This window comes from Rugosimonospora africana, from assembly GCF_016862975.1.
Lineage (GTDB): Bacteria > Actinomycetota > Actinomycetes > Mycobacteriales > Micromonosporaceae > Rugosimonospora > Rugosimonospora africana.
In genome coordinates this window covers 114,143-167,650 of record NZ_BONZ01000049.1, presented here as the reverse complement: position 1 = coordinate 167,650, position 53,508 = coordinate 114,143, and the positions used below count along the sequence as shown (strand labels likewise).

The following is a 53,508-nucleotide window of genomic DNA, read 5'->3' as shown; positions in this document are numbered from 1 at the left end:
AGTCAACCAAGCGTGAAACAGACACCGGACGCCAGTGTCCATTTTCCGGTCGGGAGTCGTCCAGCGGCGCCGCTATTGAGCGGCCAACTTCTGGACGCCACCGCATTCCGACTCGGCGACTGGGCCGGCTCCGTGGTTGTGGTCAACTTCTGGGCGTCGTGGTGTGCTCCGTGCAACGACGAGGCGCCCGAGCTGCAAGCCTTCGTCAAGGCCACCTCGGGCCTCAATGTCCACATGCTCGGCGTGAACATCCACGATGAGCGTTCGCCGGCCAAGGCATTCGTCGCTCACTACAATTTGACGTACCCGAATCTATTCGATCCCGACGGGAAAACGTTGCCGAGCTTCCCCGCAATATCCATGGCCCTCCCCAATACCGTGGTCCTGGATCGCGATGGCCGAGTTGCCGCGGCCTTTCGTCGCAAAGTCACCGCCCTGGACCTGGAATCCGCCGTACAGACGCTGCTGAGCGAGCCCTCGCCATAGCGAAGCAATTCGATTGCTGATCGGTCACGTTCGGCAGACGATGCGGGTATGACCATCACGCAGCTCGATCCGGTTGACTCCGTGGCGACGATACCTGCTGCCCCAGGCTGCCAACCTGGGCATGGTCTACCTGGAGTTGGTCGTGCACCCGCAGCACCGGCGCCGCGGTATCGGCACCAGGCTGCTGGAGGAGGTCTACGCAGCCGCTCGGCGACATAGCCGAAGCCTGATCGAGACCGAGACCGTTCGGGCACTGCCCGGCGGCGTTGCCCGCGACGAGGCCGGCTACCGCTACCTCACCAACCGCGCCCAGCAGCCCGGCGTGACCAGCATCAGGTCCCGGTGCCAGCTCGGCGACCATTCGGGGGACGACGAGGCGACGCTTGCCGAGGCGTGGACCCACGCGGACGGGTATTCGCTGGTGCAGTGGCGCGACGCGGCACCCGAAGAAATAGTCAAGGACGTCGCCGCGCTGCAGAGCCGGCTCATGCTCGACGCCCCCACCGGTGACCTGGCAGTCGAGCAGGAGTTGTACGACACCGACCGGGTACGCCGACAAGAGGCGACCGAACTGGGTCTTGGCCACCGCTCCTGCTCGACAGCGGCCCGGCACGACGCCACCGGTCAGATCGTCGCCCGCACCAAGCTGTCGTTCGAGACAAACGACGACACTCACGCGCGACAGCGGACCACAATCGTCGAACCAGCCCACCGAGGCCGGCGTCTCGGTCTGATCGTCAAGTCGGCCAACCACGCGCACGCACGGGTTCACGAGCCGGCGCTGCGCGTCATCGACGCGTGGAACGCCGAGGAGAACACGCACATGCGGGCGGTCAACGCGATACTCGGCTTCAAGCCGGTGGACCGCTGGTCGGTCTTCCAACTGTCGGTGCATGACAGCAACGGCTGACAGCAGCGGCGCTGGACGGGTCGCGGGATCCCGGTCAAGCACGAGGATCGGACGCGCCCCCACGCCCGATCCTCGTCAGTGCCTCACGTCCCCCGTTCGGGTCGATGTGCAGACCCAGGTCGTAAACCGCGGCCAAGGCAAGTCTTGCTCTAGCGTGGCCGGTTGCCCTCGATCAGACCACGTGGGAACGTCAGTGTCGCTCATCAGCCTGGCGGAGGATCGCGTCTTGTTCGGGGTCGGGCAGGAGCTCCCGGACCTCTTGTGCACAGCGGCAGGCGACGGCCGTCTTGGCAGCCCACTTCAGCGCCTCCTCGCGTGAGGACACGTCGACGACAGTGAACCCCCCGATGACCTCCTTGGTCTCGGGGTACGGGCCGTCGGTGACGCTTCCGTCGGTGGCCACAACGCTCGCCATCTGGCTTACCAGACCACCACCGAAAACCCACACGCCGGCGTTCACGGCCTCCTGGACCACCTCGTGCGCGGCCCTGGCCACGTCGGGAAAGTCCTCGTTGGGGATATGGGCCATCGCGCCGTCATCGAACGAGATCAGGTATCGCGCCATCTCATGACTCCCCTTGTACCGGCGGCCTCCTCCGGCCACCTCTCACCTCTGCTACGAACGCGTCGCTCCGGACCCGACACTCTGCCAGCAGAAAATCTTGGGGACCACCGCCGTTCGCCCCGCGGGCGTCATGTGGCCCCTGTCCGCGGAGGCATCGGCGCTGCCACCAGCCATGAACAGCCCAACCGCGCTCATCTGCCGGAATCGGCGGGAACGGCGACGAGGACCGGGCCGTGGCCGGCAAGCGCCGCCGCGCCGCCAGGATCGGCGCGCTCAGATCACCTGCGGTGCCGATGCCTCACTCGACGAGACTACGAAGGCGCCTAATCTCGGCGACGAGGTGCGGGACATCGGTCCTGGCGTGCGCAACAAAGTCAAGGTCGGCGTCCAGGTCTGCGTTCGGACTCACGCGGGGTATCGGGTCATAGATGAAGTACAGTTCCGCGTCTTCATCACCACCGGGGTTGAGGTCGATGCAGCTTGCCCCGCCGGTTCCCCACCGCGTCTCCAGGCGCGCCTCCCAAGGGCCAGGGGTCGCGAGCATCGCTCGCCGCTCGATCTCGTCCAGCTCATCGTCGGTCATCGACACCAGCTCACCTCAGGCACCCCTCGCCGCCAAGATGCGGCCCAATATACGGCCGCCAGGACGGGAAGTTCGCGCGCTACGTGAGGCGAGGCGCATGAGTATCCGCGAGTTTGCTGCCCACCTCGGCATCAGCGAGCGCATGGTGTCGAAGTGGGAAGCGGGCAGCGAGAGCATCGTCCCCCGGCCGGTCAACCAGTCCGCATTAGACACTTCGCTTGCCGCGTCCGGCCCCGAGGTCCAGGAGCGATTCGCCCGCAAGCTGGACTTGACACCTTCCGGCTTCTCGCCTCCTCAGCGCACCGTCGTCCACCCCGGTACCGAGAACGGAGGGCCAGACGCCGTGTTAGCAGGCGACGAAACCCAGATCCGTCACCCCATCGACGGCAAGCTCATGACCCTGGCCGACGCAGGAGTGTTCTTCGCCGGAGAGCAGAACGAGCCCGTGTACCTCGCAGGGTTCTACATCGACGTCTATCCCACCACAAACACGGACTACGGCCGGTACGTCGCGGCGACCGACGCCGAGCCGCCCGAGCACTGGATCGACGGCAGGCCGCCCGCCAACCAGTTGGACCACCCGGTCGTGTTCGTCGCCTGGCATGACGCGAACGCCTACAGCCAGTGGGCCGGCAAAGCGCTCCCCACGGCCCACGGGTGGGAGAAGGCCGCCCGAGGCACCAGGGGTGACATCTACCCGTGGGGAGACCAGCGCACTCCAGCCAAGTGCAACTGCCGCGAGAGTTGACCCGGTCCCCCGGCCTGGACCGCGAGCACGGCCCGGTACCGCTGTTCCACCTTCGACATGACGATCAGCGCCAATCCCGGCCCCCTGATCACGAGAGCGACAACTCGTCGTGATCAACGGCCGAACACGGCCACTGTCAAGCATCAGGTGGGACGCCGGTGTCAAGCATCAGGCGTGACACGACATCGTTGTTTGGTTGTTGTACTGCCGAATAGTTCTCATCAGGATCAAGGCGCCGCGCGAGCGCGGCGCAGCGGCGCACTCGTCGGCGCGCTGCAGGCGGCGCTGGGGCGCCGGCATCGCGCGCCACGGCGCGCCGCACCCTCGCAACGACTTGACCTCAGAGCGTGCCTCCGGCGGGAGCGCTCGGGCCCCGGGGTGGGTGCCATCCCGCCCACCGTCGACCCAGGCGCAGCCAAGCCGGAACCTGGCCCCGGGTCCAGGTCGTACGTCCAGTAGGGCGCTCCACCTGGACCCGGGGCCAGAACCCGGCTTCACGATGTGTGGGTCGACGGCGAACGGGACAGCAGGCGTCTTGACGGGTACGCGACGATCCTCGTATGGGGCAGTGGAGGCGACCGTGGCTCGACCTGCGACGCATCCTCGTCTATCCGCTGATCGCTGTCATTGTCCTGATGATGATTGTCGGCATCGTCGCGCAAGGATGGTCCGGGGCACTCAGCATCGCGATCATGGCTCCCGGGTTGGTCTTTCTCACGGCGCACCTCCGTGCAGGCATCGACGTCAGCATCACCGGGATCCGGATTACTCGCCTCCTCAGACGAGAGGTCGTTCGCTGGGAACAGATCGAGGCAATAGCAGTGAGTGATACGCCGCACCCGCAGATTGTGGTGTACCGCGCGGCCAGCAGTCCGATCATGACTGGGGTCTACCGCGATTTCCCGGGATCGCGATTCGAGGTGTGGCTTCGCCCGAAACCCTTCGACCGTCTCGTCACGCGCTTGCAACAGATGCACGGTCAAACTCGCGGCGATTTCGGCGTCGCCGACAATCACAGCTCATCGTCGCAGGGCTGACCAGCGTGGACCCAGTACCGTACGCACTGCGCCTGGAAGCTCCGCCGGCCGTGGTCCTATCCTGCTCGTGCGACGATGACGCTGGACTCGCACGAACGGCGAAGCTGACTGGCGGTGGGCGTGGACCCGATTGAAGCTCTTCGGCGTACGACGAGGTGGCGTCTGTGGGTCCGAGGAACGCAAATCGAAGTTCCCGCGTTCGCCGCGACGTTCGCCTTCGGCCTGCTGGCCTCAGGTCACGTGCCGAGCGCGGTAGGCGTCGCGGTCATCCTCGCCGGCATGGCTACCGTCCTGGTCGGCCTCGTCATGACAGCCATAAGCGTGCGTGTATTGATGTACCAGTACTACGCGCTCTTCAACGGGCTGCAGTCTGCGGTGCTCCGGGCCTTCGCCAAGGATCTCTTCAGCCTGCATAAGCCCCCTCCTCTCGCCCAACCAACATGGCCGCCACCGATGTGGCACGGAGTCGGGGCGTCGCCAAACCCAGTCACGAGTGAAGGTCGGCTGACCCCAGCGTCTGACCCCAACGCTGACCCCAGTCGACCGCGCCCCACCCCACGCGCCCAACCTCCCTACCCAAGTCGACAACCCTGAGCGCGCCGTGCCCGTCCCTTGTAATCGGAGGGGTCGCCAGCTCAAGATCAGGGCGTCTCCAGGGCGTCAGGGCGTTCCCAGGGCGTCAAACGGCGACCAATGTCGACCATCAACGACCATGAGCGACCGCACATACAGGCACGCCACAGCCTTGATCCGTACCGCGACCAGGAGCGCGATGGACGAGTCGACCTGTACGCCGGGTACTTCCGGGCGCGGTTTCCTGGCCTGCCGCGCTCCCCCGCGCAGCCGTCCTGACCTGCGCGAACACTTCTCGGAAGATCTCGCTACTTCTCGCAACTTCCGGGCGTGATGTGCCCCGGATGTGCCCCGTCAATCAGGCGGGCCCGGACGCGGTGATCGAAGCACCGGCCGGGCCCTTGATCGCCCCGTGGAGGCGACCCATGAGCAGTATCCCCTGTCCCGTGCTCGGCGCGGGTACGGCAACCATCGACCCTCCAGCCGCCGTCGACGTCCCGCTCGACCGGGTCCGGCGCGTCTGGCAACTCGAGGACGCGATCGCGGACATGGTCGACCGGCTGTCGAAGGCCGAGCGTCAGTTCGCGTACACCTCCGGCGGCGACGACGCGGTCCACGAGCGGTGGTACCGGGCGTGCTGCCGCCGGCGCCGCGCCGTCCGCCGCCTGGTCGCCACGCTGGCCCGGGAGGCGACCCGATGACCGCCACGAGCGACGCAAACGTGAAGCGTCCTCGGACGGCAGCTGCCACCGCGGCGAACCGGCAGCGGAAGGCCGAGAACCTGTGCGCCGAGCTGGTCGACCGGCTCGACGCGTTGCCCGAACCGATCCTGGCCGCGGTCACGGTCAAGCTGCTGGCCGAGTGCCAGCGCCGCGGCGGTGCCCGGTGAAGCCCGTACGGCGGCCGGCCGGCCGCACCGCGTCCGGGTACCAGAAGCCGATCGGCGGCCGGGTACCGCAGGCCGATCTGCTGCGCGCCACGCGGAAGGCGTTCGACCTCGGGCAGCGGTACGCGGAGAAGCGTCTCGCCGGCGACGGCCTGCCGCCATCGGTGTATTACCAGGTCTACGCCGATGTGCTGCGCGACCTCGGGTCGGTGGCCGACCCGGTCGACGATGAGGACCTGGTCGACGAGGACGATGGCGGCGTGGTGATCGACGACCTGACGGCGCTCGCAGACTCCGTGGCCGAAGCGCCGCGTACACAGTGCGGCCGGTCGGCCGCTTGGTGGATCAGGCACCGGCCGAGCCGGCACGGCACTCGGAGGCCGCGATGAGCCGCGCGGTGATCTACCTGCCGTACAACCCGTCGATGGCCGAGACGTGGGCCCTGGCGTGCATCCGGTACGTCGAGAACCACGACCTGGAGCTGGCCGCGCTCATTAAGGCCACGCAGACTGACGACCGGTGGGCGACCGTGCAGGCCATGATGGCCGCCAATTGGGACCTGGTGGTGGTCGTCGCCCGCCCGGAGCACATCCGCCGCGATCACCGCTACCTCGTCGTCAACGACCAGCGCGCATCCCGGCGCCGGCCGGGCTCACGTCGGCCGCAGATCCTGCCGAGGTAGCCTGCACAGACCGCGAAGGCCCGCCCCCTGAAGCCGTGGGGACGGGCCTTCGCCACATCGCTCGACTTTCCCCAGGGAGAGAGAGCGGACATGTCGGGGGTGTCCGGGTACCCCCCATAGGGGAAAAATCCGCCAGCGCCTGGCGGGTCTTCGCGTTAGTCGGCTTCGATGCCGGCGGCGCGCAGGATCCGACGGATCGTCTCTCGGCTGTACTCGGAGCGCCGGGCCAGGTCGCCGACCCGGGCGCCGCGTTGGTACTCGGCCGCGATCGTCTTGGCGAGCTTGTCCCGGGCGACGTCGATGCGGTGGCGGGCGTCCGCAACGACCTGCCGGGCGCGCTCTTCGGCGGCGGGCACGTCAGCCTGCGCGGCCTTGAGCACTTGAAGCGCCTCGACGACGTGATCCACATTGGCCATGCTCGCAGGCAAAGCCGCTGGCCACGGCCTTTGGGTGACACAGTGGCCACAACGAGTGTTCCCAACAGTGGCCACACGGTGGCATGGTGTCTGTGGCATCCCCCTCGTTCGGGGCGCCCCCCGGGCCAGCGCAGCCACGCCAACCCGGGGGAACTTGACCGACCCTCAGGAGGTCGACCCGGTGATAAGTATCCCGTACTGGGCCCGGCGGTTGATCAACCGCACCACGCGGGCCGAAGCTGAGCCACCCCGCCAGCTGGTCGACCCGCGACCCGTCGACGCCTTCCACGACAAGCTGTACGACGGCGACGCCGAGGCATGCGACTACTTCAAGCGCAACCCGGGCCGGTGGTCATGAGCGGCGCCGGGCCGAACGCAGAGACCGGTTCCATGCAGATCCCGATGTCCATGCCGCTGTGGCGGTGGCCGATGCTGCTCACGGTCACCGAGACGCTGGAGCCGGCACTGCTGATCACCTGCGGACGCGGCCAGTGCCGGGAGGCGATCCTCGACCTGTCCGCCGCGCAGGCCCGCGGGTACCCGATCGAGCTGGGCCAGATCAACGCCCTGGTGCTCGATCACGTCAACGGCAAGTGCCGCTCCGGCACGATCCGCGCGGTCACCGAGGGCTGAGCGGTGGTGGAGATGTTCTTCCCGTACCGGCGTCTCCTGCCGGACGCCACCCGGTGGGTCCTGGACCGGGAACAGCTCGTCGACGCCGGCGACCACTACCGGATCCCACGCGGCGAGGACGACGCCGAGCGCCTGGCCCCGATCTGCGCCCGGCTGGAACAGTTCGTGGACGGCTCAGGGGTGGAGCTGCTGCGCGTGACGGTGTGGGCTGGCGATGAGCCGATCGGGTCGAAGCTCACCGGCCTGTACTGGGCGATGCGGACCATCGCGAGTCACCCGCGCGGCGCCACGCACGTGACGCTCCAGGGCCTGGGCAACTGGCTGACCTGACCCGGGCCTCTAACATCTGTAGAGCGGCCCGCCCTCCGGCTGTCCCCGGCGGGGCGGGCCGCACGTGTGTACCTCGGGGGCAGGGTCAGCAGTAGCCCTCATTCTTCAGCGTCAGCACCGCCTTGTCCCCGCCCAGGGACATCCAGCTCAGCGCACTGTCCGACGGCTGATGCTTCCACCGGCCGGCTTCGTAGATCATCGAGTACGTCGCCGTGCCACCGCCGTAGTCCTCCGACACGGTGACCGTGACGGTGGCGATGTTCCCGGCGTCGTTGAGCGCAATGGCGGTGTACTTCTCGCTCTTCGCCAGTCCGGGGCAGGCGTTCGTGACCTTGATGTAGTCGGCCCGGGTGATCGCCGCCTGCCCGGTCGCGGTGAGCAGATCCCACAGAGCACCGCCGTCGGCTCGTGCGGCTGCCGCCTCCAGCTGGACCACAGCGGCCTTCGCGGCCTCGTAGGTGCGCGGCTCCCCGGTCGGGCTCGGCGACGGCGTAGGCGACGCCACAGCGGGCGAGGGTGACACCGCAGCGACAGCGGCGGGCGGCGGCGTGGCAGCCGGCTTATCGCTGGAGCAGCCAGCGACGGCCAGAGCAGCAACCAGCATGGTGGGTACGGCAACGCGAAGCGATCCGGGTAGGCGAGTCATGCCCGTGAGTGTGACCCGCCGTCGCCAGCAGATCACACCGTTGATCGGCTAGTCGTCAGTCGACTGCCGTCCGCCGGCGATGGGCCAGACGTCCCCCTCCAGCCAACGGCCTCAGATCCGCTTCATCCTCTGCCGCCACCGCTCACGGTTGATGGCCCGATCGGTGTAGCTGTAGACCAGGCGGCCATCGAGGTACAGGTTGCTGGTGACGTTGCTCTCGACGTGCGTCGGGGCCGGGCCACCGGTCCGGCTCGTGCCCACCTGGTCGCTGCCGTCGGGCCCGTTCTGAGCCCTGAACTGTGCGGCGGTGACGGCCGGCTGCCACGACGCATCCGCGGCGAACGCCCGCCGGTTGCTGTTGCCGACAGCCAGAACCGATCCGTTGTTCTCGATGAACCTCGCGCCGTTGCCGGTCACGATGGCGTGGATCGTGACGGTCTTGTCCTTGATCCCGGCCAGCGCGCCGTTCACGCTGTCCCGGAAGGCGTTGAAGTCAGCCTGTGCTTTCTTCAGCTTCGGCCCGATTCCGGGGATCCAGCCGAACGACGTCGCGGCCGCGTTGACGATGAGCCCGAACCCGGCGAGCGTCACCGAGACGATGCCGTCGACGGCCCGTGTCACCTGCCCGACTGCGATGAGGAATCCGGATCCGACGTTGAGGATGTACGGGGTCAGGGTGATCGCGGCACCGGTCAGCGCGCCGACGTCGCCGATGACCTGCTTGATCTGCGGTTCGTTGTGGTGGAACGCCTGTACCAGGTCGGCCCAGGCCGTCTTCCAGTTGTTGACGACGCCGGGCTTGAAGTACTGATACAGCGACTGGAATTTCGCGGTCAGGCCCGAGCTGTCGAACCACTTCCCGACGCTTACGAGGACACCCTTGGCCTTGTCCCAGTTGTTGGCCACCAGTGTGAAACCGGCGGCGGCCGCGGCAGGCCACTCGCCAGCGGCCACGGAGACCGTCAGGCCCACCACGGCGAGGGTGTTGCTGAACGCCTTCACTTTCGGCTCAAGCCCAGCCAGCCAACTGCCGAACTCCTTCACCTTGTCCCAGCCGGTCTTCAACCGGTCCAACCCCGTGTCGATCCGGTCGAGCGACCCCGAGATGTCCTGTGACGACACCGAATTCGCCCAGGCGGTGAACTTGTCTGCCAGCCCACCGACCACTTTGGACAGCGACGTGAACTTCCCGCTGCTGGCCCGGGCAGCGAGGTTCCCGAACGCGATCGCCGCCGCGGTGACGTGCGGGGCGAGGACTCCCGCGGCGGTCGCCGTGTCCTGCGTGATACCACGGATCAGCTTCTGCCCGGGCGTGGAGTTGATCCACTTCGCGACCCCGACGACCACGGAGTTCTCCGCGACGGCAATGTCCCCCATGCCCTTGGAGATGCTGGGCAGGTTGACCTTCACGAACTCCTTCGCCAGCGGAGTGACACCCTTGGATGCCAGCTGCTGCAGGTGCGCGGTCAGCTTCGTCGTACCGCCGTCCGCGGCGACGAACTGACTCGTAACCGGCTGAAGAGCCCGGGCGAGTCCGGGCCCAATCAGCCTGGTCGTGCCGACGAGCAGACCGAGCGAGCCGACCAGCGACGGGATGAACGCGACCAGCGGAGCCATCTCGCCGGCGGCCGCGGCCGCGGCCTTCCCGAACGCCACGACACCTTTCGCCGCGGCGATGGTGCCGGTGGTCGCCGGGCCGATCAGGGACCCGAACGCGGCGACCTTACCGGCCAGCGTCACCGTCGACTTCGCCGCCGACAGGGCCGACTTACCCCACGCCTCGACCCGCTTCTGCAGCTTCGACGTCTGTGTGTCGGTGTCCTTCGTCGCCCGTTGCAACTGCTGGTAATTGCGGGTCGCCGACCTCGTTGACGCGCCGGTCCGGTCCCGGCCGAGGATGTCTATCGTGACGTCGCGATCAGCCACAGTCAGCTCCCTTGTCCGTCGTGAACTCCTTGCGGACCAACGGTTTCGTACGCCCCCGGGGCGGTGCCGCTGGAAGGGTCACCGCGGCCGTGAGAGTCGGCCACTCGCCAACCATCGATCCCGCAGCCCGCTGCAATGCCGACGGGCAGGGGTGACGTTGACGGCACATCCCCGGGGCGCACGACTCAGGACGCCGAGTAGTCCAGGCGGTACACGTCGGCCGGCTGCGAACACCACGCCGTCGAATACCCCCAGATACACACATCCACATAGGACACAGCAGCGGAGAGGAACGTGAAACGGTTCGTCATCTCCGCTGCGTGCACCACAGCCGGGTTGAACAGGTACGAGTCCCCGCCGCCACCATTCGCCGCGGTCAACGCTGCCGCCGGCGCGGCCAGATGCGACCCGAGGTCGAGCACACCACCGGGCCCGACCCGGTAGTACCGCCGCCCGCTGTCGTCGGCCGCCCGACGAGTCGGCCCGTACGCCTCGCCCGCCAGCACCAGCGACGTCAGCAGGCCGCCGTCCGGCGCTGTCGCCAACGGGATCAGAATGTCGTCCCAGTCCCCCCGCAGGTCGTCGTCCATGCCTGCCAGGTTCACGATGTTCCCGGCCGCCAGGCTCAGCCCGTCGAGCATCGCCGCGATACGCGCCTCCACCACCTGCGCCCACGCCTGGAGCATGAGCCCGAACACGATCTGGTCGACCAGCGCCGGCGGCCCGTAGTCGATCAGCGTCCGGCTGAGACTCGCCTTCCCGGAGATCGGCGCCGGGGCCGCGATGTCCGATGCGGTGATCGTCAGCGTCGCCGTGGTTGGCTCGTCGCCCTCGGTGTGGGCGTTGGCCATGCCGCTGGCATCGGTGACACGCGGCGTCGTGATCGACAGGTTCGACGTCAGCGGACTGTTGCTGCACGCATCCCACAGCGGCCGGTTGCGGGCCGGCAACAGCGTCGCGGGGACGTCGCTACGCTGCGTCGGGTTCAGCGTGGCCACGTTCGCCTTCGTGATGTTCGCGAACGAGGCGGCCATCCCGTCCGGGTGCGCCATGAACGCCAGCGCGTAGTTCCGCGCGTTCGGGTCCGGATCGCGGCCACCGGGAAGAGTCACGCCAGCCGTGTCGAGCAGATCCGTCAGGAACGACCGCTGCGCCGGCTGACCATCGAACCGGTACAGCGGCTGCTCAGTCACGACCGGACCGGGAATGTTCAGTTGCCGCGGCCCAATGTCGTTGATGGTGAGGCCACCGGCCGCCGGCGCAGCCTCCGCCGCGTTGAGCGCACGCCAGTTGGCCGCGATCTGCTCCGGGTTGAAGTCGCCCGTGCTGGGCATCGCACCGACCGTCGACATAGCCCCGCCCCCTTCCGTCGAGAAGTTGATCTTCAATGATCAACTAGCATTCGGCGTCATAGTGGCACGCCATGCCATCTGGCAGCAAGTGCCAGAAACAGCGCCGAATGACCCCCGAATCGCTGCACTTTCCGGCCTCAGTAAGCACCACCACGAGGGGGGGCCAAGACCGCTCCATCAGCGCATACGCGACTCGGAGTCGACCCCTGAGCGCTCGAATCGCACGGGGAGGGGGGGACAGAGGGACGTGGGTGTCCGGGATACCCCCCATAGGGAAAAATTCGGACATTGCGATCGTCGCGGTGATCATCGTCAGCACCATGTCACGGGCGTCTCGGCGAGGATCGCCGTGCCTCGCGTCGCTGCCATACCGGCCGCTTGCCCTGTTGCTTGCCGGCACGCAGGTCGCGGCACCAGGCGTCGAACTCGTGCCACGCGGCGAGGCAGGCCGGGCAGGTCGGTGTGCCCTGCCAACGGTGGCGCAGGTACCCGGCCGCGGTGCCACATGCCGTGTCGCTCATACGCCGCCGTGGGCCTGCGCCCAGCGCAGCCGCGGGCAGTTCGGCGGGCAGTGGCGCACGTCGTCGTCTGGGTAGCGGCTGTCGTGCGGCATGAGGTAGTCGTGGCGTGGTGGGTCGCCGAGGTTCTGGCCTGGTTGCCAGTCGGCGAGCATGGCCGACCATTCGTGTGGGCCGAAGGTCTGCGGTCCGAGGTTGGCGACCCAGCCGGCGAGGAGTCCGACCAGCGCGGTGAGCTGTTCGGGGGCTTCGGGTGTGGCGACGTACGCGCCGGCCATGTCGCCGATTTCGATGGCCCGGAGGATGGTGACGGCGGTACCCGTCATGTCCTGCCGCTTCATGCCACTACTCCTTCTGCTGTGCTGGGTCGGTCGCCAGGCGCGCGGCCGCGGCCGGGTCGTAGTGCGGGTTGGGTTCTCCGGTCGGTGCGGTACCGGCCGTCCAGTGCGAGGTGCGAGCGCGGCGGTTGCCCGCGAGCAGCTGGTGCAGCTGGGCCTTGGCTATGTCCGTCGGTAGCGGATCTGACGGCCGGTCCTCACCGGGCAGTGCTTCGCGCGCCGGCACCTGTGCGACGGCCGCGCCCGAGTCACGTTCTTCGGCGACCGGTGCCGCGCGAAGCGTGGCGGCGGCGGACGCCGGAGAGTGCTCTCTTACGGAGTCCTTAGGAGAGTCCTCCGTAAGAGAGTCGGGTCCACGGGATGGACCGGTCCGGTCCATCCGGTGGACCGGTTCGGTCCATGGCGTGGACCGGTTGCGGTCCATCGGATGGACCGGTTGCCCACCACGCGTGGACCGGTCCACGGGATGGACCGGTCCATCTGCTGGACCGGTTGCGAATCGGCCATCGGCGCCGCGCGCCCGGGCCGGCGTCGACCGCTCTTCCGGCTCAGTCGCCGAGCTCTCGTCCGGTACGCGCAGCCGGTACATCACGCGCTGCCGGTGCTCCGGTGGCGCACCGAGTCGCACGAGCCAGCCTTCGTCGACGAGCGACGTCACCACCTTCACCGCGGTGACCTTCGAGCGGATCCCGCACTGCTGCAAGAGGCGGGCGAGCGCGACCCAAGCCACATCGGTGCCCCGGGCGTGGTTGGCGTAGCAGAGGGCAACGAGCCGTTGCTCGGGCGTCAACCGCGTCGACGACCAGACCGCGTCTCGGTACCTCTTAGCCGGCGTCAGCTCGGTCACGGATGCCCTCGCAGCTTCCGCGCGTGGCGCGCCTTCAGGCCGGCGTCACGGCGCGCGGCGAACTCGGCCCGCACCGCACGTGCGTCGCGCCGGCGCCGGCCGGCGGCCTCGAGCTGGGCGGCCAGGCGGTCACGAAACTCGGCATCGTCGTAAGCGTGCGGCGGTACGCTGTCGCCAGTCTTGCCGACTGCGATGCTGGCCCCGGTTGATCCGGGGCCTCGCTGCGTCTGGGCCATATCAGACCGTCGCCGCCTGGTCGTCGAGCCACTTCTCGACGTCCGACCACCGGTAACGCCTGTAGCGGCCCACCTTCGCGTACTTCGGCCCTAAGCCCTGATACGCCCACTGATCGAGCGTGCGCGGTGGCACTTGCAGGAACTGTGCGACTTCATTGGTTGTCCCGAGGGGACGTCTATCGCCCACCATGCCACCCCCTATTAGGTGTGGATCACTGCCTGACAGGGAGATCTTGGACGCAAGGGTTGTGCAGTGTCAAGTAGGAGTGACATGCTGCCTAAATGGCAGCGACAGAGCCGGCGGGTAGTCGGCATCGGAACGAGGCAGGCCCGGTCGGCGACCAGGTACGCGCCAACCTGAAGTTCTTCCGGGCCCGCCAGGGGATCTCCACAACGCAGCTCGCCAGGCTGCTGGAGGCACTTGGGCGCCCAATCCTCGCCACAGCTATCACGAAGATTGAGAGCGGTGATCGCAAGGTTGACGTCGGGGATCTCGTCGCGCTCGCACTGGCGCTACGCACAACCCCGAACCGGATGCTGCTACCCGACTACGGGCCAAGCAGAGGTCAGGCAGACGTGGCGTTGACGCCGACCGTGACGGTCTTTCCAGACCTGGCATGGGCATGGGCGAGCGGAAAACAGCAACTGCTCGCCGCCGAGATCGCCTTGGGTCACGGCGAAGAAAGCCCGTTCGAGGTCCTGGAGGAGTTTCGCCGGAACGCACTGACCACCGCCGAGAGGCAGCATGCCGATCACACGGCCGTACGCGCGGCCGAAGCCGTGCTGTCCAGCATCCGCGGAATCCTCGACCGCATCGACAACCCGGTGCGGTACGACGTGGAAGACGAATCGCGCGCCCGCCACCCGGACAGCGCCGCGAGACTGGGACCGGCTCCGGCCACACCCGAGGGGTTGCGCGCCCGGCTCCGGAGTCTCATCGCCGAGATTGACGCGCTGATCGGGGACGATTCCGATGGCTGAGGTGTACGACCGGTGGCACAAGTCCCGGCCGAAGCCAGACGAGCCACACTGCCGCGAGCACGACAAGGTACCGACCCGCGACCACGGCATCGGGAAGCGATGGCAGGTTCGGTACCGCGACGCCGCCGGTGTCCAGAAGAAGGAGAACTTCGCCAAGAAGCCGACGGCGTCCGACCGGTCGAAGGTGGTCGGCGCTGACCTGGTCCGCGGCGTGCACCTGGACGTGAAGGCCGGCCGGATCTCCGTCCGCCAGTACGCCATGGAGCGGTGGCTACCGACGCAGGTTCACCTTCGGCCGAACAGCGCCGAGCTGTACCGCTCGCACCTGGTCACGCACATCCTCCCGCTGGTCGGCGGCCGCCAGGTCGGCGCGCTGCGCAAGCCGGACATGAAGAACGTCGTCGCGGCGCTGTCGGCGAAGCTGGCCCCGACCACGGTCGCCACGGTCTTCGCGGTGCTGCGCGCGATGATGCAGGCGGCCGTCGACGACGGGTTGACGCCGGGTAACCCGTGCTCCCGTGTGCCGCTGCCGGCCGTCGAGCCGCGCGTCCTGGTGCCGCTGACCGCTGGCCAGGTGTCGGCGCTGGCCGCGAGCATCACGCCCCGCTATGAGGTGATGGTGTGGCTGGCCGCCGGCGCCGGGCTGCGTGAGGGTGAGGTGGCCGGGCTGCTGGTCGACCGGATCCAGTTCCTCCAGCGCCGCGTCATGGTCGAGGAACAGGCCCAGGGCGGCAAGCTGGTGCCGTTGAAGACGAAGGCCAGCAAGGCGCCGGTTCCGGTCGACGACTTCATCCTGAGCAAGGTGACCGCGCACCTGAAGCAGTGGCCGAAGAACTCGACCGGCCTGGTCGTCACGAATCGGTCCGGCAAGATGGTCCGGCGGGGCACGTTCACCTGGTGCTGGCATGAGGCGGTCAAGGGCGCCGGTCTGCCGAAGGGAACACGGTTCCACGACCTCAGGCACTTCTACGCCTCGACACTGATCGCCGCCGGCCTGTACCCGAAGGTCGTTCAGGCCCGACTCCGGCACGCCACGCTGGCCGAGACGATGGACACGTACGGGCACCTGTTCCCGGAGCACGAGGAGTTGGGCCGGGGCACGATCGGGGCGGCTTTCGCCGCCGATGTGCCCCAGGAGTGCCCGGAGACCGGATCATGAGTGCGGCGCCGCTGGTCACAGGCGTGGCGATGGACGAGTCGACCTGTACGCCGGGTTCTGTCCCCCGCGCCGGAGCACGGGAGGGCGGCCATCCATCTAGACCTGCCGTCGCCGGCAGGTTCAAGCGGCCCACCCGCAGGCTCGGGCGGGCCGCCCTCAAACGCCTGCGCAGGTCACCGTCTCGCGGCGGAGACCCTTTTGGCCTTGCTCCGGGTGGGGTTTACCGAGCCACCCCGGTCACCCGGGGTGCTGGTGGGCTCTTACCCCACCGTTTCACCCTTACCGCGCCCGCCGGCCGAAGCCGTCGGGCGAGGCGGTTTGCTTTCTGTGGCACTTTCCCGCGGGTCGCCCCGGGTTGCCGTTAGCAACCACCCTGCCCTGTGGAGCCCGGACGTTCCTCGGCGACCTCACAGAGGCCGACGCGACCGCCCAGTCGACTCGTCCATCGCGCCAACAATCTTACGTGGCGCGAATTCCCCACCCTCGCAGCCTGCCGCACCTCGAATCTTGGTACGAAACTGCCCCTCTGGGGGCGGATCAGTACCAAGATCTAGCGACCGCAGCCCGAAATGTCCAGAAAACGACCGGCGGGGCAAACCGGTTGCCCCCAAACCAGGAACCAAGCCAGGATGACGGGCCGCCATCAACACCAGCAAAGCCACCAACACCGGCAAAGCCGCCAAGACCGGCAAAGCCGCCGACACCCTCAGAGCCGCCAAGGCCAGGAAAGACACCAGGAGAGCCACGATGACCCGTACCTTCCTGCGCCCAGACGACCTCCACGACCTCGTCGCCGACCAATTCGGTACCGGCCGGCGGCTGGCCGCCCTCGACCGGCTCACCGGCGGCACGAAGAAGGGCGTGTACCGGCTCACTCTCGACGACGCCACGACCAGCGTCCTGTACGTCTGGGCGCCCGACGAGGACTACTGGCCGCCCGCCCCGCCGGCCGTCCCCGACAGCCCGTTCCGCGACGCCTTCGGTGTCGAACTCTTCGCCACCAACCATGCGGCGCTGGACGCTGCCGGCGTGCGTACCCCTCGGCTGTTCCTGCTCGACCTCGACCGCCGCTACCTCGGCGCGGACCTCGCCCTGGTGGAGGACGCCGGTTCGGTGACGCTCGAAGCGCTGATGGAGCGCGATCCCGCCGCGGCGGCCGAGCCGCTGGCCGCGCTCGGCGACGCGCTGCGCCGGATGCACACCACGACCAGCCGGCAGTACGGCAAGCTCACCCTGATAGCAAAAGAAGAAGCAGAACAGGAGCGGCCCACCGAGAGCATCATCCTGGACCTGGCGCTACACGACCTCGACGCGGTGAAGGCGCGCGATACCCGGATCGCGGACGCCCACGACCGGATCGCCGCGCACCTGCGCGAGCTGGCCGCCGCGGTCGCGCCGCGGCGGAGCTACGGACTGGTACACGGCGAACTCGGGCCGGATCACGTGCTGGTCACCCCGGCCGGTGAGCCGGTGCTCATCGACTTCGAGGGGCTGGTCTCGTTCGACATCGAGTGGGATCACGCGTGGACGCAGATGCGGTTCGGCGATGCGTACCCCGCGCTGAAGCCGGTCGAGGTGGACGCGGCCCGGCTGGAGTTCTACCGGTACGCGCAGGTGTTGTCGCTCATCGAAGGTCCGCTGCGCATCGCGGACAGCGACTTCCCCAACGGCGACTGGATGCGCGACCTGGCCGAGTGGAACATCGGCAAGGCGCTCGCCGCGTTGTCCTGAGGGGCCGAGACGCTAGGTCCTGGCTCTCAGCCGCACAAGCACAGCGCCGACGCACACGGAGACCGCGGCGGCGGCCAGGTAGGCCGACAGCAGGACCGGGTTTTCACCGGACATTGCGTCTACCCATCCGGGGAGCACGTAGGAGAGCGTCGACATGCTCGCGCCGATCAGCAGTACGGCACCGACGATGGCGGCACGAGCGTCGAGCGCCGACCACGCCAGGCAGCCGGCCGCGACGGCCAGCGGGAGGTACAGCCCCCACCCCACCTCGTCGAACGCGGTGGGCAGCACGGCCGCCGTGAGCGGAATCGCGAGCAGCCAGGCCATGGCCCGGCGGCCTGAGGCGGGGCGGCACACCACCAGCGGTACCGACACCGCCGCGGCGAGCGGAAGCTGCCAGAACTCGCCGAGCGCCGGCCTGGCCTCGATCGGCAGCCAGCTCATCGCCCATTGCGCGGCCGCGAACGCCAGCCCGACCAGGGCGACGCCGAGCCGGTACCGTCCCCGGCCGATCGCCATGAGCGCCGCCACGCCGGCCAGTGCCGCGGCGGGATGCCCCAACGCGGTGAGCGGGTACGTCCGAACCATCAGGATTTCGGCGCCGACAGCGCGGATCGCGTGTACCGCCGACTGAGCGGTGGCGTGCGCGATCAGTACCAGGACTGCCACCCGCAGCGCGGACAACCAGACCTGCCCGGGCGAGCCGGCGACCGCCCCGAACCGCACCCGCATGGCGCTGACGACCAGTGCCGCGACTTCCCGCCGTAGCGGACGGGGGTGCCCGGATTCGGCGGCGTCCAGGAGCGTCGCGAGGATTTCCGCGCCGCGCTCCCGGCGGTACGCCTTCGGGTACAGGCGCAGCAGCCGCCGGTAGCGACGTTCGAGTCGTTCGCTCATGCCGGCATCACCCCGGGCTGCCCGGGCCGGCGTGCGGAGCGCCGCGGGTTCGGGTGCTCGGTGACGAGCTTCGCCGCTTCCGCCATGCGTTCCGCCTCGGCGCGCAGGGCTTCCAGACCGGTGGCGGTCAGCTCGTAGTAGCGCCGGGCCCGGCCGTTGACCACCTGTTCGTCGACGACCCGGACGAGCCGCTCACCGGTCAGCCTGTCGAGCGCGGCGTACAGCGTCCCCGTCGCGAGTTTGACCCGCCCCCGGGACAGCTCCTCGGCGCGGCTCATGATGCCGTAGCCGTGCAACGGCTGATCCTGTAGCGCTGCCAGGATGAAGTAGGTCGGCTCCCGCATTCGCGAGGAAGAGACAGTCATGACGGTACGATATGACGATGATCTACCTATACGCAAGCGGTCGGCCGGATACGGAAACCGGCCGGCCCCTCGACGGGACCGGCCGGCATCGGTGTGCCGTTCAGGACGTGGGTACCGGCTCCGGCAACTGGTCCTCGGCGAGCGGCGGCGGGGTCTTGCTGTCCGCGTCGCTGAGGTAGTCGTCCGGCGAGGTGGTGTCCACGCCGTCGGAGGCCCGCAGAGCCCGGCAGATCAGCGTGACGATCACCGCGACGACCGCGTTGGCCACGACCGCGACGAAGCCCACGTACACCTGGGTCTTCGCGTCCAGGCCGATCGAGGTCGGGTCGAACCACTTGGACAGCGGGAAGGCCGAGCCGCCGAAGTGCACGTGGTTCGTGGCGGGGTTGGGGATCTGGTAGAGCATCCACACGCCCAGGCCCATGCCGACCAGCCAGCCGGCCACCAGCCCCCAGCGGTGCAGCCAGCGGGTGTAGAGCCCGATGCCCACGGCCGGCAGCGTCTGCAGGATGATGACGCCGCCGATCAGCTGGAGGTCGATGGAGAACTGCGGGCTGATCAACAGGATCACCAGCACCGCACCGGCCTTGACGACCAGCGAGGCGACCTTGCTGACCGCCGCCTCCTGGCGGGGTGTCGCGTCCCGCTTGATGTACTCCTTGAAGATGTTGCGGGTGAACAGGTTCGCCGCCGCGATGGACATGATGGCCGCCGGTACCAATGCCCCGATCGCCACCGCCGCGAACGCCACACCGGCGAACCAGTGCGGGAACATCTGGTCGAACAACTGCGGCACGACCGTGTTGTTGTCCGCCTTGCCGTTGGTCTTGATCGGTGTGGTCTGGGCCGCGATGGCCATATAGCCGAGTAGCGCGATCAGGCCCAGCAGCAGGCTGTAGGCCGGCAGCGCGGACATGTTGCGCTTGATGACGTTGCGGCTGCGGCTGGCCAGCACGCCGGTGATGCTGTGCGGGTACAGGAACAGCGCCAGCGCCGAGCCGAGCGCCCAGGTGACGTACTGCCACTGGTTCCCGGGGTTGAGCACGGTGCCGTGCGTCTTGGCGAACTTCGCGTCGGCGGCGTCGAAGATCTTGTGCCAACCGCCCAGCTTGTACGGGATGTAGATGACCGCCACGATGATGACGATGTAGATCAGCGCATCCTTGACGAAGGCGATCAGTGCCGGGGCCCGGAGGCCGGACTGGTACGTGTACGCGGCGAGGATCGCGAACGCGATGATCAGTGCCCAGGTCGGGTCGACGTGCATCGACTTGAGTACCGCCTCGATGCCCACCAGCTGCAGCGCGATGTACGGCATGGTGGCCACGATGCCGGTGATGGCCACCAGCAGCGCCATGGTCGACGAACCGGACCGGGCCCGGACGAAGTCGGCCGGGGTCACGAACCCGTGCTTGTGCGACACCGACCACAGCCGTACCAGCACCACGAACACCATCGGGTAGACGATCACGGTGTACGGCACGGCGTAGAAGCCCAGGGCGCCGGACGCGAACAGCAGGGCCGGTACGGCGACGAACGTGTACGCGGTGTAGAGGTCGCCACCGACCAGGAACCAGGTGATCCAGCTGCCGAAGCTCCGGCCGCCCAGGCCCCACTCGTTGAGGTGGCCCATGTCGTCGGGCCGCCGCCACCGGGCCGCGATGAACCCGATCGCGCTGACGGCCAGGAAGATGACCGCCGCGATGATGATCTCGGCGAGATGATCCTTCATCGATCAGCCCTCCCGGGTTCGGGTCAGCCGGTACACGATCAGGGTCGTCGCGACGCTGAGCAGGATGAAGGCCAACTGGAGCCAGTAGAAGCGGGGGAAGCCCAGGAAATACGGGTTCTTCGAATTGAAGAGGAAGAACAGAAGGGGTACGACCACGGGGATGATCAGCAGCCAGTGCCAGGGGCTGCCGGTTCTGCGGCGGGGTACCGGTTCGGTCTGTGGTTCGACCATCAGTCCTCCTTGAACACACCGGGTAGTCGCCCGGTTCTTGATCTACCGGGCGTGGCGCAGGTTACGCCGAGGCTCGGACTTTTCCACGCGGATCGGATAGACGGCTGCGCCGGGCGGTAGGTGATCGTCCGCGAACGGTCGCTTCGGTGCGCCCGGCGGCAGCCCTCCGGGCCGGTCGCCCGAACGCTCACTCGGGCCGGTTCGGGGGGCTTAGCCCGGCCCGAACCGGGCACAGGGCATCCCGGAGGCCCGATGGGAGCAGACGCCCGAGCACGTACCCAGCCCGGCGAGGCGGTCTACCGGTACCGCCCCGCGCTCGACGGAGTACGGGCGTTCGCGGTCGCCGGGGTGGTGCTGTTCCACGCCGGGGTACCCGGGATTCCCGGTGGGTTCCTCGGCGTCGACGCGTTCTTCGTCCTGTCCGGATTCCTGATTACCTCACTGCTGCTGGCCGAACGGGAACGCACCGGCCGGGTCGACCTGGCCGCGTTCTGGGGCCGGCGCGCCCGCCGGCTGCTGCCGGCGCTGCTGGTGCTGCTGATCGCGGTGGTGGTCACGAGCCAGTTCCTGCTGCCCACGGTCGAGCTGAGGCTGCTGCGCGGCGACGGGCTGGCCGCCCTGGTGTACGTGGCCAACTGGCGCATGATCTACCGGGGCGGCGGCAACTACTTCGCGCAGACCTCCGCGCCGTCGCCGTTGCAGCACACCTGGTCGCTCGGCATCGAGGAGCAGTTCTACCTGTTCTGGCCGCTGATCGTGATCGGCACGGCGGCGTGCCTGGCGACCCGGCGGGTCGCCCGTCGACCGCGGACGGAGCCGGCCTCTGGCGGAGGCGAGCAGCCACCACGTGGGGCCAGCCGGCAGGCCCGGGTGGTGCTGCTCCTACTGGCCGTCGCCGGTACCGGCGCCTCCGCGTACGCGGCCGCCTCGGCGTTCACGCCGGCCGGCATCAACCGGGTCTACTTCGGTACCGACACCCGAGTACAGGCGATCCTCATCGGCTGTGCGCTGGCCCTGCTGCTCAGCCTGCTGGACGACCGGGCACAGGGTGCCGATCCGCATCGGGCGCACCCGATCCTCGGCACGTTCGCGATCTGCGCGGCGGCCGGCCTCGGCTGGCTGTTGACGAATGCCGACGGTACCGCCGCCTGGCTGTACCGCGACGCCGGCCTGACCGCCGCGGCGTTCGCGGTGGCCGTGCTGATCGCGCACGCGGTGGTCAGCCCGAACTCCCCCACCGCCCGAATGCTCGCGCTGACCCCGCTGGTCTGGCTGGGCCGGATCTCCTACGGGGTGTACCTGTGGCACTGGCCGCTGTTCCAGTTCGTCAACGCCGAGCACACCGGCCTGTCCGGGCTCTCCCTGCTGTTCCTGCGTCTGGGGCTGGTGCTGGTCATCCCGATCGCCTCGTTCTTCGTCATCGAGGAACCGATCCGGCACGGGCGCCTGCTGCGCCGGATACCGAAGCTGACGCCGGTGACGACCACGCTGGTGGCGGTGGCGGCCACCGCGGTCGTCGTGGTGGTGGGGACGATCCCCACGCCGGCCCAGCGCACCTCCTTCACCGCGCCGCGCAACCCGGTGTACTCGCCGGGCAGCACCGCCCGCTCGCACCTGCCGCCGCCGATGCGGCGGTCCGGTCGGCGGCCGGGCGCGCAGCCGCGCATCGACTTCTTCGGCGACTCGGTGGCCTGGACGATCGGCACGTACCTGCCGAACCAGTCCAACGCGGCGGTGACCACCCGGGCGATCCAGGGCTGCGGGATCACTCTGCAGTCCGACATCGTGGAGTTGGGCAGCCCGCACACGCTGTACCCGTACTGTCCCAGTTGGCCGTCGCGCTGGCAGTCCGGAGTGGACGCCGACGATCCCGACGTGTCGGTGATCCTGCTCAACCGCTGGGAGCTGATGGACGCGCGGCTGAACGGCAAGTACACGCACGTGGGCAACCCAGACTTCAACGCGTACCTGAGCGGTCAGCTCAACCGGGCGGTGAGCATCGCCGGCTCACACGGTGCCCGGGTGGTGCTGCTGACGGCGGCGTACACGCACCGTGCCGAGCGCACGGACGGTGGCCTGTACGACGAGGACCAACCGTCGCGAGTGGACGCCTGGAACGCTGTCATCCGTGCGGAGGCGGCCAAGCACCCGGACACGACGGTGGTGCTGGACCTCAACAAGCTGGTCTGCCCGGACGGCAGGTACACGGAGAGCGTCAACGGCCTGCGGGTACGCAGCGACGGGCTGCACTTCACCCCGGAGGGAGTGCAGCAACTCATCGCGCCGTGGTTGATGCCTCAGCTGACCGGGATCGCCACGAACGGTGAGCCGTAAACCGGGCCAGCGCGGCGGGCTCGGCGCGGGCCAGCCGACTCACTCCAGGCCGGCGAGGTGCGCCGTGTCGTTCACCGTCCGTACCGCGACCCCGCCGTCCGGCCATGAGTCCACAATGGACACCCCGGCCGGGTCGAGGTGAAGCCGGTACAGGAAGGCGTCACCGGCGGCCAGCGCGTCACGCAACAGCAGCTTGATCGGCGACACGTGGGAGACGACCACGACGGTACGGCCCGGGTACGCCTCCCTCAGCCGGCCAACCGATCGCCGTACCCGCCGGTCGACCGCCTGGAACGACTCCCCGTTCGGCGGTGCCACGGCCGGCGAGTCCAGCCACTTGGTCAGGTGTGCCGGCCAACCCTCCCGTACCTCGGTGAAGGTCAGCCCCTCCCAGTCGCCGAAGTCCGACTCGATCAGGTCCGGGTCGGTGTTCACCGGTGGGCCGCCGAGCGCCTCGGCCAGCAGGGTGGCGGTCCCCGTGGCCCGGGACAGCGGCGAGCTGACCACCGCCGGAACGGTACCGGCCAGCGGAGCCAGCCGTGCCGCGGTCGCCCGCGCCTGAGCCAACCCGCGCTCGGACAGCGGCACGTCGCCCCGGCCCGAGTACCGTCGCTGGCTGTTCATCTCGGTCTCGCCGTGCCGGACCAGGATCAGCCGGGTCGGTACGCCGACCGGCCGCTCCCAGGACGGTTTGCCGGTACCGGACGCGGTCTCCCGCTCGGCCACCTCACCGGGGGCGCCGGGGCCGGCGACGGTGCCGGGAGCGCCGGGGCCGGGGGCACCGGCGACGGGGGCGGTACCGGTCGACGCCGCCGCGGCGGCCACCGACCGGGCGGCGGCCCGGCCCGGCGAGTCCGGCCCGGCGATGGTTCGCGGCTCGCCGGCCGCCTCGTCGACCGATGCCCGCGCGGTCGCCGACTTCGCGGTCGGCGGGGGTGGTTTGCCGGTCGCCTCGTCCATGGCCCGGTTCGCCAGCGCGTCGGCGTGCTTGTTGCGCTCACGGGGAATCCAGCCGAAGCGGACCGTGCCGAACCGACGCACCAGGGTCGCGGCTTCCGCCGCGAGCGGCCGGAGTCCGGCGTGCTTGATCTGCCAGCGGCCGGACATCTGCTCGATGACCAGCTTGGAGTCCATCCGGACGTCCACCTCGCTGGCACCCAGTTCGGCCGCCGCGCTCAGCCCTGCGATGAGGCCGGAATACTCGGCGACGTTGTTCGTGGTCACGCCGAGCGACTGGTAGCGCTCCACGAGTACCTCGCCGGACTCGGCGTCCCGCACCACGGCGCCGTACCCGGCCGGACCCGGGTTGCCGCGCGACCCACCGTCCGCCTCGACGACGACCCGTTCGACGCTCATGCCGGATCCTCTCCGACCGGTCTGGCGGCTTCGCCGCGCTCAAGCAGGTGACGCTCGCTCACGCGCCCGCTCCGCTCCCGCGGCCGATCCGGTTCCGCTGGCTCACAGGCCGCTCTCCGCGGTACGGACGAGGATCCGGCCACACTCCTCGCACCGGACCACCTCGTCCTTGGGGGCCGAGCGCACCGCGGCCAGCTCGCTGCCGAACAGCTCCAACCGGCAACCCTCGCACCGGCCGGCGCGCAGCAGGGCCGCGCCGATGCCGCCGGACGACTCCCGGATCCGGTCGTACAGCGCGAGCAGGTCGGCCGGCAGGTCGGCGACGATGGGTGCCCGGCCGCTGGCCCGAAACTCCTGGTCCTTGTTGATCTCGGCGAGCGCCTGGTCGCGGGCTGCCTCGACCTCCTCGCGCTCCTTGCGCGCGGCGGTCAGCCGGTCCACCGTCTCGTTGAGGGTCGCCTCGGCCTGCTCGCGCTGCTCCATCAGCTCCAGCTCGGCGTCCTCCAGTTCGGACTGGCGCCGGGCGAGCGAGGTGAGTTCGTGCTGCAACGCCTCCAGTTCCCGGGCCGGGCCCGTGCCGGCGTCCAACCGCGACTGGTCCTTGCTCTTACGCGTGCGTACCTGCTCCACGTCCTTCTCCAGCCGGGCGATGTCCCGGTCGAGGTCATCGACGCCGACCTGAGCCTTGACCCGCTCGTCGTCGGCGGCGGTGATCTGCCGGGCCAGCCGGTCCAGCTCCGCGATCTGCGGGAGGTTGCGGCGGCGGTGCGCGAGCTGGGTCAGCGCGATGTCGATGGCTTGGAGGTCGAGAAGGCGGCGCTGCGCCTCGGAATCGGCTTTCACGGACGCGGCTCCTTCATCGGTGGGTGTTTACGACCAGTCTGGCTCGGCCCGTCTGCCGCCGCGCCACGACCCGGACCAGTCGCACGACCAGTCTGGCTCGGCGCGTCTGCCGCGCGACGACCCGGACCAGTCGCGGTGGCCGGCGGTTCGCCGGATGCTACCTGCACGGTCCACGGATCGGTAACAAGGTCACTGACCTGGGTCGGTATTCCCACCGCTCCGGTCAGCTCGGCGGCGGCCCGGTCGAGCCAGGGACGTTCGGTGGCCCAGTGCGCGGCGTCCAGCAGGGCCGGGCCGCCGGCCGCGATGTGCTCGCTGGCCGGATGGTGGCGGAGGTCAGCGGTCAGGTACGCGTCGGCGCCGGACGCGGTCGCGTCGGCCAGGAACGCGTCGCCGGATCCCCCGCACACCGCGACCGTGTCGACCACCCGCTCCGGGTCGCCAGCCGCACGCACTCCCCAGACCGTCGGAGGGAGTACCCGCGCGGCGAGCGCGGCCACGTCCGCCAGCGGCATCGGCGACGGCAGCCGGCCGATCCGCCCGGTACCGCGACCACCGCCGGACGCGGCCCCCTCGGCCGGGCGCAGCGGGCGCAGTCCGGTCAGGCCGAGCCGTTCCGCCAACGCGTCGGAGACTCCGGGCGCGGCGACGTCCGCGTTGGTGTGGGCCACGAGCAGCGCGATGCCGGACCTGATCAGCCGGTGAATGATCTTTCCCTTGTACGTGGTGGCGGCGACGCTGGACACCCCGCGCAACAACAGCGGATGGTGCGCGATGATCATGTCCGCCCCGGCGGTGACCGCCTCTTCGACCGTCTCCGGTACGCAATCGACCACGAACAGCGCCCGGCTGGCGGGCGCGTCCGGATCGCCGGCCACGAGCCCGACCCGGTCCCAGTCCTCGGCCCAGCCAGGCGGATAACGCTCGTTGAAGTACTCCACAACTTCGCCCACACTGGTCACGGCCGCGAGGTTACCAGCGGCTCCCGGTCATCTCGTCAGGATCGACCCGGCATCGCGCGGCACTTCCAGGCACGGCCGCGTCATCTTCTCGGGATCGGCGCGACATCGCGCAGCGCCTCGAGCGCGAGGTGCCAGGGGAACCCGTCGACCGCCGCCTCGCCGAAACCCGGCGGCAGGAGCGGCACCTGGTCCTCGCCGAACAGCACCGCGATGCCCCAGCCCCGCAGCCGCGTGACGTTTTCCAGGAAGGCCGGGTGGTTGGCCATGGCCGCGTTGGTGTACGGCATGGCGACGATCGGCAGGCCCTTGCCCTGGCCTTCGATCAACAGCCCCAGCGCCAGAGTGTCGGCGATGCCCGCCGACCACTTGTTGATCGTGTTCACGGTCGCCGGGGCGACAATCATGGCATCCGCATCGGGCAATACGTCCGGATCGCCCGGATTCTTGTACGCCGACCGTACCGGGTGTCCACTCTGCTCCGCCAGAGCAGCCACATCGATGAACTTCCGGCCATCCGGGGTGGCCACGACGCACACGTCCCAGCCGTCCAATTGAGCCAGCTCAACGAGCCGACCGGCTCCCCGGGCCACCGGGGAGCCGCAAACGATCAGATAAAGAATCCGGGAGCCGCGGTCACCCGCGTCATACCCCGACCCCCATGGTCTCGGCGAGTTCGGCGACCGGCGCACTCGGCGCCCCCTTCGTCCGGCGCAATACGTCAGACAGTACTTCGTGGGCAATCGGACGGCAGCGGATCTCCGAAGGTGCCAGCCTGTCACCCTCCAGAAGCATCTCACTCGCCCGTTCGATGTCACCCACTTGAGCGAGCCCCCGGGCGAGATCCACATAGTGGTGCGCCCGGCGCTCCGGCAGCATGGCGGCGAAGCTGGCCCTGTCCAGGTGTTCGTGCGTCTCCACGGCCAGACCACCTTCGCCCAGCTCGACCATTGCCGCCGCCCGGTGGATGTCGACGTTGGTCGGACTGAAGCTGGTCCAGTAGTAGTTGTGGTTGCCGCCCAGTCCCCGCGCCGCGACGTCGGCACCGGTCAACAGGTCGCGGACCGTTGCGCTGTCGCCGATCCGGGCCGCCGCCATGGCGCCCTGGAGAAGCAGCATGCCGTAGACCGAGACAAGTTCGGGCGTCGCCCGGCGGGTGTCGCCGGGAGCCAGCCGGTTGGCGATATTGACGTTGACCTCCAGTGCCGGGCGGGCCCGACCGAGCGCCAGCAGCGCGCTGCCCACCCGGTAGCTGGCCGTACCGGCGAGCAACTGGTCGCCGGCGCGCAGAGACACCGCGATCGACCGGTCCGCCGCCAACCACGCCAGTTCGAGCTCGCCCAGCTTGCGCAGGCTCGAGGAGGCGATCTGGTAAACCTGGCCGAGCAGGTGCGCGGCCAGCATCCCGCTGTCGCCGCCGTACACGGTGTCGGCCGCCTGCGCGTCACGCAACAGCTTCGGCAGCACCCGGGCGAGCGGTCCGTACCGGGCGTGCTGGTAGCTCAGCCAGGCATGCTGAACGGCCTTGCGCAACTCATCGATCGACGGTGGCTGCGGCGGTGCGTGGAAGAAGGTGCTTATCTGGTCGTACCGCTCCAGCGCCGACCGGATGTCGGCCACCTCGACCTGATCGAGGCAGGTCATCCCGCCCGGCCGCCGCTCCGGCTCGCGACCGAGCAGCAGTTGCACGTCGACCTGCAGGACGTCGGCGATGTCATAGAGAACGGAGAACTTGTCGAGCCGGCGGACACCTCGCTCGATCTTGTCGACCCAGCTCTTCGACTTGGCGAGCCGATCGGCGAAGACCTGCTGAGACAGCCGGCGCCGGGTCCGCCAATAAGCGACCCGGCGACCTATCGGGAGTTCATCCACGCTCGCTGCCCTCCCCTCGCCCGGCCGGCTCGCAAACCGGTTGCCCCCGGGTCGCACTGCGAGTGCGCCTAATCACGGGCCGCTGCCCATACCTTTCAGTGCAACATTCAAAGTGCTCTTTGCCTGCCGCAACGACCGATCGACCGTTCAGGTGACGGCGATCAATTGCGAGGAGGGGTAACGATGCGGATACGATTCCGCGGCGAGTTCGAACGGGTGCGCCTGAAGAGTGCGGCGCTGGCCTACGCGGCGCACGGCTGGGACGTGCTGCCCGGGGCCTACCTGGCCCGGGGCCGGTACTGCTGTGGATCCGGATGCCGCACCGTCGCCTGCCACCCGGCCCGGCCGGAACGTCCCGACCTCGTCTCCCACCAGCCGGACGTGGTGGGCACGTGGTGGTCACGGCGCCCGTTCTCCGTACTTCTCCCCACCGGCCTGACCTTCGACGTACTGGAGGTGTCGGCCTGCCCGGCAGCGACCATCGCGCAGGCCGCGTGCGGTGGGCCGGTCGCGGTGACCTCGGCGGGACGCTGGATGATCCCGGTCCGGCCCGGCTCCGACCTGTGCCCCGACCTCGCCGGGCGCACCGACGTCGTGCTGCACGGACCGGGATCGTGGGTCCCCGCGCCGCCGACCCGGGAACCGGGCGGACGGATCCGCTGGGTGGTATCGCCGACCGACGCGCAGTGGCGGCTGCCGGACGCCGTCCGCGTGCAGGCCGCGCTCGTCGACGTGCTGCCGGCGCTGGGACACCCCCCGCCCTACACCCGGATCCGCGTAGCGGCGTGAACGACGCGCCGTCCACCTCGCACGGCAGCGACCGGCCGGTCTCGCGGTCGTTAGTCGGGGTGGCGAGGGAGTCCGACATGTCTGAGCACAACCTAGACCGCGGTACGACACAGGTCGAGACCCGGCGCGGAGTGTGCCTGGCGTGCCGGTGGGCGGGTACCCACCCGTCCGGTACCCGACCGGTCGGCTCGCGCCCCACCGGTGCCCGGCCCGGCCCCCACCGACCGGTACGGGTGGCCGAGGAGTAGCCGTACCGGTGGCGGCGCTCACCATGCCGGGGCCATCACCGCGACGGCCGCGGGCCGGGCGCGACAATCATGCCGTGATCGATGAGTACCTGGAGCGCCTGTTCGGCCTGACCGGCCGGCTCGCGATGGTGACCGGAGGCAACGCCGGCATCGGCCGGGCCATCGCCGCGGCGCTCGGCCGGGCGGGTGCCGAGCTGATCCTGGTGGCACGCGACGAAGAGGCACTCGCGCGTACGGCGGCGGAGCTGACCGCCGAGGGCGTGAGCGCCCACCAGTTCTCCGTGGACCTGGCCGACCGGGCCGCGATCGACGAGTTGACCGCCCGGGTTCCGCGGGTGGACATCCTGGTCAACGCGGCCGGCGTGAACATCCGACCGCCGCTCGCCGAGCTGTCCACGGCGGACTGGGACCGCACGATGGCGGTCAACCTCACCGCGCCGTACCTGCTGGGTCAGCACTTCGGTCCGGGCATGGCGGCCCGCGGGTTCGGCCGCATCATCACTGTGACCTCGCAGCAGGCGGTCCGCGCCTACGGCAACAGCGGTGGGTACGGCGCCTCCAAAGCCGGCGCGGCCGGACTGATCCGCAGTCAGGCGGAGGCGTGGTCGCGTCACGGCGTCTGCTGCAACGCCATCTCCCCCGGCGTGGTGCACACCGCGATGACCGAGGCCATCTTCGCCGACCCGGAACGCGCGCGGGCGATGGCCGAGCGCACCATGGTCGGCCGCAACGGGGAACCCGACGACTTCGCCGCGGCGGCGGTGTTCCTCGCCTCGGCCGGCGCCGCACACGTCACCGGACAGACCATTTTCATCGACGGCGGCTTCTCGGTGCACTGACGGCGCTTCCACTGTCCCGCGGCGGATCCGGCCAGCGGGATCGTATCGATGACCGTCTCCGGAATGGTCGACTAAACAAATAACGCAACTATTCGTCTATTTGCCTGTCTGAACGGCTAATTTTCGCCATCCCGTTGCGCTTCCGTCATCGATTAGGCTCGGTGAACGAATCTGATGCTCAGGTGGGGGAGCAGGGATGCCATGACTATTCGCGTTGGAATCAACGGAATCGGTCGAATCGGTCGCTCATTTTGGCGAGTGTGCCGGAATCGGCGGGAAATCGACGTAGTCGCGATCAACGACATTGCGGAACCCCGTGCACAGGCGCACCTGCTGCGGTACGACTCGGTGCGCGGCCCGCTGGACGCCGACGTGGCGGTCGACGACGGCGCCATCATCGTCGACCACCATTCGATCGCGTCCTTCCGCCGTCCACAGGCCGGCGACGTCCCCTGGGGTGACCTCGGCGTCGATGTCGTCCTGGAGGCCACCGGCCGATTCTTCTCGGCGGATCAGGCGCGCCGGCACCTGGACGCCGGCGCCGGGCGGGTGGTCGTGTCCACCGCGACGGTCGACCCGGACGTGACCATCCTGATGGGCGTCAACGAGGCCGACTTCGATCCGGCGCGGCACCGGATCATCTCGCCCGCGTGCTGCACCAGCAGTGCCGCCGCACCGATCATCGCCGCCCTGCGGCAGAGCCTCGGCCTGCGCGGCGGGATGCTGACCACGGTGCACGCCTTCGACCCGACAAAGAGCTCGCTGCATGACGCGCCGCACTGGGACCTGCGGATGGGTCGGGCAGCCACGGTGAACCTGATCCCGGCCCGGCTCAAGCCCGGCTCGATCCACGCGCTGTCCAGCACGTTCCCGGAGCTGGCCGGCAGGATCGCGGGGCTGCACGTGCGGGTACCGGCGATCATCGGGTGCGTCGCGGACCTCGACCTGCAGGTCGACCGGCGGACCACCGCGAAGGAGGTCAACGCCGCGCTCGCCGCGGCCGCGGAAGGCAGCCTCAAGGGATACCTGGGCTACACCGAGGAGGAGATCGTCTCCTCGGACATCATCGGCCGGACCGAGTCGTGCATCGTCGACGCCGAGTTCACCACCGTGGTCGGCAACACCGTGAAGGTGATCGGCTGGTACGACAACGAGTGGGGGTTCGCCAACCGGCTGGCCGACGTCATCGGGCTCGTCGGTGGCCACCCGACGCCGGGCGAGCGTCCTCACGCGCTGGCGGTTCCCGCAGGTCCCTGACGCACCGTCCGGCGGGCGTGACAAGGTAGCTCCATGCGCATGGTTATCTTCATCGAACCTCAGCAGGGCGCGACCTACGCCGACCAGCTCCGGATCGCGCGCCACGCCGAGGAGTTGGGCTTCGACGGCTTCTTCCGGTCCGACCACTTTCTGTCGATGGGCGCGGGCGACGGCATGCCCGGGCCCACCGACGCCTGGGCGACGCTGGCGGCCATCGCCGACCAGACGTCCAGGATCCGGCTCGGAACGCTCGTCACCTCGGCGACGTTCCGCCTGCCGGGGCCGCTGGCGATCACCGTCGCGCAGGCCGACCAGATGAGCGGCGGACGGGTGGAACTGGGGCTCGGCGCCGGCTGGTTCGAGGCGGAGCACACCGCGTACGGCATTCCGTTCCCGCCGCTGCGCGAGCGCTTCGACCGGCTGGAGGAGCAGCTGGCCATCGTCACCGGGCTGTGGCAGACCCCGGTCGGTGAGCGCTTCTCGTTCCAGGGCAAGCACTACAACCTGGCCGACTCGCCGGCGTTGCCCAAGCCGGTACAGGCCGGTGGGCCGCCGATCATCGTGGGCGGGCACGGGCCGAGGCGGACGCCCGCGCTGGCCGCCCGGTTCGCCGACGAGTTCAACGTGGCGTTCGGCACGCTGGAGCAGACCCGCGCGGCGTTCGCGCGGGTCGCCGCGGCGTGCGAGGAGTGCGACCGCAGCGCGTCCGGCCGGATCGCCCCGGTGCTGTCCGCCGCCCAGACGATCACCGTCGGGCGTACCGAGGAAGAGGCGCGCCGCCGGTCCGAGCGGATCGGCCGGACCCCGCCGCTGTCCGGCACTCCCAGCCAGGTGGTCGATCAGATCGGGGCGTTCGCCGAGGCCGGCACGACCCGGCTGTTCCTCCAGATCCTCGACATCTCCGACCTCGACCACCTCGACGTGATCGCCGAGCAGGTGGCCACCCAGTTCCCGGACGAGTCGTGACGTCCCCGGTCGGGTACGAACTGGTGACCGCGCTACGCGAGTTCGTGGAGCGCATCGAGGCCGTCGCCCCGGTACCCGACGGGCCGGCGGTCGCCAGCGTCTCGGTGAGCATCGACGGCGGCGAGGCGAGCCTGTCGCTCAGCGGTTCCGTCGCGGTGTCCCTCATCATGGCGCTGCGCGAATACCACGATCCGCGCGACAACGGCCGCTGCGAGCACTGTGGCGGCAGGCGGCTGGACAGCAACCTGATGTGCGCCGACTGCCAGCGTCCCAACGGGGTCTTCGGCCAGCTCATCATGGAGCGGGCAGCCCGTCACGCGGCCCCCGACCCGGACACGGATCTGGTCAAGGACCTGACCGCGGCACCGGAGCGGCCGGCCGGCTGACCGCGACGCCTACCGCGACGGGCCCGGCGCCTGCCCCCACGGGCGGACGCCGGGCCCCGGCCCTAGGCCATCGGATTCAGCACGATCTTCCCCAGGTTGGCCCTGGCCTCGATGACGCGGTACGCGTCGGCGGCCTGTTCCAGTGGCAGCACGGCGTGGATCGCCGGGCGCACCGCGCCGCTTGCCAGCAGCTCCCACAGCCGTTGCCCGTGCCGGTCGTACACGTCCCGCCGGTGCTCGGCGAAGTGCCGCATGGCCAGCCCGATGACCGTCCGGGCGGTCATCCGCAACTCGTTGACGTCCACCTTGCCACCGGTCGCGTTGAAGGAGACCAGCCTGCCCAGCGGGGCGAGGGCCGCCAGGCAGCTGTCCTGCACGTCTGCCCCGGTGCCGTCGAGGACGACGTCGAACGACTCGTCCAGGCCGGCCCGAGCCTCGGCGTACGTGACGATCCGGTCCGCGCCGAGCCCGCGCAGGAACTCCTTCTTCGCACTGCCGCCCCCGATCGCCGCCACGACCCGTCCGGCGCCCAGCGCCCGGGCCAGCTGTACGGCGAGGTGCCCGACCCCGCCGGCCGCCGACGTCACCAGGACCCGCTCCCCTTCGCTCTCCCCCTCGCGGAGCCCGGCGAGGTGCAGCGCGGCGGATGCCACGTGCCCGCTGCGTACCAGTGCCACCGCGTCGGCGTCGTCGACACCGTCCGGTACCCGGTCCAGAAACTCCACCGGTACGGCGGCGAACTGCGCGTACGCGCCGCTGAACGCGAGGCCGGTGACTCGCTGGCCGACCTGCCACCCGGTCCCGGGCCGCTCCGGCACTCCGCTGCCGAGTCGCACGATCCGGCCGGCCACCTCGCCGCCCGGCACATGAGGCAGCGGTACGCCGCCATCCGGGCCGCCACGCGTGAGCCGCACGATCGGCAGGGTGACGCCCGCCGCCCCGACCTCGATGAGCACCTCCCCGTCGCCCGGCCTGGGTACCGGCACCTCCCCCACCGTCAGCACCTCGGGCCCCCCGTACCCGTCGAATCGAACCGCTCGCACGCCCCACCTCCTCGCGCCCGGCGTCAACTTCAACGCCGTTGAACTTCAACAGTGTTGAAGTATGCGGCACAATGATCCAGTGGGTCAACGTGATTCCGGGAGGCGACCATGAGGCTCAGCGGCACCGAGGTGCGCGCCGCCGCGCTCGACCTGCTCGACGAGGTCGGCCTGGACAAGCTCACCATGCGCGGGCTCGCCACCGCCCTGGGCGTGCAGAACGGCGCGACGTACTGGCACTTCAAGAGCAAGCAGGCGCTGCTGGAGGCGATGGCCGACGCCATGCTGGCCGGGGTGACCGACGACCTCGACGCCACGGCCGCCTGGGACCAGCGGGTCACCCAGCTGGCTCACCGGCTGCGTCGGGCGCTGCTGTCCCGCCGCGACGGTGCCCGGCTGTTCGCCTCCGCGTTCTTCCCGCTGCCCAATGCGCTCGCGTACGGCGAGACGATGGTCGGCCTGTTGATCCGGGCGGGGCTGAGCCCGCACGCGGCGAGCTGGGCCACCGACACCCTCACGTACTACGTGGTCGGGCACACCACCGAGGAGCAGCTCGCCGCCGCCCTGCCGGACGGTGGCGCGACCGCCCGCGCGCGGCTGGCCGCGGCCCTGGACCCGAGCCACCATCCCAGTTTGCTGGCGGCGGCCGAGGATCTGAGTGCCCCGCATCCGGTGGAGCACTTCGACCTCGGGCTGACCATCATCGTCGCGGGTATCGCCGCCCAGCTGCCCGGATAGCCGCCCAAGCGAACCGGGTCGGCCCGGTCAGCCCGGTCAGCCGGGTCAGCCGCGGTCCGGCACCGCCAGCTCGCCGAGTTCGGACCAGTCGTCCTGCGGGACCGTCGTGTTGACGATCCGGGGCGTCTCGGCCAGGTACTGCGGCAGTGTCTCCTGCGCCGCCTTGAAGTGCGCCGACTGGACGTGTGCCGCACCGGCGTCGCCGTCACGGAACGCCTCGACCAGCACGTACTCGTGCGGATCGTCGATGCTGCGCGACCAGTCGAACCACAGGCACCCGGCCTCGCCCCGGGTCGCCCGGGTGAACTCGCCGGCGATCTGCGGCCACTGGTCGGCGTGCTCCGGCAGTACCCGGAACTTCGCGGTGATGAAGATCATGTCCGGCCCCCTCGACGATTCCTCGGCTACGCGACCGGAGGCTACGCGACCAGACCGGTCGCCGAAGGCGGGGTGCCAGCGTCGAGGACGGCGGCGACGACCGAGTCCGCGGAACCCGGCGCTGTCGGGGCCGCTCGGAGCGCCGTCTTCGACTCGGCGAGCGTCGCCATCAACCGGTCCAGGTCCTCTGGGTCCATGCGGAACGATGCGCGGCACACCGGACCCATCCACACCGACACCACGACGGCGGCGGGACGCCCGGGCCGCTCCGGGTGGAGGGTGATCCGCATGGTCCGGTCATCGCCCCGCACATCGGTGAACAGCTCACTGACGCGCGGCATCGGAATCATCTCGCCCACGTGTCCAGGATGAGCCAGGACGGGGCCACTGGGAAGCCCCGCGCCGGGACCGGGAATGCTCGCCTCAAGAACCCGCTGGTCCGGGCAGCGGTAGCTTCGCCCGGGTCTGCTCGTCGTGCGGGGTGTAGACCACCAGCCGGTGCTCCGGCGTGCCGAGGACGGCCATGCTGGTCGAGGTGAAGCGCAGGTCGCCGACGACCGGATGCCGGAAGTGCTTCACCCGCACACCCGGGGTCGCCACGTCGTGCCGCTCCCAGAGGCTGGCGAAGGTCGCGCTGCGCGCGGAGAGCCGGGAGATGAAATCGGTCCAGCCGGGCTCATCGAGGTGCTGCGCGGAGAACCCGCGCAGCGTGGCGACCATGTGCGGCGCCTCGTCCTCGAAGTTGGGGAAGCGAGTGCTCACCTCGGGATCGGAGAAGCAGCACCAGAGGACGTTGCGCGCCTCGCAGGGGACGCTGTGCCAGTCGCGGATCAGGTTCGCGTGTGCCCGGTTGTTCGCGATCACGTCGTACCGGGCGTTGATCACCATGCCGGGCAGTTGGCCGAGCGAGTCGAGGATCTCCTGCACCGCCGCGGGTACTCCGCTCACCTCGGGGTCCGGCGCCAGGGCGGGAACGTCGGCCAGCCGGTACAGGTGGGCTCGTTCGACGTCGTCGAGGCGCAGGGTACGGGCGACCGCGTCAAGTACCTGCACACTGGCGTTGATCGGCCGGCCCTGTTCCAGCCACGTGTACCAGGTGACCCCCACCCCGGCGAGCTGCGCCACCTCCTCCCGGCGCAGGCCGGCGGTCCGCCGGCGCAGCCCGGGCGCCAGTCCGACATCCTGCGGCGACAGCCGGGCACGCCGGGCGCGCAGGAAGTCGGTCAGCTCGCTGCGGCGGCGCGGCGCCGGGAGAACGTTGGTCACCGGACCATTCTCCGGCGGCGTCGGGCCTTCGGCCAGCGCTTAAGGCGCAGCTCACGAGCTGGGCGTCACTCCCGCTTCGGCCTGCTGAAGCGCTTGTTCGGCCCGACTGACGCGATCCGCCCGAATCCCGGCCTCCCGTGCCATACGCACCGCATCCCGCAGGTGCGCGAGGCCCTCGGCACGCCGTCCCGCCTCGACCTCCGCCTCCCCGAGCGCGAGCAGGCCGCTGTACGTCCATCGCGGGTCGCCGTGCGCCTCGCGCAGGTAAAGCGAGGTCTGCAGGTACTCGATCGCCTTCTCTAGCTGGACGTCCCTGACCAGGTAGTAGAAGCCGACGTGCCGGTGGATCTCCGACCGGCTCAGCAGATCCGCGTGATCGCCGAGCGCCAGCGCGTCCCAGAAGTACGGCATCGCCGTGTCCCAGTCCCCGCGCAGTACCTGATGAACGAGCCCGACCCCGAACAGCGAACCGGCCGACCCGCCCAGGTCGCCGATCTCCCGCCGGATCTCCAGCGCTCGCTGGAACAGTGCCTCCTCGTCCTCGGCGAACGTCGCGTCGACGCCACGGTCCAGCGCCTCGAAGTGCATCAGCCAGCCCAGCCGATCGAGCGCCGCCGCCTCGGCAGCCCGGTTGCCGTCCCGTACGGCCGCGTCACGGGCCGCCGCCAGAGCGGCCCGGGCGCCGGCGTAATCAGCGGTCCGGTATGCCGCCTCGATCAGCGCCTCCGAGCCGGCCGCCAGCAGGTCCGCGGCGAATTGATCATCTGCCATGCGGGGACCGTACCGGGTCGGCCGGGCCCGCGCCGCCCCGCGACCGGCTTCTCCCTCGGGCGTACCGCAAGCACGAGGGCCTCCCCGATCTTGCGGGGAGGCCCTCGGCCTGGTCTGACGGGGTGGGCACGGCTGGGTTCGAACCAGCGACCCCTCGCTTGTAAGGCGAGTGCTCTTCCGCTGAGCTACGCGCCCCCGGGAACCCCGGAGAGTCTACAGTGTCCCGCCCACGACTGGTCTGGGTCGTGGCGCGGCGTCAGACACGCCAAGCCAGACTGGTCGGACGACTGGTCTGGGTCGTGGCGCGGCGTCAGACACGCCAAGCCAGACTGGTCGGATCGGTTACGCCAATAGTGAGAGGGCCTTTCGCCAGGCGTCCTGATCGCGTGCCTGGCCGGGGTGGTTCAGCTCGGCGAAGCGGACGACGCCCTCCCGGTCCACCAGGAACGTACCCCGGTTGGCGAAGCCCCGCTCCTCGTTGAACACCCCGTACGCCTGGGCCACCGCCCCGTGCGGCCAGAAGTCCGCGAGCAGCGGAAAGTCGTAACCCTCCCGGTCCGCCCAGACCTTGTGCGCATATGGCGAGTCCACGCTGATCGTCAACAGCTGCACGTCCTCGTTGACGAAGTCGCTCAGATGGTCCCGGACCTGGCATAGCTCGCCCTGGCACGTGCCGGTGAACGCGAGCGGGTAGAAGACCACCAGCACGTTACGCGCGCCACGGAAGTCCGACAGCCGCACGTCCTGGTTGTTCTGATCCTTGAGCAGGAAGTCCGGCGCGGCCGCGCCGACCTCGATCGGCATCTCCAGCTCCTTCGTGAGGCGTGATCAGAATCGGACAAAGGGAATCGCGGCGCGCCCGTCGACAGGCGCGCCCCGACGCGGGGGGTGGGGGTTCAGCGCTTGGAACGGGCCGCCCGAGGTGCCACCAGCCGGGCGCCGCTCCAGTCCTTGCCCGCGCTGATGATCGATGTTTGCTGGAGTCCGGCCGTCGGCGCGGACTCGGTGATCTCGCTGGGTTCGACGTGCCCGGGCCTGCCGGCCTTGGGGGTCAGCAGCCATACGGCTCCATTGTCGGCCAGCGGAGCGATCGCGTCGACGAGCGTGTCGACCAGGTCCCCGTCGCCATCGCGCCACCAGAGCAGCACGATGTCGACGACCTCGTCGGTGTCCTCGTCGACCAGCTCGCCGCAGCGGTCGATCAGGGCGTCGCGGAGATCTTCGTCGACGTCATCGTCGTACCCCATCTCCATAACGACCATCCCCGGCTCGATCCCGAACCGGTCCGCCAGGCTCCGTACGCCGTCGGCGGCCTGACCAGCGGTCGCGCTCACTGTCGCGTGCCTCCTTTATTAATTCTCGGGCGTCTGGCTAAACGCCGATAGCGGGTAGTCCACACTTCAGGCAGCGCCCCGCGCAAGTGGCGCACCGTACCCAACGCAAAAGATACGGCCTAACCGGCCAGGAGGCAGCTCGCCCCCTCAAGGATGGAGTCCTCACCGACCAGGACATATGCCGCAGCGGGGCCGAGTGGGACGAAAGAGTCGACGGAGGCCACCCGGAGGGCGGCCCCCACATACCCGCGGTCCACCAGCGCGGCGACCACACCCTCGCCCACCCCGCCCGAGCGGCGGGTCTCGTCGACGATCAGGACCCGGCCGGTCGCCGACGCCTCCCGGACGATGTCGGCCACCGGCAGCGGGGACAGCCAGCGAAGATCAACGACCCGGCTGCCGATGCCCTTGGCCGCGAGGGTCGCGGCGGCCCGCAGCGACATCCGTACGCCGTTGCCGAAGGTCACGATCGTCAGGTCCTCCCCGGACCCGATCACGTCGACCCTGGCCCGGCCGATGGGGACGTGCTCGTCGGCCCAGGCGGCCGGCGCCGGGTAGCGGGCCGCCCACTGGCCGTCACCCTCGGCGTGCAGGTCACGGGTGTGGTAGAGGGCGATCGGCTCCAGGAACGCGCAGACGCTGCCGTCGACCAGGGCGGCGGCCAGGCAGGTGCGCAGCATGGCCGCGGCGTCGTCCGGGCGCGCCGGGCAGGCCAGCACCAGGCCGGGGATGTCCCGCAGGGCGGCCACCGCGTTGTCGTTGTGGAAATGCCCGCCGAACCCCTCCTGGTACGCCAGGCCGGCGATGCGGACGACCATCGGGTTCCGGTACGCCCCGGCGGAGAAGAACGACATCGTGGCCGCCTCGCCGCGCAGTTGGTCCTCGGCGTTGTGCAGGTACGCCAGGTACTGGATCTCCGGTATCGGCAGCAGCCCGGCCAGCCCCGCGCCCAGCCCGAACCCGAGGATCGACGTCTCGTCGAGCAGGGTGTCGAACACCCGGCCGGCCCCGAACCGGTCGCGCAGGCCCTTCGTCACGCCGTACACGCCGCCCTTGACCGCCACGTCCTCGCCGAAGATCAGCGCCTGCGGCCAGCTGACCAGCGCGTCGGTCAGGGTCGCGTTGATCGCCTGGGCCAGCGTGAGCGGACCCAGGTCCTCGGGCAGCCGGCCGGCGAACGCGGACGCCCGGCCGGACGACGCGCCATCGGCGGCGGCAGCCGCCGCGTCGACGACCGCCTGGGCGACCCGGGCCGGCCGGCGTGGTGCCAGCGGGGCGACCACCTCGGTGGCGCTGGCCAGCTTCGGCTCGTCCAGTACCTCCTCGGCGGTCTTGCGGATCCGCCAGCCGACCTCGTCGTACTGGGCCAGGATCTCGGCCGGGGTGGCGACGCCGGCGTCCACGAGCAGCCTCGCGGTCGCGATCAGCGGATCGCGTTCCAGGTCACGGGCCAGTTCGGCGGGCATCCGGTAGCCCATCTCGGCGTCCGCGCCGGCGTGCCCCATCAGCCGTACCGTCGACAGGTGCAGGATCGCCGGACGCCGGTGCCGGCGCACCCAGGCCACCGCCTCGGCCGCCGCGTCGTACGCGGCCGGCAGGTCGCAGCCGTCCGCCGCCAGGTACCGCAAACCAGGCCGGGACGACAGCGCCGCGGCGACCCAGCCGTTCGGCGAGCGGACCGAGATCCCCAGCCGGTTGTCCTCGCACACGAACAGCACCGGCAGGCGCAGGCCGACGTGCTCGCACCAGCCGGCGGTGTTGAACGCGGCGGTCGCGCTGGCGTGGTTCACGGACGCGTCGCCGAACGAGCAGACCGCCACCGCGTCGCCCGGCCAGGGCGGTTCGATGCTGAGCCGGCGGGCCCGCTCGATGGCGAACCCGAGGCCGATCGCCCGGGGCAGGTGTGAGGCGATGGTCGAGGTGGTCGGGATGATGTCCAGCTCGGCGTTGCCGAAGACCTTGTGCCGGCCGCCGGCGATCGGCTCGCTGGCCGAGGCGATCAGGCCGCGCAGCACGTCGCGGGCCGGGTCGGAGCCTGGCACCTGAGCGGCCCGGGCCGTGTAGAAGCCGCCCGAGCGGTAGTGCAGCAGCGCCGGGTCGGTCGGGCGCAGCGCGGCCGCGACCGCCGCGTTGCCCTCGTGACCGGCGGAACCGATCGTGTAGTACCCCTCGCCGAAGCCGCGCAGCCAGCGGGCGGCGAGGTCCAGGTGCCGGCTGGTCACCTGGGCGTCGAACAGCCGCGACGCCTGGGCACCGGTGAGCCGGGTGTCATCCCGGATCGGCTCGTCCGGATCGCGCCGCCGCTCCGGCGTGGCCAGCTCGCCGAGTGCGGTGCGGAACCGCTCGTCGAGTTCCTGAGGAGAGGTCACGCTCGACAGCATTACCGACGCCGGGCGCCGATTGCCACTCACGCGTTACAACGTCACGGCGAGTCGTGCGCAGAGGTCCCGGAGAACGCCCAGCTCGGTGCCGGTGAGGTCGGATCCATCGAGCGGTATGCCACACTCGTCCATCAGCCGGCGCAACTCGGCCTGAGTATGCCGGCCGGCGTCGGTGACCACGAGCGTCTTGACCCGGCGATCGGCCGGGTCGACCTGCCGCCGCACGAGGCCGGCCTCTTCCAGCTTGTCGACCAGGCCGACCACGTTGGACCGGTCGCAGGCGAGACGTTCGGCCAGGTCACGGGCCGGCAGCGGGCGCTGCGCGTCGAGTTCGAACAGAGCCCGGGCCACCGCCGGGCTCAGGCCCAGCCGCAAGCACTGCGCCTCCATCCGCTGCCGCAGCGCGGTGCCGATGGTGAGCAGGAGCTGCGCCGACTCGGTGGCCAGCGACCGGCGGGCGGCGGCCGCGCTGGCGGGCGGAGCGGGCGGACGTGGCATCCGGCTCATGCTATCGAACCTGAGCCGCCGGCCAGCCGCTCCGCTTCGCCCCTGACTTGGTACATGCGGCCTTGACTTAACACAGGTAAGCGCGGACTATCCGTGGGAGCGCTTCCATCGAAGATCGCCTCAGTGCGTCCCGATAGAGGAGATTCGATGAAATACCGCAGAACCCTGCTCGCCGCCGGCGTGGCGGGGGCGATGGCCGCCGGCACGTTCGCGATGGTGACCATGCCGGCGTCCGCGGCCGCCACCGGCTGCTCGGTCAACTACACCGTGCAGAGCCAGTGGCCCGGTGGCTTCACCGGCAACATCGCCATCACCAACCTCGGCTCCGCCCTGACAAGCTGGAGCCTCGGCTTCGACTTCTCGGCCGGGCAGACGGTCACCCAGGGCTGGAACGCCACCTTCACGCAGAGCGGCGCGCACGTCACCGCCACGAGCATGAGCTACAACGGCGCGCTTGGCACGGGCGCCAACATCGCGGTCGGCTTCAACGGCAACTGGACGGGCAGCAACCCGGTACCGGCGTCCTTCACCCTCAACGGGGTGACCTGCACCGGCTCGGTCACCACGACCAGCCCGACCACCGGCCCGTCGCGCACCTCCAGCCCGACCAGCAGCCCGAGCCGCACCCCGACCCGTTCCCCGAGCACGTCGCCCACCGGCAACCCGCCGCCCAGCGGCGCCCCCTCGCTGCACGTGTCCGGCAACAAGCTGGTCACCTCGACCGGGGCGACCTACCGGCTGCTCGGCGTGAACCGCTCCGGTGGCGAGTTCGCCTGCATCCAGGGGCGGGGCACCTGGGACGGCCCGATGGACCAGGCATCGGTCACCGCGATGCGGACCTGGAAGATCCGGGCGGTGCGGGTACCGCTGAACGAGGAGTGCTGGGTGGGTACGTCCGACGTACCGTCCGGGGGCACCACCGGCGCGGCGTACCAGCAGGCGGTCAAGGACTACGTGAGCATCCTGCTGTCCAGCGGGATCACACCGATCCTGGAGATGCACTGGAACTACGGTCTCTACACCGGCCCCTCGTCCGGCTGCTCCGACGTGAAGGCGACCTGCCAGAAGCCGATGCCAGACGCGCAGTACGCACCGTCGTTCTGGACGGGCGTGGCCAACGCGTTCAAGGACAACCGGGTGGTCTTCGACCTGTTCAACGAGCCGTACCCGGAGCGGGCCAGCGGCAGCAGTGAGACCGCCGGCTGGACGTGCTGGCGGGACGGCGGCACCTGCCCGGGCATCACGTACCAGGTGGCCGGCTTCCAGACGCTGCTCAACGCGGTACGGGCGACCGGCAACACGAACGTGGTGCTCATCGGCGGCCTGGCGTACTCCAACGACCTGACCCAGTGGCTGCAGTACAAGCCCACGGACCCGACCGGCAACCTGGCCGCGTTCGCGCACATCTACAACTTCAACACCTGCTCCAACACGTCCTGCTTCGACAGCCAACTCGGTCCGGTGGCGGCCCAGGTGCCGCTGACCCTGTCCGAGATCGGCGAGAACGACTGCTCGCACGGCTTCATCGACACCCTGATGAACTGGGGCGACTCGCACAACGTCGGGTACCTCGGCTGGACCTGGAACAACTGGGACTGCTCGTCCGGGCCGTCCCTGATCTCCGACTACAACGGCACGGCGACCGCGTTCGGCCAGGGCCTCAAGGATCACCTGGCGTCGGTCAGCAACTGACCAACCCACGCTGGTGCCGCTTCCAGCAGGTGCCGCGGGCGGTCCTTCCTCCGGGACCGGCCGCGGCGCCCTCGGCGGGACGCTCCGGGGCCGGCCGCGGTGCCCTTGCCGGCCGGGGGCGCGTCAGCCGGGCAGGAAGGACAGCCGGACCTCGCGGGTCGGGTTGTCGCCGTTCGGGTCGACCAGACAGATCGACTGCCAGGTACCCAGCGCCAGCCGGCCGTCGAGCACCGGCACCGTCGCGTACGGCGGGACGAACGCCGGCAGCACGTGGTCGCGCCCGTGCCCCGGCGAGCCGTGCCGGTGCCGCCAGCGGTCGTCGGCCGGCAGCAGGTCGTCGATCGCCCGCAACAGGTCGTCGTCCGAGCCCGATCCCGTCTCAATCAAGGCGACCCCGGCCGTCGCGTGCGGGACGAACACGTGCAACAGCCCATCGCCCTGCCCGTTGACGAAGTCGGACGCCTCGGCGGTAATGTCCCGAACGGCCGGCCGGTTCCCGGTCCTCACGGTGATCACTTCGGATCGCATGAGACGAAGGTTACCGGCCGGTATGTGTCGCGTGTGACAGTTGTGCCCCCTTCGGCGTGACGGCGGTACCCCTCGGCGGGCAGGATTAACCTGAGGAACCATTAACCACGTCGAGAAGGAACGCCTGTGGCCACGGAACGCAAGCGTCCGGTCATCAGCGACGGCCTACCCAGCCAGCTGCCGGACATCGACCCAGAGGAAACAACCGAGTGGGTCGAGTCGCTCGACGGCGTGATCGACGAGCGCGGGGCCAAGCGCGCCCGGTACATCATGCTGCGGCTCCTCGAACGCGCCCGGGAACGGCAGGTCGGTGTCCCACCGCTGACCACCACGGACTACATCAACACCATCACCCCCGAGCGGGAGCCGTGGTTCCCCGGCGACGAGCACGTCGAGCGCAGGATCCGGGCCTACATCCGGTGGAACGCCGCGATGCTGGTGCACCGGGCGCAGCGGCCGGGCATCGGCGTCGGCGGGCACATCTCGACGTACGCCTCGTCGGCCAGCCTGTACGAGGTCGGGTTCAACCACTTCTTCCGCGGCAAGAGCCACCCGGGCGGCGGCGACCAGCTGTTCTTCCAGGGGCACGGCTCCCCCGGCATGTACGCCCGGGCATACCTCGAGGGCCGCCTCTCCGAGCAGCAGCTCGACGGGTTCCGCCAGGAGCTGTCGCACGTCGGCGGCGGCCTGCCGTCGTACCCGCACCCGCGCCTGATGCCGGACTTCTGGGAGTTCCCGACGGTGTCGATGGGCCTCGGCGGCATCAACGCGATCTACCAGGCCCGGTTCAACCGGTACCTGCACAACCGCGGGATCAAGGACACCTCGCAGCAGCACGTGTGGGCGTTCCTCGGCGACGGTGAGATGGACGAGCCCGAGTCGCTCGGCGCGATCGGCCTGGCCGCCCGCGAGGAGTTGGACAACCTCACGTTCGTGATCAACTGCAACCTCCAGCGCCTGGACGGTCCGGTACGCGGTAACGGGAAGATCATCCAGCAGCTCGAGGCGTTCTTCCGTGGCGCCGGCTGGAACGTCATCAAGGTGGTCTGGGGTCGCGAGTGGGACCCGCTGCTGGCCGCCGACACCGATGGCGCGCTGGTCAACCTGATGAACGTGACGCCCGACGGCGACTACCAGACCTACAAGGCGGAGTCCGGCGCGTACGTCCGCGAGCACTTCTTCGGCCGTGACCCGCGTACCCGCAAGATGGTCGAGCACCTGAGCGACGACGAGATCTGGAACCTCAAGCGGGGCGGGCACGACTACCGCAAGCTCTACGCGGCGTACAAGGCCGCGGTCGAGCACACCGGGCAGCCGACGGTGATCCTGGCGAAGACGGTCAAGGGCTGGACGCTCGGCTCGCACTTCGAGGGCCGCAACGCGACCCACCAGATGAAGAAGCTGACCCTGGACGACCTCAAGGGCTTCCGGGACCGGCTGTACCTGGACATCCCGGACTCGGCGCTGGAGGAGAACCCGTACCTGCCGCCGTACTTCCACCCGGGTGAGAAGTCCGACGAGATCCAGTACCTGCACGAGCGGCGCCACGCCCTCGGCGGGTACCTGCCGACCCGGCGGACCACGACGCCCGCGATCAACCTGCCGGCCAAGGCGGCGTACGCCGACGTCAAGAAGGGCTCCGGCAAGCAGAAGATCGCCACCACCATGGCCTTCGTCCGGTTACTCAAGGACCTGATGAAGGACAAGGAGTTCGGCAAGCGCTGGGTGCCGATCATCCCGGACGAGGCGCGCACCTTCGGCATGGACTCGCTGTTCCCGACCGCGAAGATCTATTCGCCGCACGGGCAGAACTACACCCCGGTCGACCGCGAGCTGTTCCTCTCCTACAAGGAGGCGGTCGGCGGGCAGATCCTGCACGAGGGCATCAACGAGGCCGGCTCGGTGGCGTCGTTCACGGCCGCCGGCACGTCGTACGCGACGCACGGCGAGCCGATGATCCCGCTCTACATCTTCTACTCGATGTTCGGCTTCCAGCGCACCGCCGACGGGCTGTGGGCGGCGGCCGACCAGATGACCCGCGGGTTCCTGCTCGGCGCGACGGCCGGTCGCACCACGCTCAACGGCGAGGGCCTCCAGCACGAAGACGGGCACTCGCTGCTGATCGCGGCGACCAACCCGGCCGTGGTGTCCTACGACCCGGCGTACGCGTTCGAGATCGCGTACATCGTCGAGGACGGGTTGCGCCGGATGTACGGCGAGAACCCCGAGGACATCTACTACTACCTGACCGTCTACAACGAGCCGATCGTGCAGCCGGCCGAGCCCGCCGAAGTCGACGTGCCCGGGCTGCTGCGCGGCCTGTACCGGTACTCGCCCGCCCCGAAGGTCGGCGACGGCGCACCCCGGGCGCAGATCCTGGCGTCCGGCACCGGCATGGGTTGGGCGCTGCGTGCCCAGGAGCTGCTGGCTCAGGACTGGGGCGTGGCGGCCGACGTGTGGTCGGCGACATCGTGGACGGAGCTGCGCCGCGACGCGGAGCGGACCGAGGAGTACAACCTGCTGCACCCGGGCGAGGAGCCTCAGGTGCCGTACGTGACGACGGCGCTCGCCGACACTCCGGGACCGGTGGTCGCGGTGTCCGACTTCATGCGGGCGGTACCCGACCTGATCGCCCGCTGGGTACCCGGGGACTACACCTCACTGGGTACCGACGGCTTCGGCCTGTCCGACACCCGGCACGCGCTGCGGCGGCACTTCCACGTCGACGGTGAGTCCATCGTGGTGGCCACGCTGCGCCAACTGGCCCGGCGCGGCGAGGTGGCGGCGAACGTGCCGGTGGACGCGGCCGCCAAGTACGCGATCGACGACGTCAACGCGGCCCCGGTCGGCGAGACCGGCGGCGACTCCTGACGCGTCTGTGACCAGTCCGGCTCGGCGCGTCTGGCGCCGCGCCGCGACTGGGTCCAGTCGGTCCGTGACGTCCAAGCGGTGAGTCCTCCCCCACCCGGGAGGCTCACCGCTGACGTCGCTTCGGGCGTGCGACCGCCCTCAGCCGGTCAGCTCTCCCTCTTTGACCGCCGCCAGGAACTCGGCCCACTCCTCTCGGGAGAATTGCAGCTCGACACCCGGATCGTTCGGGCTCCGGACGTAGACGGCTGCGTCGGTGATTGCCACTTCGACACAGCTGCCCGACTCACAACGACTGCTGCGTCGCCAGGAACGGTGGAAATCCGCGACCGGCATTGGCTCTCCTCTCGTTACCCCCCGTCGCTATGCCCCCACACCACGATACGAAAGGGATCGCGGAATCGGAACATCGCGGCAGCGGGATAACACGGCACGTGAGGGGTGCCGCCAGCACCGAACCAGATTTCCGGGCACCGACCGGTCACGGACATCGCGCGGCGAGAAACGCCAACGGCGCCGGGATCCCCTGGATCGTCCGGCGCCGCCGTGTGCGGTTACCGTAGGTTATTGCGCGCGGAGACCGCGGAGGAATTCGTTCCATTCGGATCGGTCAAACCGCAGGCGCGGTCCGGCCGGGTCCGTCGAATCACGCATCAAGACGTGGTCGCCGTCAATCGCCACTTCAACACAGTTGCCCGATTCGCAACGACGACTCTTACGCCAGTCAAGCCCCGGCTCTTGGTCGTACACGCTGACCTAGCCCCTTCCGTAAGTCATCCGCAAGATCGCACGGATGCACTATGAGTATTATTGGACAGAACTGCCATCTTGGACGGGCATTTACCCCGATAACGCAAATCCATCAATCGCGCTTCAGGCGCGCGAAGCCTCCTCCGCGAGCATGCTTCGCGCGGCGCCCTCGATCCGGTCAGCGGATTCTTCGACGGTGAGCGAGCTGGCCCAGAGGTCTTCGAACAACTCCCGGTGCCGACTGACGATCGCCGGATTATGGCTGATGTCGTCGGATATGAACGCCTCGCGGTAAAGCGCCGAGTTTCCCTCGCCGTCGAGGTCGAGGATCATGAACGAGCCGAGCGTCGCCAACGTCGGCGCCGCAGCCAGGGGAACGATCCTCACCAGCATCGACGTGTCCTGGGCGGCCTGCCACAACGCCAGCAGTTGCTCGCCCATCACATGCGGGCCGCCGATCGGGCGCCCGAGCACGGATTCGTCCAGAAGAAAGAGATACTGGGGTGGATCGGGCCGGTCGAGCACGCTTTCCCGCCGCCGCAGGCGGATCGCGATCCTGGTCTCGATCGTCTCGGGGCTCAGGCTCTCCTTTTCCAGCACGTTCTGGAAAATCGCCCGCGCATACGCTTCCGTCTGCAGGAGCCCCGGAATCAGCACGAGGCTGAACTGCCGGATGGCAACGGCCTCGGTCTCGTACTGGAAAAGCTGCTGGGTCGCCGTGGTCAGATGTTGGCGGAACGCGGAGCCGGCCGTCCGGCGCTCACTGCGTGCCGCGCGTGCATCGTCGAGCAGCTGCTTCACCTCGGCCGGATCGTTCACGTCGAGGTAATCGAGCAGGGCCCGGAGATCACTGACCGAAATGTTGACCTCGCCCTTTTCTATGCGCATCACCTTGGAGAGGGACCATTCCATCTCGTCGGCGATCTGGGTTTGGGTCAAACCCTTGGCTTCCCTTGCCCTGCGTAGCGCCATCCAAACGCGCCGACGGGCTACAGCCGGTAGGTCACCCGTAGCCATCGGACCTCCTCGGCGAGATCGCAGAGAGGCAGGTCTCTTCGCCCGTTACCTGCCATATGGCGAACGGAGATCTGCCTAACAGACGGCCGTCATCGTACCGCGTCGATACCGATATCGGGGTACCCCGTTGCCGAGTCGAGAGCGACCGCCCGGTGCCGGCGTTTGACAGGATGTGGTGGTGGTCGACTGGGTTCCGTTCCGGCGCCCCGACACGTACGTGGTGGTCGCCATGGTCCGCGCGGTCGCCGAGACCGCCGACCCCGGCGAGTACGGCGACGGTGTCGAGGTGGTCATCGAGGTGCCCAGGCGCGGCTGGCTCGCCAGCATCTTCGGCGACCATGAGCCCGACCAGGCCCGCATCGTCGTCACCCGGCCCGGCGGCGAGGCCCGGTACCCGTTCTCGATCCAGCTGGTGACCGACGACGGCGCGAAGGCGGCCGTCAAGCTGCCCAGTACGCGCGGCTGGGTCCGCAGCAACTGCGCCGGCCGCGCCTTCCTCATGCAGAAAGGCGAACCGGATCAGGCACCGGACTGGTTCGGGCTGGTACGCGGGGCCATCGACGCCCTGACCACGCTGCGACCCGACGCCGGCGACGACGGCTGGAAGGTCCGCGTCGACCGGGCGATCGACCGCGGCGACCAGTAGTCACGCCGGTGCCGGCCGTCGGAGACGGCCGGCACCGCGTCTGGCCTTCGCGCCACCTCGTTTGCCAGCGGGCTCTACCGGTGGCCGGCGATCGCGTGCGGCCGGTACGGCTCCTCCAGGTGCGCCACGTCCTCGTCGGTGAGCTTCACGTCCACCGAGGCGATCGCGTCCTCCAGGTGCGACAGCTTCGTCGCTCCCACGATCGGGGCGGTCACGCCGGGCTTGTGCAGCAGCCACGCGAGCGCCACCTGGGCCGGCGGCACCCCCTTCTCCTTGGCCACCAGGGCCGTGCGGTCCACCACGTCGAAGTCCGCGTCGGTGTAGAGCGAGTCACCGAACGCGTCGTTGTTGGCCCGGGTGGTCAGCCGCTGACCGTCCCGCGTCCGGTTGCCGGCCAGCCAGCCACGCGCCAGCGGGCTCCACGGGATGCAGCCCACGCCCATGTCCAGGCACTGCGGGATCATCTCCCGCTCTTCCTCGCGGTAGATGAGGTTGTAGTGGTTCTGCATCGAGACGAACGGGGTCTTCGCCACCCGCTGCGCCTTGGCGAACTGCCACGCGAACATGCTCGACGCCCCGATGTACCGAGCCTTGCCGGCGCGTACCACGTCGTGCAGGGCGTCCATCGTCTCCTCGATGGGCGTGTCCGGGTCCCAGCGGTGGATCTGGTACAGGTCGACGTAGTCGGTGCCGAGCCGGCGCAGTGAGGCGTCGATGCCCGCCAGGATGTGCTTGCGGGACAGGCCGCGGTCGTTGCGGCCCGGACCCATCTCACCGTTCACCTTGGTGGCCAGCACGTACTCCTCGCGACGGGAGAACGTGCGGGCCAGCAGCCGACCGGTGATCTGTTCGCTGACGCCGACGGAGTAGACGTCAGCGGTGTCGAAGAAGTTGATTCCGGCCTCGGCTGCTCGCCGGACGAACGGTTCGGCCGCCGGTTCGTCGAGCGCCCAGGGGCGCAGCGCCGGGTCGCCGTAGCTCATCATGCCCAGACAGATCCGCGACACCTGCAGTCCGGTGCCGCCCAGCCTCGTGTACTCCATGTTGCTCCATTCTGCCGGGCGTCAGGGCCGCCTGCTCTCTGGGCGGCCCGGTCAAGCGCCCGGCTCACGTCGCGGCTCTGCCGGGCGTCAGGGCCGCCTGCTCTCTGGGCGGCCCGCCCGCCTTTTCGACGACTCCCCCGCCGGGCCGCCCTTCAGTAGAGTGCGAATCACTCTCACATCTGGAGGAATCGATGTTTCCTAAGGGCTTCAGGTGGGGCGCGTCGACGGCGGCGTACCAGATCGAAGGCGCCAGCAGCGAGGGCGGACGGGGACCGTCCATCTGGGACACCTTCAGCCACGAGCCGGGCCGCATCACCGACGGCAGTACCGGCGATGTGACCTGTGACCACTACCACCGGTACCGGGAGGACATCGACCTGCTGGCCGGCCTCGGCGTCGACGCGTACCGTTTCTCCATCGCCTGGCCGCGCATCCAGCCGGATGGCACCGGTCCGGTCAACCCGGACGGCGTGGCCTTCTACGACCGGCTGGTCGACGCGCTCCTGGAGCGGGGCATCGACCCGGTCGCCACCCTGTTCCACTGGGACCTGCCGCAGGCACTCCAGGACCGCGGAGGCTGGTTCAACCGCGAGACGGCATACCGGTTCGGGGAGTACGCGGACCACGTCGGCGCCGCGCTCGGTGACCGGGTACGGCTGTGGATCACGCTCAACGAGCCGTTCGTGCACACGGTCTTCGGGCACGGGTTCGGCTTCCACGCCCCGGGTGAGGCGCGGATGCTCGGCGCGCTGCCGACCGCGCACCACCAACTGCTTGGGCACGGGCTCGCGGTGGCCGCGCTGCGCACCCGTTCGGCCTCCCCGATCACCATCGCCAACAACCACTCCCCGGTGCGGGTCATCGGCGACTCGGACGCGGACCGGGCGGCCGGAGCGGCGTACGACGCCCTGCACAACCGGCTGTTCGTGGAGCCGCTGCTGGGGCTCGGGTACCCGGAGGGATTCGAGCTCCCGGTGCGCGACGGCGACCTGGACATCATCGCGGCACCGATCGACGCGCTCGGGGTCAACTACTACAACCCCACCGGGATCAGCGCTCCGACCACCGACGAGTTGCCCTTCGACATGGTGATGCTGGAGGGGTACCCGATGACGGACTTCGGCTGGCCGGTGGTCCCGGAGGGGCTGACCGACCTGCTGACCGACCTGCACACAAGGTACGGGCGGCCGATGTACGTGACGGAGAGCGGCTGCGCGTACGAGCGGTGGCCCGAGGACCCGGACCGGATCGAGTACCTGTCCGGGCACGTCGAGGCGGTACGCGCCGCGATCGCGGGCGGCGCGGACGTGCGCGGGTACTTCGTCTGGTCCATCATGGACAACTTCGAGTGGACCGAGGGCTTCACCAAGCGGTTCGGCCTGGTGCACGTGGACTTCGACTCGCAGGTGCGCACGCCGCGGTCGTCGTACCACTGGTACCGGGATTTCATCGCGAGCACCCGGTGACCGCGGCGGCGCCGCCGCCGGTACCGGTGGACGGGCCGTCGGCGGTGGACGGGCCGCGGGCGCTGGCCGAGCCGGCCGTACCGGTGCGGCCGCGCTGGGTTGCCCTGCTCGTGGTCGCCAACCTGGCCGTGTGGATGGGCTTCTTCACGCCGATCCAGGTGCTGCTGCCGCAGCAGATCGAGCTGATCGATCCGGCGCGCAAGGAGACCATGCTCGGCTGGGTCACCGGCCTCGGCGCGCTGGCCGCCGTGATCGCCAACCCGCTGGCCGGCGCGCTGTCCGACCGGACGACCGGGCGGTTCGGTCGCCGGCATCCGTGGACGTTCGGGGGCGGGCTGCTCGGCGCGGCCGCCCTGGCGCTGCTGGCCACCCAGCACACCATCGCCGGGGTGGCGGTCGGCTGGATAGCCGCCCAGGTGTGCTTCAACGCGATGCTGGCCTCACTGACCGCCGCGGTGCCGGACCGGGTACCGGTGGGGCAGCGTGGCGCGGTGTCCGGCTGGATCGGCATCCCGCAGGTACTCGGGGTGGTGCTGGGCACCGCGCTGGTGACCGTGCTGGTGCACGGCAACGCGGCCGGGTACCTCGCCGTCGCGGTCGTGGTGGCGGTTCTGACCGTACCGTTCCCGCTGTCCACGGTGGACGATCCGCTGGACGCCACCGACCGGCCGCCCCTGGGACTGCGGCGGTTCTGGGTCAGCCCGCGGGAGCATCCGGATTTCGCCTGGGCGTTCGGTACCCGGTTCCTGGTCCAGCTCGGCAACGCGCTGGGCACCCTGTACCTGCTGTACTTCCTCACCGACCGGGTGCACTATCCGCAGCCGGAGAACGGTCTGCTGATCCTCATCCTGATCTACACGGCCGCACTGATCGCCACGACGGTACTGGCCGGCCGGCACTCCGATCGCACCGGCCGGCGCAAGCCGCTGGTGATCGCGTCCGGCCTGGTGATGACGGTCGCCGCGGTACTGCTGGCGGTCGCGCCGGTCTGGCCGGCGGTGATGCTCGCGGCGGCCGTGCTGGGCGCCGGGTACGGGATCTATCTGGCGGTGGACGCCGCGCTGATCACCCAGGTGCTGCCGGCGGTCGGCGACCGGGCCAAGGATCTGGGCGTGGTGAACATCGCCAACTCGGCGCCGCAGGTGATGGCGCCGGCGCTGGCCGCCCCGATCGTGCACTCGCTGGGTGGGTACCCGGCGCTGTACCTGCTGACCGCGGCGGTCACCGTACTCGGCGGGGTGTTCGTGTACCGGATCCGTTCAATCGCCTGAGCGGAGCCGGAGCCGGGTTGTGGCGGAGGCGAGCACAGGCAACGATGTGCAGCCTGATTGAGCACAGCCGGAGCCGGTATGTGGCGGAGGCGAGCACAGGCCATTCGTTGTCGCCTGACCGACGGGACAGCCAAGAGTGAGGTACGTCGATACACTCCGCGAACATGGGCAGACGGCCATACCGGGAGAGGGCCCGGGATCGTCGGGACGAATCGGGTCAGGTGTTCTTTCCGGTACCGCCGGGGCGCGGCCGGTTGGCCCGCTTCCGGGACACCGAACCACCCCGCTCCTCCTGGGAACGAGCCTGGAGCGGCCGGCTGGTCAGTGCCTGCCTCGCGGTGCTCGGGCTCGCGCCGACCGTGGGCGTGGTGGCGCTGCTTCTCGCCGGTGGCGTCAACGACCCGCGACCGCTGCCGGCCGTGGCCCTGATCGCCGCCGCCGGCGTGCTGGCCACAGCCGGCCTGTACTCCCGCCGGGCACGGGTCCGGGCGCGGCTGGCCATGGCCTCGGCGGCATGCCTGGCCGGGTCGTGCGTGGTGTTGGAAGTACTGAGCGCGATCTTCTCATCCTGAACCGCGGCGCCGCGGTCAGTAGCTGCTCCAGGGGGCGTTCCAGTCGCCCAGACCGTCCCAGACCGGCAGCGGCTTCGGGCTGTTCGTCACCTGCACCACGTCGCCGATGATGAAGTTGTCGTACACCCACTGGGCGTCGGCGATGCTCAGGTTGACGCAGCCGTGCGAGCTGTTGCGCTTGCCGTGATCGGCCATGTTCCAGTCGGCGGCGTGCAGGAACTCGCCGGAATACGAGATCCGGGTGCAGAGCTTGACGTTTTCATCGTAGAAGTTCGGGTTGCTCTTGTCGGTGATCCCGTAGCTCGCGGAGTCCATCTCCACGTTCATCTCCTTGTTCAGGACGACGTGCACGCCGTTCTGCGTCCAGAAGTGGATCTGGTGCCCGTCGGCGGCCTTGGTATAGCCGCCCTTGCCCATGCTGCAGGCCATGGTCCGGACCAGCTGGCCGTCGACATACACCTTCGTGTAATGCGAGGCGTTGTCCGCGACCGCGAGGAGTGACCGGCCGATGGTGAAGTGCGTGCTGGAGTTGGCCGAGCCGTATACCCCACCGCCGAAGTCGACCCCGACCGCGTTGACGGTC

At 69.6% G+C, this 53,508-nt stretch carries 64 protein-coding genes, 1 tRNA gene and 1 other RNA gene (2 of these 66 only partly in view); 29 read left to right on the top strand and 37 right to left on the bottom strand.

Annotated features, from left to right (window positions below; genetic code table 11):
• Both Raf01_RS26115 and Raf01_RS26110 read left to right on the top strand, forming a co-directional pair.
• On the top strand, positions 1 to 486 hold the 3' portion of the coding sequence (locus tag Raf01_RS26115) for a TlpA family protein disulfide reductase (protein WP_203920631.1). The gene continues 111 nt to the left of window position 1, outside the view; the window shows 486 of its 597 coding nt (coding positions 112-597); its start codon lies off the left edge, out of view; it ends in the stop codon at positions 484 to 486.
• Between the two features lie 73 nt (positions 487 to 559).
• Entirely contained in the window at positions 560 to 1,396 is an 837-nt protein-coding gene (locus Raf01_RS26110; RefSeq protein ID WP_203920630.1) for a GNAT family N-acetyltransferase, read from the top strand.
• A 190-nt stretch (positions 1,397 to 1,586) separates the two neighbouring features.
• Here Raf01_RS26110 and Raf01_RS26105 read toward each other — a convergent pair whose 3' ends face one another.
• Positions 1,587 to 1,961 (bottom strand): YciI family protein, encoded by a 375-nt coding sequence (locus tag Raf01_RS26105; protein WP_203920629.1) that lies wholly within the window; start codon positions 1,959 to 1,961, stop codon positions 1,587 to 1,589.
• A gap of 298 nt (positions 1,962 to 2,259) precedes the next feature.
• Entirely contained in the window at positions 2,260 to 2,544 is a 285-nt protein-coding gene (locus Raf01_RS26100) for a hypothetical protein (protein ID WP_203920628.1), read from the bottom strand.
• On the opposite strand from Raf01_RS26100, the gene Raf01_RS26095 reads away from it, so the two are divergent.
• Positions 2,435 to 3,292 (top strand): SUMF1/EgtB/PvdO family nonheme iron enzyme, encoded by an 858-nt coding sequence (locus Raf01_RS26095; RefSeq protein WP_308442666.1) that lies wholly within the window; start codon positions 2,435 to 2,437, stop codon positions 3,290 to 3,292. The genes Raf01_RS26100 and Raf01_RS26095 overlap by 110 nt on opposite strands.
• A gap of 560 nt (positions 3,293 to 3,852) precedes the next feature.
• On the top strand, positions 3,853 to 4,329 hold the full coding sequence (locus tag Raf01_RS26090; RefSeq protein ID WP_203920626.1) for a hypothetical protein: 477 nt from the start codon (positions 3,853 to 3,855) through the stop codon (positions 4,327 to 4,329).
• 231 nt (positions 4,330 to 4,560) lie between these two features.
• On the opposite strand, the gene Raf01_RS26085 is transcribed toward Raf01_RS26090, so the two are convergent.
• The gene (locus Raf01_RS26085) at positions 4,561 to 4,743 is read right to left on the bottom strand and encodes a hypothetical protein (RefSeq protein ID WP_203920625.1); all 183 of its coding nucleotides are present in this window, start codon (positions 4,741 to 4,743) and stop codon (positions 4,561 to 4,563) included.
• Positions 4,744 to 5,327: 584 nt separating this feature from the next.
• Between Raf01_RS26085 and Raf01_RS26080 the strand changes: the two genes are divergently transcribed.
• From Raf01_RS26080 to Raf01_RS26065, 4 genes are read left to right on the top strand one after another with little or no spacing between them, the layout of a single operon-like run.
• Positions 5,328 to 5,603, top strand: coding sequence for a hypothetical protein (locus Raf01_RS26080; RefSeq protein ID WP_203920624.1), 276 nt, complete (start codon positions 5,328 to 5,330; stop codon positions 5,601 to 5,603).
• Positions 5,600 to 5,791: a hypothetical protein gene (locus Raf01_RS26075; RefSeq protein WP_203920623.1), complete on the top strand. Its 192-nt coding sequence runs from the start codon at positions 5,600 to 5,602 to the stop codon at positions 5,789 to 5,791. The genes Raf01_RS26080 and Raf01_RS26075 overlap by 4 nt, the downstream gene beginning before the upstream one ends.
• Positions 5,788 to 6,177 (top strand): hypothetical protein, encoded by a 390-nt coding sequence (locus Raf01_RS26070; protein WP_203920622.1) that lies wholly within the window; start codon positions 5,788 to 5,790, stop codon positions 6,175 to 6,177. Before Raf01_RS26075 ends, Raf01_RS26070 begins: the two co-directional genes overlap by 4 nt.
• On the top strand, positions 6,174 to 6,470 hold the full coding sequence (locus Raf01_RS26065; RefSeq protein WP_203920621.1) for a hypothetical protein: 297 nt from the start codon (positions 6,174 to 6,176) through the stop codon (positions 6,468 to 6,470). Before Raf01_RS26070 ends, Raf01_RS26065 begins: the two co-directional genes overlap by 4 nt.
• Before the next feature lie 155 nt (positions 6,471 to 6,625).
• On the opposite strand, the gene Raf01_RS26060 is transcribed toward Raf01_RS26065, so the two are convergent.
• On the bottom strand, positions 6,626 to 6,886 hold the full coding sequence (locus tag Raf01_RS26060) for a hypothetical protein (RefSeq protein WP_203920620.1): 261 nt from the start codon (positions 6,884 to 6,886) through the stop codon (positions 6,626 to 6,628).
• 154 nt (positions 6,887 to 7,040) lie between these two features.
• On the opposite strand from Raf01_RS26060, the gene Raf01_RS26055 reads away from it, so the two are divergent.
• From Raf01_RS26055 to Raf01_RS26045, 3 genes are read left to right on the top strand one after another with little or no spacing between them, the layout of a single operon-like run.
• Complete coding sequence (locus tag Raf01_RS26055) at positions 7,041 to 7,244, top strand: hypothetical protein (RefSeq protein WP_203920619.1); 204 nt, start codon at positions 7,041 to 7,043, stop codon at positions 7,242 to 7,244.
• A 32-nt stretch (positions 7,245 to 7,276) separates the two neighbouring features.
• Complete coding sequence (locus tag Raf01_RS26050; RefSeq protein WP_203920618.1) at positions 7,277 to 7,519, top strand: hypothetical protein; 243 nt, start codon at positions 7,277 to 7,279, stop codon at positions 7,517 to 7,519.
• A 3-nt stretch (positions 7,520 to 7,522) separates the two neighbouring features.
• Complete coding sequence (locus Raf01_RS26045) at positions 7,523 to 7,849, top strand: hypothetical protein (RefSeq protein ID WP_203920617.1); 327 nt, start codon at positions 7,523 to 7,525, stop codon at positions 7,847 to 7,849.
• 85 nt (positions 7,850 to 7,934) lie between these two features.
• Here the strand turns inward: Raf01_RS26045 and Raf01_RS26040 are convergent, their stop codons facing one another.
• The 6 genes from Raf01_RS26040 to Raf01_RS26015 all read right to left on the bottom strand — a co-directional run bounded on the left by Raf01_RS26040 (position 7,935) and on the right by Raf01_RS26015 (position 12,855).
• Complete coding sequence (locus tag Raf01_RS26040; protein ID WP_203920616.1) at positions 7,935 to 8,354, bottom strand: hypothetical protein; 420 nt, start codon at positions 8,352 to 8,354, stop codon at positions 7,935 to 7,937.
• Positions 8,355 to 8,606: 252 nt separating this feature from the next.
• Positions 8,607 to 10,421 carry a hypothetical protein gene (locus tag Raf01_RS26035; protein WP_203920615.1) on the bottom strand — a complete coding sequence of 605 codons (1,815 nt, stop codon included), beginning with the start codon at positions 10,419 to 10,421 and terminating at the stop codon, positions 8,607 to 8,609.
• 185 nt (positions 10,422 to 10,606) lie between these two features.
• The gene (locus Raf01_RS26030; protein ID WP_203920614.1) at positions 10,607 to 11,755 is read right to left on the bottom strand and encodes a hypothetical protein; all 1,149 of its coding nucleotides are present in this window, start codon (positions 11,753 to 11,755) and stop codon (positions 10,607 to 10,609) included.
• Positions 11,756 to 12,096: 341 nt separating this feature from the next.
• Positions 12,097 to 12,294, bottom strand: coding sequence for a hypothetical protein (locus tag Raf01_RS26025; RefSeq protein ID WP_203920613.1), 198 nt, complete (start codon positions 12,292 to 12,294; stop codon positions 12,097 to 12,099).
• Complete coding sequence (locus tag Raf01_RS26020; RefSeq protein WP_203920612.1) at positions 12,291 to 12,632, bottom strand: hypothetical protein; 342 nt, start codon at positions 12,630 to 12,632, stop codon at positions 12,291 to 12,293. The genes Raf01_RS26025 and Raf01_RS26020 overlap by 4 nt, the downstream gene beginning before the upstream one ends.
• Before the next feature lie 4 nt (positions 12,633 to 12,636).
• On the bottom strand, positions 12,637 to 12,855 hold the full coding sequence (locus Raf01_RS26015) for a hypothetical protein (RefSeq protein ID WP_203920611.1): 219 nt from the start codon (positions 12,853 to 12,855) through the stop codon (positions 12,637 to 12,639).
• Positions 12,856 to 13,499: 644 nt separating this feature from the next.
• Between Raf01_RS26015 and Raf01_RS26010 the strand changes: the two genes are divergently transcribed.
• Positions 13,500 to 13,685, top strand: a complete 186-nt coding sequence (locus Raf01_RS26010) for a hypothetical protein (protein ID WP_203920610.1) — start codon at positions 13,500 to 13,502, stop codon at positions 13,683 to 13,685.
• A gap of 28 nt (positions 13,686 to 13,713) precedes the next feature.
• Here the strand turns inward: Raf01_RS26010 and Raf01_RS26005 are convergent, their stop codons facing one another.
• Complete coding sequence (locus tag Raf01_RS26005) at positions 13,714 to 13,902, bottom strand: helix-turn-helix transcriptional regulator (RefSeq protein ID WP_203920609.1); 189 nt, start codon at positions 13,900 to 13,902, stop codon at positions 13,714 to 13,716.
• 386 nt (positions 13,903 to 14,288) lie between these two features.
• On the opposite strand from Raf01_RS26005, the gene Raf01_RS26000 reads away from it, so the two are divergent.
• Both Raf01_RS26000 and Raf01_RS25995 read left to right on the top strand, forming a co-directional pair.
• On the top strand, positions 14,289 to 14,693 hold the full coding sequence (locus Raf01_RS26000) for a hypothetical protein (RefSeq protein ID WP_203920608.1): 405 nt from the start codon (positions 14,289 to 14,291) through the stop codon (positions 14,691 to 14,693).
• Positions 14,686 to 15,852: a tyrosine-type recombinase/integrase gene (locus Raf01_RS25995; RefSeq protein ID WP_203920607.1), complete on the top strand. Its 1,167-nt coding sequence runs from the start codon at positions 14,686 to 14,688 to the stop codon at positions 15,850 to 15,852. The genes Raf01_RS26000 and Raf01_RS25995 overlap by 8 nt, the downstream gene beginning before the upstream one ends.
• A gap of 30 nt (positions 15,853 to 15,882) precedes the next feature.
• On the opposite strand, the gene rnpB is transcribed toward Raf01_RS25995, so the two are convergent.
• An RNA gene (gene rnpB / locus Raf01_RS25990) (RNase P RNA component class A) lies at positions 15,883 to 16,293 on the bottom strand.
• Between the two features lie 306 nt (positions 16,294 to 16,599).
• Between rnpB and Raf01_RS25985 the strand changes: the two genes are divergently transcribed.
• A complete protein-coding gene (locus Raf01_RS25985; protein ID WP_203920606.1) occupies positions 16,600 to 17,583 on the top strand; it encodes a phosphotransferase family protein in 984 nt (327 codons plus the stop codon).
• Between the two features lie 12 nt (positions 17,584 to 17,595).
• On the opposite strand, the gene Raf01_RS25980 is transcribed toward Raf01_RS25985, so the two are convergent.
• The 4 genes from Raf01_RS25980 to Raf01_RS25965 all read right to left on the bottom strand — a co-directional run bounded on the left by Raf01_RS25980 (position 17,596) and on the right by Raf01_RS25965 (position 20,808).
• Positions 17,596 to 18,480 (bottom strand): hypothetical protein, encoded by an 885-nt coding sequence (locus tag Raf01_RS25980; RefSeq protein WP_203920605.1) that lies wholly within the window; start codon positions 18,478 to 18,480, stop codon positions 17,596 to 17,598.
• Entirely contained in the window at positions 18,477 to 18,845 is a 369-nt protein-coding gene (locus Raf01_RS25975; protein ID WP_239133911.1) for a PadR family transcriptional regulator, read from the bottom strand. The genes Raf01_RS25980 and Raf01_RS25975 overlap by 4 nt, the downstream gene beginning before the upstream one ends.
• 100 nt (positions 18,846 to 18,945) lie before the next feature.
• Positions 18,946 to 20,577 carry a monocarboxylate uptake permease MctP gene (gene mctP / locus Raf01_RS25970; protein ID WP_203920604.1) on the bottom strand — a complete coding sequence of 544 codons (1,632 nt, stop codon included), beginning with the start codon at positions 20,575 to 20,577 and terminating at the stop codon, positions 18,946 to 18,948.
• A gap of 3 nt (positions 20,578 to 20,580) precedes the next feature.
• Positions 20,581 to 20,808: a DUF3311 domain-containing protein gene (locus Raf01_RS25965; protein ID WP_203920603.1), complete on the bottom strand. Its 228-nt coding sequence runs from the start codon at positions 20,806 to 20,808 to the stop codon at positions 20,581 to 20,583.
• Positions 20,809 to 21,060: 252 nt separating this feature from the next.
• Between Raf01_RS25965 and Raf01_RS25960 the strand changes: the two genes are divergently transcribed.
• Complete coding sequence (locus tag Raf01_RS25960; protein ID WP_203920602.1) at positions 21,061 to 23,142, top strand: acyltransferase family protein; 2,082 nt, start codon at positions 21,061 to 21,063, stop codon at positions 23,140 to 23,142.
• A gap of 39 nt (positions 23,143 to 23,181) precedes the next feature.
• Here the strand turns inward: Raf01_RS25960 and Raf01_RS25955 are convergent, their stop codons facing one another.
• From Raf01_RS25955 to Raf01_RS25935, 5 genes are all read right to left on the bottom strand, one after another.
• Positions 23,182 to 24,498 (bottom strand): bifunctional RNase H/acid phosphatase, encoded by a 1,317-nt coding sequence (locus Raf01_RS25955; RefSeq protein WP_203920601.1) that lies wholly within the window; start codon positions 24,496 to 24,498, stop codon positions 23,182 to 23,184.
• 102 nt (positions 24,499 to 24,600) lie between these two features.
• A complete protein-coding gene (locus Raf01_RS25950) occupies positions 24,601 to 25,341 on the bottom strand; it encodes a zinc ribbon domain-containing protein (RefSeq protein WP_203920600.1) in 741 nt (246 codons plus the stop codon).
• Positions 25,338 to 26,303 (bottom strand): Nif3-like dinuclear metal center hexameric protein, encoded by a 966-nt coding sequence (locus Raf01_RS25945; protein ID WP_239133910.1) that lies wholly within the window; start codon positions 26,301 to 26,303, stop codon positions 25,338 to 25,340. The genes Raf01_RS25950 and Raf01_RS25945 overlap by 4 nt, the downstream gene beginning before the upstream one ends.
• An 80-nt stretch (positions 26,304 to 26,383) precedes the next feature.
• Entirely contained in the window at positions 26,384 to 26,923 is a 540-nt protein-coding gene (locus tag Raf01_RS25940) for a flavoprotein (RefSeq protein ID WP_239133923.1), read from the bottom strand.
• Between the two features lie 22 nt (positions 26,924 to 26,945).
• Complete coding sequence (locus tag Raf01_RS25935; RefSeq protein ID WP_203920598.1) at positions 26,946 to 28,172, bottom strand: helix-turn-helix domain-containing protein; 1,227 nt, start codon at positions 28,170 to 28,172, stop codon at positions 26,946 to 26,948.
• Between the two features lie 165 nt (positions 28,173 to 28,337).
• On the opposite strand from Raf01_RS25935, the gene Raf01_RS25930 reads away from it, so the two are divergent.
• The 6 genes from Raf01_RS25930 (at position 28,338) to Raf01_RS25905 (ending at position 32,657) form a co-directional block, all read left to right on the top strand.
• Positions 28,338 to 28,961: a bifunctional DNA primase/polymerase gene (locus tag Raf01_RS25930; protein ID WP_373319568.1), complete on the top strand. Its 624-nt coding sequence runs from the start codon at positions 28,338 to 28,340 to the stop codon at positions 28,959 to 28,961.
• A gap of 77 nt (positions 28,962 to 29,038) precedes the next feature.
• Positions 29,039 to 29,209, top strand: coding sequence for a hypothetical protein (locus Raf01_RS25925; protein ID WP_203920596.1), 171 nt, complete (start codon positions 29,039 to 29,041; stop codon positions 29,207 to 29,209).
• A 74-nt stretch (positions 29,210 to 29,283) separates the two neighbouring features.
• Positions 29,284 to 30,048: an SDR family NAD(P)-dependent oxidoreductase gene (locus Raf01_RS25920; protein WP_239133909.1), complete on the top strand. Its 765-nt coding sequence runs from the start codon at positions 29,284 to 29,286 to the stop codon at positions 30,046 to 30,048.
• Positions 30,049 to 30,222: 174 nt separating this feature from the next.
• Positions 30,223 to 31,305 carry a type I glyceraldehyde-3-phosphate dehydrogenase gene (locus Raf01_RS25915; protein WP_308442665.1) on the top strand — a complete coding sequence of 361 codons (1,083 nt, stop codon included), beginning with the start codon at positions 30,223 to 30,225 and terminating at the stop codon, positions 31,303 to 31,305.
• 33 nt (positions 31,306 to 31,338) lie between these two features.
• Complete coding sequence (locus Raf01_RS25910; protein ID WP_203920594.1) at positions 31,339 to 32,271, top strand: LLM class F420-dependent oxidoreductase; 933 nt, start codon at positions 31,339 to 31,341, stop codon at positions 32,269 to 32,271.
• Entirely contained in the window at positions 32,268 to 32,657 is a 390-nt protein-coding gene (locus Raf01_RS25905) for a hypothetical protein (RefSeq protein WP_203920593.1), read from the top strand. Before Raf01_RS25910 ends, Raf01_RS25905 begins: the two co-directional genes overlap by 4 nt.
• A gap of 62 nt (positions 32,658 to 32,719) precedes the next feature.
• Here the strand turns inward: Raf01_RS25905 and Raf01_RS25900 are convergent, their stop codons facing one another.
• Positions 32,720 to 33,700, bottom strand: a complete 981-nt coding sequence (locus Raf01_RS25900; protein WP_203920592.1) for a quinone oxidoreductase family protein — start codon at positions 33,698 to 33,700, stop codon at positions 32,720 to 32,722.
• A gap of 108 nt (positions 33,701 to 33,808) precedes the next feature.
• Between Raf01_RS25900 and Raf01_RS25895 the strand changes: the two genes are divergently transcribed.
• On the top strand, positions 33,809 to 34,435 hold the full coding sequence (locus Raf01_RS25895; protein ID WP_203920591.1) for a TetR/AcrR family transcriptional regulator C-terminal domain-containing protein: 627 nt from the start codon (positions 33,809 to 33,811) through the stop codon (positions 34,433 to 34,435).
• Positions 34,436 to 34,480: 45 nt separating this feature from the next.
• Here Raf01_RS25895 and Raf01_RS25890 read toward each other — a convergent pair whose 3' ends face one another.
• From Raf01_RS25890 to Raf01_RS25850, 9 genes are all read right to left on the bottom strand, one after another.
• A complete protein-coding gene (locus tag Raf01_RS25890; RefSeq protein WP_203920590.1) occupies positions 34,481 to 34,813 on the bottom strand; it encodes a putative quinol monooxygenase in 333 nt (110 codons plus the stop codon).
• Between the two features lie 41 nt (positions 34,814 to 34,854).
• Positions 34,855 to 35,172, bottom strand: coding sequence for a hypothetical protein (locus tag Raf01_RS25885; protein WP_203920589.1), 318 nt, complete (start codon positions 35,170 to 35,172; stop codon positions 34,855 to 34,857).
• A 64-nt stretch (positions 35,173 to 35,236) separates the two neighbouring features.
• The gene (locus tag Raf01_RS25880) at positions 35,237 to 36,079 is read right to left on the bottom strand and encodes a helix-turn-helix transcriptional regulator (RefSeq protein ID WP_203920588.1); all 843 of its coding nucleotides are present in this window, start codon (positions 36,077 to 36,079) and stop codon (positions 35,237 to 35,239) included.
• Positions 36,080 to 36,130: 51 nt separating this feature from the next.
• A complete protein-coding gene (locus tag Raf01_RS25875; protein WP_203920587.1) occupies positions 36,131 to 36,850 on the bottom strand; it encodes a tetratricopeptide repeat protein in 720 nt (239 codons plus the stop codon).
• 123 nt (positions 36,851 to 36,973) lie between these two features.
• Positions 36,974 to 37,045, bottom strand: a tRNA-Val gene (locus Raf01_RS25870).
• A 147-nt stretch (positions 37,046 to 37,192) separates the two neighbouring features.
• A complete protein-coding gene (locus Raf01_RS25865) occupies positions 37,193 to 37,654 on the bottom strand; it encodes a peroxiredoxin (RefSeq protein WP_203920586.1) in 462 nt (153 codons plus the stop codon).
• 92 nt (positions 37,655 to 37,746) lie between these two features.
• Positions 37,747 to 38,184, bottom strand: coding sequence for a DUF3052 domain-containing protein (locus Raf01_RS25860; protein ID WP_203920585.1), 438 nt, complete (start codon positions 38,182 to 38,184; stop codon positions 37,747 to 37,749).
• A 119-nt stretch (positions 38,185 to 38,303) separates the two neighbouring features.
• The gene (locus Raf01_RS25855) at positions 38,304 to 40,565 is read right to left on the bottom strand and encodes a thiamine pyrophosphate-dependent enzyme (protein ID WP_203920671.1); all 2,262 of its coding nucleotides are present in this window, start codon (positions 40,563 to 40,565) and stop codon (positions 38,304 to 38,306) included.
• 33 nt (positions 40,566 to 40,598) lie between these two features.
• The gene (locus Raf01_RS25850) at positions 40,599 to 41,063 is read right to left on the bottom strand and encodes a MarR family winged helix-turn-helix transcriptional regulator (RefSeq protein WP_203920584.1); all 465 of its coding nucleotides are present in this window, start codon (positions 41,061 to 41,063) and stop codon (positions 40,599 to 40,601) included.
• Between the two features lie 156 nt (positions 41,064 to 41,219).
• Between Raf01_RS25850 and Raf01_RS25845 the strand changes: the two genes are divergently transcribed.
• Positions 41,220 to 42,764 carry a cellulose binding domain-containing protein gene (locus Raf01_RS25845; protein ID WP_203920583.1) on the top strand — a complete coding sequence of 515 codons (1,545 nt, stop codon included), beginning with the start codon at positions 41,220 to 41,222 and terminating at the stop codon, positions 42,762 to 42,764.
• A gap of 123 nt (positions 42,765 to 42,887) precedes the next feature.
• Here Raf01_RS25845 and Raf01_RS25840 read toward each other — a convergent pair whose 3' ends face one another.
• The gene (locus Raf01_RS25840) at positions 42,888 to 43,292 is read right to left on the bottom strand and encodes a YjbQ family protein (RefSeq protein WP_203920582.1); all 405 of its coding nucleotides are present in this window, start codon (positions 43,290 to 43,292) and stop codon (positions 42,888 to 42,890) included.
• A gap of 126 nt (positions 43,293 to 43,418) precedes the next feature.
• On the opposite strand from Raf01_RS25840, the gene aceE reads away from it, so the two are divergent.
• Positions 43,419 to 46,163: a pyruvate dehydrogenase (acetyl-transferring), homodimeric type gene (gene aceE / locus Raf01_RS25835; RefSeq protein WP_203920581.1), complete on the top strand. Its 2,745-nt coding sequence runs from the start codon at positions 43,419 to 43,421 to the stop codon at positions 46,161 to 46,163.
• Between the two features lie 138 nt (positions 46,164 to 46,301).
• Here aceE and Raf01_RS25830 read toward each other — a convergent pair whose 3' ends face one another.
• The 3 genes from Raf01_RS25830 to Raf01_RS25820 form a co-directional block, all read right to left on the bottom strand.
• Complete coding sequence (locus Raf01_RS25830) at positions 46,302 to 46,496, bottom strand: DUF397 domain-containing protein (protein ID WP_203920580.1); 195 nt, start codon at positions 46,494 to 46,496, stop codon at positions 46,302 to 46,304.
• Positions 46,497 to 46,724: 228 nt separating this feature from the next.
• Entirely contained in the window at positions 46,725 to 46,910 is a 186-nt protein-coding gene (locus Raf01_RS25825; protein ID WP_203920579.1) for a DUF397 domain-containing protein, read from the bottom strand.
• Between the two features lie 123 nt (positions 46,911 to 47,033).
• On the bottom strand, positions 47,034 to 47,882 hold the full coding sequence (locus Raf01_RS25820; protein WP_275413053.1) for a helix-turn-helix domain-containing protein: 849 nt from the start codon (positions 47,880 to 47,882) through the stop codon (positions 47,034 to 47,036).
• A 223-nt stretch (positions 47,883 to 48,105) separates the two neighbouring features.
• On the opposite strand from Raf01_RS25820, the gene Raf01_RS25815 reads away from it, so the two are divergent.
• Positions 48,106 to 48,573 carry a hypothetical protein gene (locus Raf01_RS25815; RefSeq protein WP_203920577.1) on the top strand — a complete coding sequence of 156 codons (468 nt, stop codon included), beginning with the start codon at positions 48,106 to 48,108 and terminating at the stop codon, positions 48,571 to 48,573.
• A gap of 74 nt (positions 48,574 to 48,647) precedes the next feature.
• Here Raf01_RS25815 and Raf01_RS25810 read toward each other — a convergent pair whose 3' ends face one another.
• Complete coding sequence (locus Raf01_RS25810; RefSeq protein WP_203920576.1) at positions 48,648 to 49,616, bottom strand: aldo/keto reductase; 969 nt, start codon at positions 49,614 to 49,616, stop codon at positions 48,648 to 48,650.
• A gap of 191 nt (positions 49,617 to 49,807) precedes the next feature.
• Here Raf01_RS25810 and Raf01_RS25805 point away from each other — a divergent pair, with 191 nt between their 5' ends.
• The 3 genes from Raf01_RS25805 (at position 49,808) to Raf01_RS25795 (ending at position 52,925) form a co-directional block, all read left to right on the top strand.
• Positions 49,808 to 51,082: a GH1 family beta-glucosidase gene (locus Raf01_RS25805; RefSeq protein ID WP_203920575.1), complete on the top strand. Its 1,275-nt coding sequence runs from the start codon at positions 49,808 to 49,810 to the stop codon at positions 51,080 to 51,082.
• On the top strand, positions 51,079 to 52,353 hold the full coding sequence (locus tag Raf01_RS25800) for an MFS transporter (protein ID WP_239133907.1): 1,275 nt from the start codon (positions 51,079 to 51,081) through the stop codon (positions 52,351 to 52,353). The genes Raf01_RS25805 and Raf01_RS25800 overlap by 4 nt, the downstream gene beginning before the upstream one ends.
• Positions 52,354 to 52,517: 164 nt before the next feature.
• Positions 52,518 to 52,925 (top strand): hypothetical protein, encoded by a 408-nt coding sequence (locus Raf01_RS25795; RefSeq protein ID WP_203920574.1) that lies wholly within the window; start codon positions 52,518 to 52,520, stop codon positions 52,923 to 52,925.
• Between the two features lie 15 nt (positions 52,926 to 52,940).
• Here Raf01_RS25795 and Raf01_RS25790 read toward each other — a convergent pair whose 3' ends face one another.
• Positions 52,941 to 53,508 carry the end of a L,D-transpeptidase gene (locus tag Raf01_RS25790; RefSeq protein ID WP_203920573.1) on the bottom strand. The gene runs 644 nt beyond the window's last position, so the window shows 568 of its 1,212 coding nt (coding positions 645-1,212); its start codon lies beyond the right edge, outside the window; the stop codon is at positions 52,941 to 52,943.

What these genes read in the sequence shown, in the direction of transcription:
- Raf01_RS25960 (WP_203920602.1), top strand. Translation starts at nt 21,061, where the DNA reads ATGGGAGCAGACGCCCGAGCACGTACCCAGCCCGGCGAGGCGGTCTAC.
- Raf01_RS26025 (WP_203920613.1), bottom strand. Translation starts at nt 12,294, where the DNA reads ATGAGCGACACGGCATGTGGCACCGCGGCCGGGTACCTGCGCCACCGT.
- Raf01_RS26030 (WP_203920614.1), bottom strand. Translation starts at nt 11,755, where the DNA reads ATGCCCAGCACGGGCGACTTCAACCCGGAGCAGATCGCGGCCAACTGG.
- Raf01_RS25985 (WP_203920606.1), top strand. Translation starts at nt 16,600, where the DNA reads ATGACCCGTACCTTCCTGCGCCCAGACGACCTCCACGACCTCGTCGCC.
- Raf01_RS26090 (WP_203920626.1), top strand. Translation starts at nt 3,853, where the DNA reads ATGGGGCAGTGGAGGCGACCGTGGCTCGACCTGCGACGCATCCTCGTC.
- Raf01_RS25965 (WP_203920603.1), bottom strand. Translation starts at nt 20,808, where the DNA reads ATGGTCGAACCACAGACCGAACCGGTACCCCGCCGCAGAACCGGCAGC.
- Raf01_RS25855 (WP_203920671.1), bottom strand. Translation starts at nt 40,565, where the DNA reads ATGCTGTCGAGCGTGACCTCTCCTCAGGAACTCGACGAGCGGTTCCGC.
- Raf01_RS25850 (WP_203920584.1), bottom strand. Translation starts at nt 41,063, where the DNA reads ATGCCACGTCCGCCCGCTCCGCCCGCCAGCGCGGCCGCCGCCCGCCGG.
- Raf01_RS25995 (WP_203920607.1), top strand. Translation starts at nt 14,686, where the DNA reads ATGGCTGAGGTGTACGACCGGTGGCACAAGTCCCGGCCGAAGCCAGAC.
- Raf01_RS25840 (WP_203920582.1), bottom strand. Translation starts at nt 43,292, where the DNA reads ATGCGATCCGAAGTGATCACCGTGAGGACCGGGAACCGGCCGGCCGTT.
- Raf01_RS26065 (WP_203920621.1), top strand. Translation starts at nt 6,174, where the DNA reads ATGAGCCGCGCGGTGATCTACCTGCCGTACAACCCGTCGATGGCCGAG.
- Raf01_RS25975 (WP_239133911.1), bottom strand. Translation starts at nt 18,845, where the DNA reads ATGACTGTCTCTTCCTCGCGAATGCGGGAGCCGACCTACTTCATCCTG.
- Raf01_RS26105 (WP_203920629.1), bottom strand. Translation starts at nt 1,961, where the DNA reads ATGGCGCGATACCTGATCTCGTTCGATGACGGCGCGATGGCCCATATC.
- Raf01_RS25915 (WP_308442665.1), top strand. Translation starts at nt 30,223, where the DNA reads ATGCTCAGGTGGGGGAGCAGGGATGCCATGACTATTCGCGTTGGAATC.
- Raf01_RS25875 (WP_203920587.1), bottom strand. Translation starts at nt 36,850, where the DNA reads ATGGCAGATGATCAATTCGCCGCGGACCTGCTGGCGGCCGGCTCGGAG.
- Raf01_RS25955 (WP_203920601.1), bottom strand. Translation starts at nt 24,498, where the DNA reads ATGAGCGTCGAACGGGTCGTCGTCGAGGCGGACGGTGGGTCGCGCGGC.
- Raf01_RS25820 (WP_275413053.1), bottom strand. Translation starts at nt 47,882, where the DNA reads ATGGCGCTACGCAGGGCAAGGGAAGCCAAGGGTTTGACCCAAACCCAG.
- Raf01_RS26020 (WP_203920612.1), bottom strand. Translation starts at nt 12,632, where the DNA reads ATGAAGCGGCAGGACATGACGGGTACCGCCGTCACCATCCTCCGGGCC.
- Raf01_RS25810 (WP_203920576.1), bottom strand. Translation starts at nt 49,616, where the DNA reads ATGGAGTACACGAGGCTGGGCGGCACCGGACTGCAGGTGTCGCGGATC.
- Raf01_RS26060 (WP_203920620.1), bottom strand. Translation starts at nt 6,886, where the DNA reads ATGGCCAATGTGGATCACGTCGTCGAGGCGCTTCAAGTGCTCAAGGCC.
- Raf01_RS25980 (WP_203920605.1), bottom strand. Translation starts at nt 18,480, where the DNA reads ATGAGCGAACGACTCGAACGTCGCTACCGGCGGCTGCTGCGCCTGTAC.
- Raf01_RS26005 (WP_203920609.1), bottom strand. Translation starts at nt 13,902, where the DNA reads ATGGTGGGCGATAGACGTCCCCTCGGGACAACCAATGAAGTCGCACAG.
- Raf01_RS25845 (WP_203920583.1), top strand. Translation starts at nt 41,220, where the DNA reads ATGAAATACCGCAGAACCCTGCTCGCCGCCGGCGTGGCGGGGGCGATG.
- Raf01_RS25830 (WP_203920580.1), bottom strand. Translation starts at nt 46,496, where the DNA reads ATGCCGGTCGCGGATTTCCACCGTTCCTGGCGACGCAGCAGTCGTTGT.
- Raf01_RS26085 (WP_203920625.1), bottom strand. Translation starts at nt 4,743, where the DNA reads ATGCAGGCTGAAGAGATCCTTGGCGAAGGCCCGGAGCACCGCAGACTG.
- Raf01_RS26095 (WP_308442666.1), top strand. Translation starts at nt 2,435, where the DNA reads ATGCAGCTTGCCCCGCCGGTTCCCCACCGCGTCTCCAGGCGCGCCTCC.
- Raf01_RS26100 (WP_203920628.1), bottom strand. Translation starts at nt 2,544, where the DNA reads ATGACCGACGATGAGCTGGACGAGATCGAGCGGCGAGCGATGCTCGCG.
- Raf01_RS25865 (WP_203920586.1), bottom strand. Translation starts at nt 37,654, where the DNA reads ATGCCGATCGAGGTCGGCGCGGCCGCGCCGGACTTCCTGCTCAAGGAT.
- Raf01_RS26050 (WP_203920618.1), top strand. Translation starts at nt 7,277, where the DNA reads ATGCAGATCCCGATGTCCATGCCGCTGTGGCGGTGGCCGATGCTGCTC.
- Raf01_RS26080 (WP_203920624.1), top strand. Translation starts at nt 5,328, where the DNA reads ATGAGCAGTATCCCCTGTCCCGTGCTCGGCGCGGGTACGGCAACCATC.
- Raf01_RS25925 (WP_203920596.1), top strand. Translation starts at nt 29,039, where the DNA reads ATGTCTGAGCACAACCTAGACCGCGGTACGACACAGGTCGAGACCCGG.
- mctP (WP_203920604.1), bottom strand. Translation starts at nt 20,577, where the DNA reads ATGAAGGATCATCTCGCCGAGATCATCATCGCGGCGGTCATCTTCCTG.
- Raf01_RS25910 (WP_203920594.1), top strand. Translation starts at nt 31,339, where the DNA reads ATGCGCATGGTTATCTTCATCGAACCTCAGCAGGGCGCGACCTACGCC.
- Raf01_RS25890 (WP_203920590.1), bottom strand. Translation starts at nt 34,813, where the DNA reads ATGATCTTCATCACCGCGAAGTTCCGGGTACTGCCGGAGCACGCCGAC.
- Raf01_RS26075 (WP_203920623.1), top strand. Translation starts at nt 5,600, where the DNA reads ATGACCGCCACGAGCGACGCAAACGTGAAGCGTCCTCGGACGGCAGCT.
- Raf01_RS25805 (WP_203920575.1), top strand. Translation starts at nt 49,808, where the DNA reads ATGTTTCCTAAGGGCTTCAGGTGGGGCGCGTCGACGGCGGCGTACCAG.
- Raf01_RS25795 (WP_203920574.1), top strand. Translation starts at nt 52,518, where the DNA reads ATGGGCAGACGGCCATACCGGGAGAGGGCCCGGGATCGTCGGGACGAA.
- Raf01_RS25895 (WP_203920591.1), top strand. Translation starts at nt 33,809, where the DNA reads ATGAGGCTCAGCGGCACCGAGGTGCGCGCCGCCGCGCTCGACCTGCTC.